General features: G+C 45.2%; 42 protein-coding genes and 2 tRNA genes (2 of these 44 running past the window's edge). 22 read left to right on the plus strand and 22 right to left on the minus strand.

Features of this window, described 5'->3' with window-relative positions:
- Positions 1-1,223: the 5' portion of a BamA/TamA family outer membrane protein gene (locus tag GWR21_RS12735; protein ID WP_162332119.1), read on the minus strand. The gene continues 145 nt to the left of window position 1, outside the view; the window shows 1,223 of its 1,368 coding nt (coding positions 1-1,223); it begins with the start codon at positions 1,221-1,223; the stop codon falls past the left edge of the window.
- Between the two features lie 426 nt (positions 1,224-1,649).
- Complete coding sequence (locus GWR21_RS12740) at positions 1,650-2,222, minus strand: LOG family protein (protein ID WP_162332120.1); 573 nt, start codon at positions 2,220-2,222, stop codon at positions 1,650-1,652.
- 258 nt (positions 2,223-2,480) lie between these two features.
- Between GWR21_RS12740 and GWR21_RS12745 the strand changes: the two genes are divergently transcribed.
- The 5 genes from GWR21_RS12745 to GWR21_RS12765 all read left to right on the plus strand — a co-directional run bounded on the left by GWR21_RS12745 (position 2,481) and on the right by GWR21_RS12765 (position 6,925).
- Positions 2,481-2,554 (plus strand) — tRNA-Asp (locus GWR21_RS12745).
- Positions 2,555-2,995: 441 nt separating this feature from the next.
- A tRNA-Ser gene (locus tag GWR21_RS12750) sits at positions 2,996-3,080 on the plus strand.
- Positions 3,081-3,775: 695 nt separating this feature from the next.
- On the plus strand, positions 3,776-4,867 hold the full coding sequence (locus GWR21_RS31995) for a ferredoxin (RefSeq protein WP_317165845.1): 1,092 nt from the start codon (positions 3,776-3,778) through the stop codon (positions 4,865-4,867).
- Positions 4,868-5,115: 248 nt separating this feature from the next.
- Positions 5,116-6,201: a ferredoxin gene (locus tag GWR21_RS32000; protein WP_317165846.1), complete on the plus strand. Its 1,086-nt coding sequence runs from the start codon at positions 5,116-5,118 to the stop codon at positions 6,199-6,201.
- Between the two features lie 31 nt (positions 6,202-6,232).
- Entirely contained in the window at positions 6,233-6,925 is a 693-nt protein-coding gene (locus GWR21_RS12765; RefSeq protein ID WP_162332121.1) for a hypothetical protein, read from the plus strand.
- Positions 6,926-7,624: 699 nt separating this feature from the next.
- On the opposite strand, the gene GWR21_RS12770 is transcribed toward GWR21_RS12765, so the two are convergent.
- Both GWR21_RS12770 and GWR21_RS12775 read right to left on the minus strand, forming a co-directional pair.
- A complete protein-coding gene (locus tag GWR21_RS12770) occupies positions 7,625-7,897 on the minus strand; it encodes a hypothetical protein (protein ID WP_162332122.1) in 273 nt (90 codons plus the stop codon).
- Positions 7,898-8,096: 199 nt separating this feature from the next.
- Positions 8,097-8,405 (minus strand): RNA recognition motif domain-containing protein, encoded by a 309-nt coding sequence (locus GWR21_RS12775; protein ID WP_162332123.1) that lies wholly within the window; start codon positions 8,403-8,405, stop codon positions 8,097-8,099.
- 1,295 nt (positions 8,406-9,700) lie between these two features.
- Between GWR21_RS12775 and GWR21_RS12780 the strand changes: the two genes are divergently transcribed.
- Positions 9,701-15,148: an Ig-like domain-containing protein gene (locus GWR21_RS12780; RefSeq protein ID WP_162332124.1), complete on the plus strand. Its 5,448-nt coding sequence runs from the start codon at positions 9,701-9,703 to the stop codon at positions 15,146-15,148.
- A gap of 94 nt (positions 15,149-15,242) precedes the next feature.
- Entirely contained in the window at positions 15,243-15,509 is a 267-nt protein-coding gene (locus GWR21_RS31545; RefSeq protein ID WP_238430340.1) for a DUF3253 domain-containing protein, read from the plus strand.
- On the opposite strand, the gene GWR21_RS12790 is transcribed toward GWR21_RS31545, so the two are convergent.
- Complete coding sequence (locus tag GWR21_RS12790) at positions 15,496-15,918, minus strand: winged helix-turn-helix transcriptional regulator (RefSeq protein ID WP_162332125.1); 423 nt, start codon at positions 15,916-15,918, stop codon at positions 15,496-15,498. The genes GWR21_RS31545 and GWR21_RS12790 overlap by 14 nt on opposite strands.
- Before the next feature lie 129 nt (positions 15,919-16,047).
- Between GWR21_RS12790 and GWR21_RS12795 the strand changes: the two genes are divergently transcribed.
- Positions 16,048-17,169: an alkene reductase gene (locus GWR21_RS12795; protein ID WP_162332126.1), complete on the plus strand. Its 1,122-nt coding sequence runs from the start codon at positions 16,048-16,050 to the stop codon at positions 17,167-17,169.
- Between the two features lie 115 nt (positions 17,170-17,284).
- Here the strand turns inward: GWR21_RS12795 and GWR21_RS12800 are convergent, their stop codons facing one another.
- The gene (locus GWR21_RS12800; RefSeq protein ID WP_238430342.1) at positions 17,285-19,231 is read right to left on the minus strand and encodes a beta-N-acetylhexosaminidase family protein; all 1,947 of its coding nucleotides are present in this window, start codon (positions 19,229-19,231) and stop codon (positions 17,285-17,287) included.
- A gap of 316 nt (positions 19,232-19,547) precedes the next feature.
- On the opposite strand from GWR21_RS12800, the gene GWR21_RS12805 reads away from it, so the two are divergent.
- Positions 19,548-20,837 carry an epoxide hydrolase family protein gene (locus GWR21_RS12805; protein ID WP_162332128.1) on the plus strand — a complete coding sequence of 430 codons (1,290 nt, stop codon included), beginning with the start codon at positions 19,548-19,550 and terminating at the stop codon, positions 20,835-20,837.
- A gap of 103 nt (positions 20,838-20,940) precedes the next feature.
- Here GWR21_RS12805 and GWR21_RS12810 read toward each other — a convergent pair whose 3' ends face one another.
- The 5 genes from GWR21_RS12810 to GWR21_RS12830 all read right to left on the minus strand — a co-directional run bounded on the left by GWR21_RS12810 (position 20,941) and on the right by GWR21_RS12830 (position 25,447).
- Positions 20,941-21,948, minus strand: a complete 1,008-nt coding sequence (locus tag GWR21_RS12810; protein WP_162332129.1) for a WD40/YVTN/BNR-like repeat-containing protein — start codon at positions 21,946-21,948, stop codon at positions 20,941-20,943.
- An 81-nt stretch (positions 21,949-22,029) separates the two neighbouring features.
- Positions 22,030-22,824 (minus strand): SDR family NAD(P)-dependent oxidoreductase, encoded by a 795-nt coding sequence (locus GWR21_RS12815; protein WP_162332130.1) that lies wholly within the window; start codon positions 22,822-22,824, stop codon positions 22,030-22,032.
- A gap of 50 nt (positions 22,825-22,874) precedes the next feature.
- Entirely contained in the window at positions 22,875-23,471 is a 597-nt protein-coding gene (locus GWR21_RS12820) for a TetR/AcrR family transcriptional regulator (RefSeq protein ID WP_238430344.1), read from the minus strand.
- 22 nt (positions 23,472-23,493) lie between these two features.
- The gene (locus GWR21_RS12825) at positions 23,494-24,405 is read right to left on the minus strand and encodes a helix-turn-helix domain-containing protein (protein ID WP_162332131.1); all 912 of its coding nucleotides are present in this window, start codon (positions 24,403-24,405) and stop codon (positions 23,494-23,496) included.
- A gap of 28 nt (positions 24,406-24,433) precedes the next feature.
- Entirely contained in the window at positions 24,434-25,447 is a 1,014-nt protein-coding gene (locus GWR21_RS12830) for an aldo/keto reductase (protein WP_162332132.1), read from the minus strand.
- 190 nt (positions 25,448-25,637) lie between these two features.
- On the opposite strand from GWR21_RS12830, the gene GWR21_RS12835 reads away from it, so the two are divergent.
- Positions 25,638-25,964: a hypothetical protein gene (locus GWR21_RS12835; RefSeq protein ID WP_238430346.1), complete on the plus strand. Its 327-nt coding sequence runs from the start codon at positions 25,638-25,640 to the stop codon at positions 25,962-25,964.
- 53 nt (positions 25,965-26,017) lie between these two features.
- Here the strand turns inward: GWR21_RS12835 and GWR21_RS12840 are convergent, their stop codons facing one another.
- Together GWR21_RS12840 and GWR21_RS12845 are read right to left on the minus strand one after the other, a co-directional pair.
- Complete coding sequence (locus GWR21_RS12840; protein WP_162332134.1) at positions 26,018-27,811, minus strand: acyltransferase family protein; 1,794 nt, start codon at positions 27,809-27,811, stop codon at positions 26,018-26,020.
- A gap of 557 nt (positions 27,812-28,368) precedes the next feature.
- Positions 28,369-29,409, minus strand: coding sequence for a tetratricopeptide repeat protein (locus GWR21_RS12845; RefSeq protein ID WP_162332135.1), 1,041 nt, complete (start codon positions 29,407-29,409; stop codon positions 28,369-28,371).
- 360 nt (positions 29,410-29,769) lie between these two features.
- On the opposite strand from GWR21_RS12845, the gene GWR21_RS12850 reads away from it, so the two are divergent.
- The 6 genes from GWR21_RS12850 (at position 29,770) to GWR21_RS12875 (ending at position 34,425) form a co-directional block, all read left to right on the plus strand.
- Positions 29,770-30,828 (plus strand): hypothetical protein, encoded by a 1,059-nt coding sequence (locus tag GWR21_RS12850; RefSeq protein ID WP_162332136.1) that lies wholly within the window; start codon positions 29,770-29,772, stop codon positions 30,826-30,828.
- A 5-nt stretch (positions 30,829-30,833) separates the two neighbouring features.
- Positions 30,834-31,241 carry a nucleoside deaminase gene (locus GWR21_RS12855; RefSeq protein ID WP_162335708.1) on the plus strand — a complete coding sequence of 136 codons (408 nt, stop codon included), beginning with the start codon at positions 30,834-30,836 and terminating at the stop codon, positions 31,239-31,241.
- 53 nt (positions 31,242-31,294) lie between these two features.
- A complete protein-coding gene (locus GWR21_RS12860) occupies positions 31,295-31,894 on the plus strand; it encodes a macro domain-containing protein (RefSeq protein WP_162332137.1) in 600 nt (199 codons plus the stop codon).
- A 36-nt stretch (positions 31,895-31,930) separates the two neighbouring features.
- Positions 31,931-32,515 (plus strand): Crp/Fnr family transcriptional regulator, encoded by a 585-nt coding sequence (locus GWR21_RS12865; protein WP_162332138.1) that lies wholly within the window; start codon positions 31,931-31,933, stop codon positions 32,513-32,515.
- Positions 32,516-32,588: 73 nt separating this feature from the next.
- A complete protein-coding gene (locus GWR21_RS12870) occupies positions 32,589-33,557 on the plus strand; it encodes a quinone oxidoreductase family protein (RefSeq protein WP_162332139.1) in 969 nt (322 codons plus the stop codon).
- A 97-nt stretch (positions 33,558-33,654) separates the two neighbouring features.
- Positions 33,655-34,425 (plus strand): hypothetical protein, encoded by a 771-nt coding sequence (locus tag GWR21_RS12875; RefSeq protein ID WP_162332140.1) that lies wholly within the window; start codon positions 33,655-33,657, stop codon positions 34,423-34,425.
- Positions 34,426-34,505: 80 nt separating this feature from the next.
- On the opposite strand, the gene GWR21_RS12880 is transcribed toward GWR21_RS12875, so the two are convergent.
- Positions 34,506-35,042: a pyridoxamine 5'-phosphate oxidase family protein gene (locus tag GWR21_RS12880; RefSeq protein ID WP_162332141.1), complete on the minus strand. Its 537-nt coding sequence runs from the start codon at positions 35,040-35,042 to the stop codon at positions 34,506-34,508.
- 310 nt (positions 35,043-35,352) lie between these two features.
- Here GWR21_RS12880 and GWR21_RS12885 point away from each other — a divergent pair, with 310 nt between their 5' ends.
- The 3 genes from GWR21_RS12885 to GWR21_RS12895 all read left to right on the plus strand — a co-directional run bounded on the left by GWR21_RS12885 (position 35,353) and on the right by GWR21_RS12895 (position 39,562).
- Entirely contained in the window at positions 35,353-37,731 is a 2,379-nt protein-coding gene (locus GWR21_RS12885; RefSeq protein WP_238430350.1) for a TonB-dependent receptor, read from the plus strand.
- Positions 37,732-37,927: 196 nt separating this feature from the next.
- Positions 37,928-39,016 carry a phosphatidylinositol-specific phospholipase C1-like protein gene (locus tag GWR21_RS12890; protein WP_162332143.1) on the plus strand — a complete coding sequence of 363 codons (1,089 nt, stop codon included), beginning with the start codon at positions 37,928-37,930 and terminating at the stop codon, positions 39,014-39,016.
- A gap of 120 nt (positions 39,017-39,136) precedes the next feature.
- Positions 39,137-39,562, plus strand: a complete 426-nt coding sequence (locus GWR21_RS12895) for an SRPBCC family protein (protein WP_162332144.1) — start codon at positions 39,137-39,139, stop codon at positions 39,560-39,562.
- 88 nt (positions 39,563-39,650) lie between these two features.
- Here the strand turns inward: GWR21_RS12895 and GWR21_RS12900 are convergent, their stop codons facing one another.
- The 8 genes from GWR21_RS12900 to GWR21_RS12935 all read right to left on the minus strand — a co-directional run bounded on the left by GWR21_RS12900 (position 39,651) and on the right by GWR21_RS12935 (position 53,225).
- Positions 39,651-40,415, minus strand: coding sequence for a hypothetical protein (locus GWR21_RS12900; protein WP_162332145.1), 765 nt, complete (start codon positions 40,413-40,415; stop codon positions 39,651-39,653).
- A 174-nt stretch (positions 40,416-40,589) separates the two neighbouring features.
- Positions 40,590-41,171, minus strand: coding sequence for an HPP family protein (locus GWR21_RS12905; protein WP_238430352.1), 582 nt, complete (start codon positions 41,169-41,171; stop codon positions 40,590-40,592).
- A 57-nt stretch (positions 41,172-41,228) separates the two neighbouring features.
- Positions 41,229-41,771 (minus strand): hypothetical protein, encoded by a 543-nt coding sequence (locus GWR21_RS12910; RefSeq protein WP_162332146.1) that lies wholly within the window; start codon positions 41,769-41,771, stop codon positions 41,229-41,231.
- 82 nt (positions 41,772-41,853) lie between these two features.
- Positions 41,854-43,182 carry a vanadium-dependent haloperoxidase gene (locus tag GWR21_RS12915; RefSeq protein ID WP_162332147.1) on the minus strand — a complete coding sequence of 443 codons (1,329 nt, stop codon included), beginning with the start codon at positions 43,180-43,182 and terminating at the stop codon, positions 41,854-41,856.
- Positions 43,179-46,511: a VCBS repeat-containing protein gene (locus GWR21_RS12920; RefSeq protein WP_162332148.1), complete on the minus strand. Its 3,333-nt coding sequence runs from the start codon at positions 46,509-46,511 to the stop codon at positions 43,179-43,181. The genes GWR21_RS12915 and GWR21_RS12920 overlap by 4 nt, the downstream gene beginning before the upstream one ends.
- 92 nt (positions 46,512-46,603) lie before the next feature.
- Positions 46,604-48,193 carry a SusD/RagB family nutrient-binding outer membrane lipoprotein gene (locus tag GWR21_RS12925; RefSeq protein ID WP_202929081.1) on the minus strand — a complete coding sequence of 530 codons (1,590 nt, stop codon included), beginning with the start codon at positions 48,191-48,193 and terminating at the stop codon, positions 46,604-46,606.
- Between the two features lie 5 nt (positions 48,194-48,198).
- Complete coding sequence (locus GWR21_RS12930; RefSeq protein WP_162332150.1) at positions 48,199-51,309, minus strand: SusC/RagA family TonB-linked outer membrane protein; 3,111 nt, start codon at positions 51,307-51,309, stop codon at positions 48,199-48,201.
- A 944-nt stretch (positions 51,310-52,253) separates the two neighbouring features.
- Complete coding sequence (locus GWR21_RS12935; RefSeq protein ID WP_162332151.1) at positions 52,254-53,225, minus strand: glycoside hydrolase family 43 protein; 972 nt, start codon at positions 53,223-53,225, stop codon at positions 52,254-52,256.
- 556 nt (positions 53,226-53,781) lie between these two features.
- Between GWR21_RS12935 and GWR21_RS12940 the strand changes: the two genes are divergently transcribed.
- From GWR21_RS12940 to GWR21_RS12950, 3 genes are all read left to right on the plus strand, one after another.
- A complete protein-coding gene (locus GWR21_RS12940) occupies positions 53,782-54,339 on the plus strand; it encodes an RNA polymerase sigma factor (protein ID WP_162332152.1) in 558 nt (185 codons plus the stop codon).
- A 197-nt stretch (positions 54,340-54,536) separates the two neighbouring features.
- A complete protein-coding gene (locus GWR21_RS12945) occupies positions 54,537-55,721 on the plus strand; it encodes a FecR family protein (protein ID WP_162332153.1) in 1,185 nt (394 codons plus the stop codon).
- A gap of 264 nt (positions 55,722-55,985) precedes the next feature.
- Positions 55,986-57,671 carry the 5' portion of a SusC/RagA family TonB-linked outer membrane protein gene (locus GWR21_RS12950; RefSeq protein WP_162332154.1) on the plus strand. It continues 1,602 nt past the right edge of the window, so only the first 1,686 of its 3,288 coding nucleotides appear in the window; it begins with the start codon at positions 55,986-55,988; its stop codon lies off the right edge, out of view.

Here is a 57,671-nt window from a genome sequence, read left to right on the forward strand (position 1 = left end):
CGCGTGCCTGATTCATCATTGGTGGTTTGCAAATGGAAGAACATCACCCCACTGAGAAAATTGTTCCGCAGTATAGGGAAGCGGTATTCCACTTCGGCATAGCTGTACTGTGTGCCTTTAAAATATCCCACGGTATATCCTCTTCCGCTACGGAAGCCAGCATCTTTTCCTGTACCGGGTAATTCCAGGTAGGGTACATTTCCTGCCAGCAGAAACGAGTTCCAGTTCCAGAATGCCAGTACATGTTCTGGACGGCGTTTTGACAAACTGATATATTTCCTGAAATCAGTGGAGAACTGCAACGAATTCCGGGTACTTCCGAGCCATGTCTGATTAGCCCGGAAGCCCGCATCCACGTACATGCCCTTATAAGCCCGATTCTGGTTGTCACGGGTGGTATACTGTACGTTGAAGAGCAATCCGTTGGCCATGTAATGATCGCGCTTAAAACCATGTCTGTCGCTATAGATATTATAGGGTGTCCGACTATTGGTCGTATCTTTCTCATCTATCTTCCTCCGGATGTCAAAAGACACCCCGCCTCCCAGGAACAGATTTTTCTTTACCTCCTTGTACACCTTTTCCCTGAAGTTGTAAAACTGGGCATGAAGTCCTCTTGGTTTACGGTCGGGATTATTGAGTACGTGTTCAGTCTCACTCGCGGTGGAGGGGATTCCAATTCCAAGTCCATAGTCGGGTGTAACGGTTTTAGCCGCTACCAGGCTACCCTGGAAATTCCATTTGTTACCAGAGGTGTAGATATTATGACTGATGTAAAAGTAAATGATCCCCTTAGTCGTAATGGAAGCGGAAGTGGCACCTACTGACAGCAGCGTATTAGGGTCTTTACCAAACTTTTTACCTGCTACAGCCTTAATCCCTATCTGGGAGCCTATACTTGGATTAGCGGCCACATTAGGTATAACAATGACCCCGGAACGGGTTTTCCCTGAGAGGTCGGTCTTTCTGCGTAAGATCGTCCTTATCAGATCACCCAGGTCATATTGGGCATCAAACTCCCGGGCTTCCTGTTCAGCCCTCATTCTGTCTACAGCAGAAGAATCAGTTTTCAGGGTATCCGCGGGAGCGGGCGTCTGTCCATACAGATGGCTGCAAAAGCACACCAACAGGGCACATAACAGTACCTGTAATGAACGAAATGGACTACACTCCTTTTCCTTTACTTTTACGAGAGGTAACAATACCTGATATGGTTTATTCATTTGAGCCTTTGATCATGAGATCAGGTTACAAATTTTACACCAAGTTGAATACATAGCAGACACATCTATGACGACAGTGCCAGGTCAGGGAGATTGTTTTCATTCATTTGTCAGCTAGCATCCGGATGTTTTCATCGGGGTATTACGGCGGATAGCGGTGTATGGTGATAGCGTACCCAGTAAGATGTTATACTGCATAAGGGCCCATTATGCAGTAACAGTTGTGCTGATCTCTCACGGTAACATTACGAATCTAAACAGAAAAGCTGAGAAAAGACCTGCTGCAAATACGCAATCCAGCCGGCAAAAACAAGTGCTGCATTTCGCAGCCAGTGACTGAGCCGGGTACTTATCGGTTCTCGGTTTAGTATTAATGAGGTGAAAGCTTACCTCATTAATACTAAACTAAAGGTACACCAGACCTTACTACCTGTTCACCCATTTGGAATGATATTCGACTTTCTGATGCATAAGGGTGTCCAACAGCCGACCCGGATCATTATCGAATATCAGGGATTTAAACTGTTTTTCAGACAGGAAACCTGCCTCGCTCATTGACAGTAACAGTTCATACAGTTTGTCATAAAAACCGTTGATATTGAGAATACCGCATGGTTTAGCGTGTAGTCCAAGCTGTGCCCAGGTAAAGACCTCGATAATCTCTTCCAATGTACCTATACCACCAGGAATGGCAACGAAATAGTCTGATAAATTTGCCATCATTGCCTTGCGCTCATGCATGGTGGATACAATGTGTAATTCCGTGAGGTTCTTATGTCCGACTTCCCTGTCGCGCAGTTTTTCCGGTAATACACCTATAACCTGACCTCCCAATGCCAAGACCTCGTCCGCCACTACTCCCATTAGTCCGACAGCAGCGCCGCCATATACCAGGCGCATATCGTTTTTCACAATGCAACGGGCGAGTTCTTTCGTACTTGCTGTATACACCGGGTCGTTCCCAAAGTTGGAACCGCAAAAAATAGCTATACTTTTCATACACCAAAGGTCGGGATTAATCCATCTGCAAAAGGGACAAATGTCCTATCCTTACAAAAATATCCAGGGTGAATGTAGCATTTGAGGAAATACTACATTCACCCCGAAGCGCTTACCAGTAAACAATCCAGGGATATAGTTAGCGTTAGAGATACGATACTGAAATCAGGGCAACAATCTGATTTTCCAAAAAAACTAAAAAAATATTTTGTTGATTTAAATAATATTCCAATATTTGCACCCCGAACGAACGAAAAAGGATCAGTAGTTCAGTTGGTTAGAATGCCGCCCTGTCACGGCGGAGGTCGCGGGTTCGAGTCCCGTCTGGTCCGCAAAAAAGAGTAGTCATTAACGTTAATGGCTGCTCTTTTTTCATTTACAGCATATCTGCTGTTGTATTTGCGTTTACCACCCTACACTTTGTCTTCATCTTGTTTAGTACGATTGAAACGTCGTAGTTGAATGCACAACGATACGCCTGTATATATGTAATACCTGTGAATAGCGCGAAAAAGAGAAGATTTCGAATAAAAATCAGCTATTCTCCATGGAGAGATAAATAAATTTTTCAGTAGCGGTCCATTGACAGGATGCTGTCTTTCTCTATCTTATCAATCCCTTTGCCACAAAGACTTACAGCCGATAAAAACGTGCTAAGTATCTATAGGATTGACTTTGTCAAATATTGCTGTTTTACACACGATCAATAAAAATTATTACATATTTCATAAAAACATTTGGTGATTAGCATCCACTTCTTTTATTTTGCACCCGGAGAAATGGCAGAGCGGTCGAATGCGGCGGTCTTGAAAACCGTTGACTGTCAAAGGTCCGGGGGTTCGAATCCCTCTTTCTCCGCTAAAAGGGACTGATTATCGTAGAGATGATCGGTCCCTTTTTCGTTTTGGGTTGGATTGCCCAATACGTTGCACGAAGCCGGAAAATGATTTCCTCATTCTAATGATGTCACTAACCTATTCATGCAAAACCCAGGAAAACGATGCCTCGCTGCCCAGCTTTTAAAACAGGTAAAGAAGCGGTTAACAGATTACCCTGGTCCCAGCGTAACAACTCTTCTTCCGTGCCATCAATGCGGCCAGTCCAGCCAATAGGCTACTGGTAAAAATCTGCTTTTATCATAGCTACAAAGCTAAGATTGTCATGGTAAAGTTTTTTCATTTAAAAATATACATGTATATTGCTGTAGACTTATACAAAGAACAAAGAACATAAACCCACTAGGCGTTTCGTACACCCTTAACCCATATACCCACCCCGTTTCATACATTTATTCACATAAATATTTAACCATTCATGAAGATCAACGCATGCTGTTCACAAACAAAAATTGTCTATCTAAAACAGTGTATCTGTATTTCCGTAAAATTTAACGTAACCATCTTAAAAACGTTAATTGTTTAAAGAATGCTTGTTCTTTAGTATTTATCCGACTAAAGAATAGCCATTATTTATTTTAAATACCTATGCATACTACACAGCAATGCCTGTACTGTATCATGCTATGACATCTGACACATAAACCCGCAAACTATATGTACCAAAAACTCAGCTTACTTGGACTGGGTAGCTTTATTTTTACTTTGTTTTTTACTATTTCGTCCTGTAAGAAAACCGACCAGGCAGCAGATAAACAGTCCATTGAAAAATTAGCTGCAAAATATGGATTGGAGATTTCCTTCAAAGGCAGGAATGATGCAGATTTCAATGGAGAAAATTTCAGATCGCTTGCAGATGCTGAAGTGTATTTTCAAAAATTACAAAACGATTTTAAAAAAACATCCTTACCTGACACTACAAACTGGGACGTACCTTTAAACGATCCCTATGCTACTTATCCTGGATTGATCAATAGAAAAACACCGATCATCAGTAAGCTGAAGCCTAAAAAGATCCACACTGATTTTCTGAATAGCAGAACATTCGAAGGATATTGGCTTACTGACCAGGTTTCAAGCGAAGAATGGATAACAAATATTACGGCATACGCTACCCGCGTAATAAAATTTAAATTTTGTACAGCTACTAATCAGTTTGCACGTGGTGGTCATTCTGTTGAGTATACCATTAGAGGTAATCCACTTGCACAAATTGCGCATAAAAGTCTTGCACAATACGAAGGGCCTTCGCAGCTGCATATTTATGAAAGTGTCAGATATGGTGTAAGCGTTGTTGTTATGGATAATAATGCTGTTGTATGGGGCCACTGGCAAACACAAATCTGGAAGATGCCTTCGTCAGTTATTAATAATATTCCTACAGGAGGAGCCTGCGATGATGCTGAAGATGAAGTACCTCCAATTCCATCAAATCCGAAATATAAAGTTTCATTGTTAACACCGGAGGGGAAGTTTGACATACTGTGCCCTGGTGATATGTATATTCTTGATGTGGCAGAAGAAAATGGGCTAGATTTACCTTATAGCTGCAGGGCAGGCGCATGCTCCTCCTGTGTAGCCAAACTCGAGTCTGGAAGCGTTGAGCAGTCTGACGGATCATTCCTTTCTGACGACCAGCTATCAAAAGGATTTGTTTTATTATGTGCTGCCTATCCAACAAGTGACTGTACCCTTGAAACACATGTTGAGGAGAAACTTACAGCCAGAAAAAAACGTTCGAATAAATAACCCCTATCACTACTTTAATTTTAAACAAATGAAAAGCATATATCTCTTATACGCATTGTCTGTACTTACCTGCAACCAAACACACAAACAGATTTAGCTAACCAAATATCCTGCACTCAAATACATTGATTACGGTTTCAAATATATCAACAAAGAACACGCAATCGATCTTTTTAAATACCTGTGCAACTATACAGCAATGTTGATGTTGTATCACGTTATGCCTAAAACACAAATCAATAAATATTATGTATCGTACATTCAGATTGCCCACATTGGGCTTCCTTCTTATCGCTTTGCTTTTTTGTATTTCGTCCTGTAAGAAAACAGACCAGGCGGCGAACAAGCAGTCCATTGAAAAATTAGCTGAAAAATATGGATTGGAAATTTCCTTTAAAGGAACTGATAATGGTCAATTAAAAGGAGAAAATTTCAAATCACTTGCAGATGCTGAAGTTTATTTTCAAAAATTACAAAAAGAATTCAAAAAAACATCACTACCTGACACTGCAAACTGGGACGTACCCTTAAATGATCCTTATGCGACTTATCCGGGATTAGTTAATAGAAAAACACCGATCATCAGTAAGCTGACACCTAAAAAGATCCACACTGACTTTCTGAATACCAGAACATTTGGCGGGTATTGGATTACTGACCAGGTTTCCAGGGAAGAATGGGTAACGTCTGTTCTGGCATATGCCACCCGAATAGTAAGATTTAAATATTGTTCAGCTAATAACCAGTTCGCACATGAGGGTCATTCTGTTGAGTATGGACTTAGTGGCAGTCCCCTTGCTCATATTGAACATAATAGCATTGCAGAATATGCAGGACCTTCGCAGCTGCACATTTATGAAAGTCTCAGATACGGCGTAGGCGTTACTGTTATGGATAATAATGTTGTTGTATGGGGTAGCTGGAATTCACAAACCTGGTATCTGAATTCATCCCATATCAACAATATTCCTACAGGAGGGTCCTGCGATGGAGGATCTGAACCCGAAACGCCCTCAACCCCAAAATATAAAGTTACACTTTCAACTCCGTCCGGACATTATGAGATAGTGTGCCCTAGTGATATGTATATTCTTGATGTGGCAGAGGAAGCTGGCATATATTTACCTTACAGCTGCAGGGCAGGTGCGTGTTCATCATGTACAGGTAAACTGTGGTCCGGCAGTGTGCAGCAGAATGACGGATCGTTCCTTTCTGATGAACAGCTGGCAGACGGATTTGTTTTATTATGCGTTGCCTATCCAACAAGTGACTGTGTGATTGAAACACATGTTGAAGGAGAGCTTACAGCCAGAAAAAAAAGTCCAAATAAATAAATCCTATCACCGCTTTAATCTATAAATACAAATGAAAAACATATATCTCTTAGGCGCATTGTCCTTACTTGCCTGCAACGATACACACAAACAGGAATTAGCTACCAAATATCCTGCACTCAAATACATTGATTACGATTTCAAATATATCAACAAAGAACGCGCAATCGATCTTTCGGCTGATGCACAGGCAGCTGGTGCTATTTCAGGTATTGATTACAAAGATTCTCTAAGGCAGGTGCTTACCCTGGAACTCAAAGATGCGGATGAAGCTAAACTGGCATTCCAGGCACTCACTTACACCTGGAGAAGATTGTCCTATCACCTGTGGCTGAGTGAAGAAGCAACAAAAGCATTTGCGGCAAAGCATAACATCTTCCATCCACTGCAGTTCAAATACTACCTGCTGGAAAACAGCACAACCAATGAAGATATCATCGCTTTCAAAAATGAGCTGAAAGCCAAATTGTTTGCTGCTACCAATAACAATAAAGTGATGTCGCTCGACAATAACGCTTTACTGGATTTTGCCATGCTAAACAGCGAGGAAAGAAAAGAAGATGAGATCCTTTACAACTTCAAAACATCCCGGAAAATGAAGAACCAGGATGCTTCTGATCTTGTTTGTCAGGAATATCTTAATTCATTAACAGATGATAACGGTAAAATAAATAAGAAAGGTTGCGGTAAAACTGATTGCTGTATGCTGGCTTGTAAAAAATAACCACTTATAAAGCCTGTATTAATTTAATAAAGGCTTCTTTCGGCCCCCTGTCAGTAACAGGGGGCCAATAATTAAACCATTAAAAAACGCTATGAAATTTAACGGGAAATGGTTGGTTGTAACCAGCCTGCTGCTTGAATCTAATGGACGAATGTCTGTCACCTATACAGATATGCATGGTCTTACCTTGCAACTGCATTTGCCATTAAAGTAGACAACGCTAATGTTGATAACCCTGAATCTACGCGAAGTTCAAAGTAGTAGAAATTGTTGAGCAGTAAAAGGTCAGGAATAAATTAAAATCAAGCCGCTAGTTATATTTAGCTATTTGATTGCCGCGTTATGCATATATATACATATAGCAATATGCCCCCTAGTATAAAATTGAAAAAAATATTACTCCCGCTAAAATTCTGATAAAGTCCGCTATTCTCTGCACAGAAAGTGTTTATAACCATAGAAACAACAGCGGACAATATAAAAATTAATCCAGCTATAAGAGTAAATCGTTTCATAAACTTACTCTTCTTCCACTGCTCAGGGACATTATTATTAAACTTGATTTTTATACGCACAAAAAATATTTGGACAATATTATAAATAATTACTGGTTGATTATGTTGATAAAAAGCATACTCATTTCAAAATAATCAATCAGCAATTAGCTTCAAAACGCGTTTCTTCGTAATCTGCATCATTTCAATAAGATTTCACTGAAAAAATTGGTAATTTTTGAGGCCTGGGTTGGGGAGGTTGATTTGATTCTACCAGATCCTCCTCCTGCAATGCACTCGCTTTAAAAATACCCATATGAGTTAAAACGGCCGTGTTTTTTAAGGCAAACAACTCTTCCACATAATTACCATAAACAGGAATACATCTATTACCGACTTTTTTATAATAAGGTGCAGGATATAATGGCGTCAATTCTCTTCCTTCAGGGTCAAAAATCTCTTCAGCCTCACTGGACAATAAGACCCTTTATTTCACCATAACTATACAATTTATGTAGCTGTGGAGAAATATAAAAATCAGTTTTCTAATATTCACATTGATAGACAGGTGCATAGAAAGTAAAAGCAAAGCCACAAACTACTTAACGTATTCTGCGGCTTTGCTCTTCTGCTTTCTTAACAGATAAAGGTAATCGACGTTTTAAAACGTCCAGCTATTAGTATCTGGGTCTAAATCCAGGTCTTGGGCCGGGTCTGGAGAAACGATTATTTTCTGGTCGTTCAGGTTTTGGACGAGCCTCATACACAACTATTGTCTGGCCATCAACTACTGAATTATTCAATTCCTTAATTGCCTGTACTGCATTGGAATCGTCTGGCATTTCAACGAAGGCAAAGCCCTTAGAACGGCCACTGTACTTATCATAAGCCACATTAATGCTATATACAACTCCAAATGGGTCAAATAGAGACCATATTTCATCTTCAGTTGTTCTGTCACTTATATTACCTACAAAAATATTCACAATTATAATTTTAATTAAAAACACATATTACTGAAAAACAGCAATTTAGGAAGAAAAGAAACCCGAAATAAGTCATAAAGGGCCAAATACAACCTCGATAAAGTTAGAGCAATAAATTGGGTAATACAGGAATAATTTATAGGGATATTAGAATAATATCAGATTATCTAATAAGAATTGCTGTATTCACACCAGATCAGCGCTACGGAATGCGCTGTTACATAGGTAGATTGATTAATATCCAGCTTCAAAATATTTCATATTTAATCTTCCAAAGGAAACATTAGAGGGCAGAAAAATTTTCTGCAAACTGGTCGAAAATGGCTCATTTTCCGATTATAGACGATTCCCTTGAAAAAAACACCACCGACGGGTCGCACAGCCTTGTAAATGAGTCGGTTAAGGGATATAGTTACCGGCAGATAGAGCAGGAACCCTCCTTATCCTCCAGCACGGTAGGAACACCTATTTTCCAGGCCATCACACAGAAAAGAGATTATCCTGGCCCCATGCGGCCTCTTCTGGCCTGGCCTAGCAGTTTTAAAATATTTTGACTCACACTACGTAGTTGGCGTTTCACAAACGTATTACTATCTATCAGCCGTATGTAATGTGATACATGATGAATTATCAAAACGGTTCTTCAGTAAGCAATGCACACCGGAAGAAGCCGCATGTGTGTTTGACTTCAAAACCAGGAATGCGGATATATTAGTGAGGGCTGACAGCGATAGCACAACTTATACGAAACCGGACTGTTGTAAATTTAATAATCAGCCAATGTCGCAGGTATTGGATCAACTGAGCAATCACTTGGAATAGCTATCTACTATTATCCTTCAGATGTGATGGATATTTACTTCGATGGTAAATTCGGACGAACAGACTCGCTCGGGACGATCCTTACTGATTTGACACTTCCCAATAATCTGTAACTGATCAGGAATAATAGCGGATTTATAATTTAGAGAGAATAATTACCAACTTACTGCTATTACACAAATGGACGCTTTTAGCGCCCCTGGCTTATTATGCCATGCACTTAAAAAACATATTCCAGTTATGAAGATTCTTATCGACCCAAATGGCGTTTGTCGCTGCTATCAGGAATGTAGCTTAAAGGCAAGGAAAGATAGTTAAAAGATAATGACCATATTCTGCGCTGAAAGACCAGACATGATCCATCGGTAACTTATGTTTATTCATCACGAACATTCGTATACGCTGCTATGAAATGATGTAACAGATGAAATATATGAAGACCATCTAAATCAATCCTTAATAATTCCACTATTATGAAGACAAAAAAAGTCTACTACACATTGCTGTTAACAATTTTTTGCCTGGCCGCTTTGCACGGTGTCCACGCGCAATTGTACACCTGGAACCAGGTCCGGATAGGCGGTTCCGGAGCGTTACCTTCCTTTGTAGCGCATCCCAAGGTACCCGACCTTTATTTTATTACCACCGATGTAGGCACTCCTTACCGATGGAATAAAAACCTGCAGAAATGGGAGCATTTAATGTTATTTAAAAAAATACCGGACAATTACTGGAACTGGGAATTCAACCAGCGTTGTGGCAGCCTTGCAGTAGATCCAAATGATGCTACAGGTAATATTCTGTATGCTACTGTGGAGAACAGTGCCGGCCCGGGACCTGGCAAAGGTTCAAGCTCTGTAGGTACTATCCTGAAGAGCACTGACAGAGGCGAGTCGTGGACGGACCTCCATGTTCCGATTGTAGTACACCCAAACAGTACGCAACAATACGTAAACCGTATACAGGTTGATCCTTCCAATAGTAACGTTGTGTGGGTTGTTACCGACCAGAATGGCGCCTGGAAAACGGAAAATGCCGGCACAAGCTGGTCGCAGGTGAACGCCATCAGTACGCCGGGCGCCTGTGCGTTTCTCCTTTTCGATCCAAGCGACGGTACTGTCGTAGTAAATGGTCAGCAGGTTACGAAACGGATTTACATTGGCCGGTATTCCGGCGTATGGTTATCAGTAGATGGTGGAGCTTCATTTACACTAATGAGTAACAGTCCACAGGCGCCCGGCCAGGCGACGATTCATGCAGATGGTACCCTGTATGTATCTGCCGGCTCCAGCAGTGTTCAAAAGGGAGTGTTCAAATACAAGTCCGGCAGCTGGCAGGATGTGTCTCCTGTAATTTTAGATAATGCTAACCAATACTACTCAAAAGTGGCGGTGAATCCGGCTAATTCAGATGATATTGTCGTAAGTACCCGCGGACTCTGGCACAAAAATCCTTATTATATCTCAAGGCGTGGCGGAGCTCCGGGCTCTTATTCACAAGGAAAGATCACCCGCGATAATTCTGAAGCCCCCCACTCAGCGAATGACGGGTTATACTACAATTCACCTGGGCATAACGCAGCTGCATTTACCTGGGATCCTTTTTACCCGGACCGGGTATGGATCAATGATATGCTGGATGTACTGAGTACAGATAATATCTTTGCCCCTGTTACTAACTGGAAGATCCGCGTAGTAGGCCTTGAAGAGATCATGGTAACAGGCCCTATGGTAGCGCCGCCCAGTGGTAAGAACCTCTTGCTCACTGCTACCGCTGATGTTGGAGGCGCCCACCACCGTTCTCTCACTGAGCCATTGAACCAGGGTGCCGTTTCCAATACCGCCTTACACAATGGTATCAATAACGCTTTTAATATGCAGGCAGTAGCTTTCCAGTATACTGACCCTAATTTCGTTGTTCGTGTAGGCTGCGATGGCGCGGACACTTACGACATCAATCTATCACATGCAGGTTATTCCACCGATGGCGGTGATACCTATACCTTATTTCCAAAATCACCTGGTCTGCGCGGGCGTGTAGCCGTATCAGCCAACCGCAGGAATATCGTCTGGCTTACTCAGGTAGATACGAATGGTCCCGGTAATGTTTACTGGTCAGAAGATCTTGGCACTACGTGGACAAAATCCACCGGTGTTTCTTCGGGCATCTTACCCTCGGGAGAGCAGTGGACCATCTATCCAGGGCAAAACCATCTCGTAGCGGATAAGGTGAACGGCGATTATTTCTATATCTGGGACCGCGGTTCGTTTTATGTCAGCACCAATGGTGGAAAATCATTCCAGAAAACAACTGCCACCGGCCTTACTGCAAACGCTGGCAGTAATCCAAATGGCTCTTCTTATGCCACCACCTCCAATGTTGACGTAACGCCGGGTAAAACAGGTGATGTCTGGATAGCATTTTACAATGATACCCATCCCGAATACAGCGCCCTGTATCATACCTCAGACACTGGTAAAACATTCAGTAAGGTAGGTGGAGAATCGTTTAAACCCAAATGGATAGCTGCCACCATGTCTGATACAACTGCGAATGCACACGTGGCTTTATATACTACAAGCCAGGTCCTTCCCATTAACGGCATTACACACGGTGCCTTCCGCTCTGATGATACCGGTCGTACCTGGACAACCATCTCGGACCGGTTGCCAGGTATTGTGCAGAATATTACGGCAGACAACAAAGGAAGAATGTTCGTTGCCATCAGTGGAAATGGTATCTATTTTGGCTCCCCGGTGGCCGGTCCTGTGCAGTCTGTACAAATAGTCAATCCCGGATCAGATACCCTTACAAGAGGCTTCAATGTAAAGCTGAACGTAAAGATGACGCCCGCTTATCCCACCAACCCGTCCGTCACCTGGAGTTCGTCTGACACTTCAGTAGCTAAGGTGGACGCCTTTGGTAACGTAAGCGGTATAAACGCAGGTACCGCCACTATTACCGTCACATCGGTTGATGGGGGGAAAATAAGCACCCGGCAGATCGTCGTCGTTCCTCCAGTTATATCCAACGGTATTACGATGGACAGTATACTGTACGGTACTATGAATACGCCCAGGCAGATGGTGGCTACTGTAATGCCCGCCAACACCACTAATAAAACCCTGAACTGGTCAGTGGCGGATAGTACTATCGCAAAAGTGGATGCGAACGGTGTGATCACCGGCTTAAAACTGGGCACTACTACCGTCACCGTCTCCACAGCAGACGGCGGCTCGTCCAGTACCTCGCAACTTATTGTGAACAACATTGTAACTGCCATCAACGCAGGTACCATGGCCCCCGCGGGAGGTCAGGCAACGCCCTATCAGAATATAACAATTGGCCAATATGTACCCGAAGGGCCTGGCGGCACCGATAAACTCTGGCACGCAGGGTACACCTGGATCGTCCGTAATGCAGCCACGATGGACCTTAGCCAGGTAACATCGCCTGCTCCCAGACAGGTATATGAATATATGCGCATTGGCAAACTTAATTCGACCCAGCTGCGTTATTATTTCCGCAACCTGATTCCTAATGCCAACTATGCGCTGCGCCTGCACTTTGTTGAACCCAGCGACGCAGACAAAGCCACCCGGATCTTTAACGTGAGGACCAGCGGCGACAGCCTTATGAATTTCAACATCTACCAGGCCGCAGGCAATAAGCTCAATACCGTGATCACACGTACCCTCCAGGCAAAAGCTGACAACGCTGGTGTAATCACTGTACAATTCATTCCAAAAGCAGGCACCAATGATCCTTACAGCTCTTCTATAGCTGCGCTTGAAGCGTCTATCATTTCATTACAGGGAATCAGTGTCTACTCAGACAGCAGCAATCTCTATGTAGGCTATCGGGACACGCTGAAGCTGACCACGACACCAGCTAATGCCACCAACCGGAACCTGGTGTATAAGTCTTCCAACGATGCCATCGCTACGGTAGATCTGAATGGGGTGGTAACAGGAAAAGCTGCCGGCACAGTTACTATCACCGCTACATCTGTTGAAAGTAATTTTGCAGCCTCCAAAACCTACACAGTTATCTATATTCCCGTTACGTCACTAACACTGGACAGCACTTCCGTGAATGTATTTGTAGGATCAAACTTCCAGCTGAATGCCATCTTCAACCCGGCAAAAGCCAGTAATAAAGGCGTGTTATGGACATCCTCAGATACAACCATAGCCAAAGTGACCAATAGCGGCACTATCAGTGGAATCAAACAGGGAGATGTAATCGTAACAGCCACCGCGGCAGACAATCCGGCTATTGTTGCACATGCCAATGTTCATGTAGCCAATGTACTGGCCACAAACCTTACATTACAACCATCCAGCGCCATTATCGGGGCAATGGACACGTTGCGGGTTAAAGTCACATTCCTGCCGGCCAATACCTCGATTAAAAAAGTAACCTGGAGTAGTTCAAATGCATCGTTAGCTACGGTTGACAGCACAGGTCTTATCACTGCCATCAAACCAGGCACCCTGACTGTTATTGTTAAAACCCTGGATAACACTGGCGTTGCAGCCACCTTACCGGTTACGGTGGTACCATTAGATTCATGTGGAGGAATTCCGAATAATGGTTTTGAAAGCGGTCTTATTAACTGGATTGCCTATAAAGAATCCGTTGCTACTGTGGGCGCCGCATACGCCGTTAGCGGAAAAGGCCATTCCGGTGATAAAGCCGTGACACTCGGTTCTACAACAGCAAGCACCGCTTTGAACATAAAAGGTTCCATCCCGGTAAGAGGTGGCAGCGTCATCGTATTTACCCAGTGGGTGAAAGTAGAAAAAGACGCCACCGGTTACCCATGGTGGGCTGGTTATGGTATTGGATTTGTAAATAACCGGGACAGCGCTACAGGTAACGTACTTTCAAAACAGATTGACAATGTGATCGCATACCGGGAAAACTGGGCCCAGATAAGAGATACCATCAATGTACCTGATAGTGCAACAGGGCTTACTTACTGGGTATCCAAGGTGGGATTTGGCACTGTATGGGTAGATGATTATTGCATAGAAGTTTTAAGGACAAATAAATCGGCAGTTTATGGTATCAACGCGGGCACCACAGTAACACCTGCCGGACCTTATGCCAGTACCACCTTTGCGCAATATGTTCCTGAAGGCCCTACCGGTCCCACTAATCTATGGCATGCTGGTTATACCTGGGTACAAAGAGTGACTTCACAGGTAGATCTATCATATGTGACCGATCCCGCTCCTCCGCAGGTATATGAATATATACGCATCTTCAAAGATAATAACACCCAAATGCGTTATTACCTGCGTGGCCTCACTCCTAACACCATGTATACCATCCGGCTACACTTCGTTGAACCACATGATACGGAAAAGAACAACAGAATTTTCAGCGTAAAAGCCACCAATGGCATTGATAGCCTTACTGACTTTAATATCTATCAGGCCGCAGGTAACCGGTTGAATACCGCTGTTATTAAGACTATAAGGTCAACAGCAGACAACGCCGGGTTAATACAGGTAACTTTTTACCCTAAAAAAGGATTGTATGATCCTTACAGCGGCTCAATAGCGGCTATTGAGGTACGGACCTTGCAACCAGGAGATACGGTGCAAACTGTGACTGCAAATCAAAACACGGTTGCAGTAGTCAGCAGCAAATTAAACACTCCTGTTAAACTTGATTTTGCAACAGAAGTATATCCAAATCCTTCCAACAGCGTGTTTAAGATAAAACTGACATCTACCTCTAAAGTACCCGCACTTCTTACCATTATTAATAACAATGGTAGCACTGTTTATTCTACAAGAATAAATGCGGACGTTAGTTACGAACTTGGCCAGCAGCTGAAACCAGGTATTTATTATATAAATATCAGGCAAGGTACTCAAACCAAGACGATGAAAGTTGTGAAATACTAAGCAATATTCACATACTGAAAAAGCTGCCTCATCTATTCATGAGGCAGCTTTTTTGCTATACCACTATCATTCCAGGAATTGATTATTATTGATAATGCATCATAACACCATCATTTCGAAGCAAATAATTACTACTGTTACCCAGAGAGGTCCTGAAAAAAGCACATGTCCATCTGAGATAGCCAGAATGCTTTTCGCTGACAATTGGCGGGATTATATGCAGCAGGTCAGCGATGTGGCAATTGATCTTACTTCCCGCATGTTTATCCGGGACGAGCTACTTGCCTGGCCGCCGCAAGGATTTGCAGATGTCATATCGGGACTTATAAAAGGAACCAGTACCGGTTTCATCCAATCTTAGGCACTACAGACATGCGCTTGTACATTGGGCATATCGCCTTTGAAGTTTCAACAATCTTCGGATCCTGCGTAATAACAGTCTCCAAAAAACTGCGATTAGCATCCCCCCATTGGTTCATGGCATCAATGATCGGCATCAGTGACCAGCCGATCTCGGTAAGCGAATACTCTACTTTAGGCGGCAACTGCGGGTAGGTTTTTTTCTCAACCATGCCATGTCCTTCTAATTCTTTGAGTTGTACATTCAATACCCTACGCGTAGCACCGGGAAATAAGCGAAGCAGCTCACTTGGACGCTTTACATTCATTGAAATAGCATTCAGCAAAGCAGGCTTCCATTTACCGTTCAGCACTTCCTTTGTCAGGTGAAGGCCGCAATCTATAGTTAAGGGAGTCTTTCTTTCATACATATACTATTACTTTACTCAAAAATAAGCATTGCGTCTTATTTCAGCTAGGGGATAAATTTATCCCTATACCACTACTTTCTCCCTTATTGTACTGCTGCGGCATATATCCGAGGTTTGCACAAAAAAGTAATGAAAGATACAGTACAACCACTACTAGAGGAATACAAAATAGGCAATTTGCAACTGAAGAACCGGGTGGTTATGGCGTCACTTACGCGCGGACGTGCTACTAACCCAGGTCTGGTACCTACGCCGCTGATGGCCAGCTACTATGCACAACGCGCCTCAGCAGGCTTAATTCTAAGTGAGGGCACCTGGCTGAGCCCGAAGGCGATCGGTTTTATTAACGTGCCAGGCATCTTCACACAGGAGCAGATAGATGGCTGGAAACTTGTCACAAAAGCCGTTCACGACAAAGGTGGATTGATCTTCTCCCAATTAGGGCATATAGGGTCCGCGTCTCACCCTGATTTCCTGAATGGTGCATTACCCGCCGGACCTTCTGCTATTAATCCGCAAACCCGCTCCTTTACTCCCGAGGGCTTCAAAGATACACTAACACCCCGCGAGCTAACTGTCGCGGAGATAAAACAAACCATACAGGATTACAAGCAGGCCGCTAAAAATGCGAAGGAAGCAGGATTTGACGGAGTAGAAGTGCATGCACAGGCAGGTATGCTAATTCCCCAGTTCCTCAGTCTGGCTACCAATCAGCGTAATGATATGTATGGTGGTAGTATTGAAAACCGTGCGCGTATCGTATTTGAGATCCTGGATGCAATTACTGAGATCTGGGACAGCACTCGCGTCGCCATCAAATTTGCACCGGTCGCACTCAGCCATGTAGGCATCATGACCCCGGACAAAGAAACTGTTCCTATGTTCCAGTACATCCTTAAAAAACTGAGTGACTACAATCTCGCTTACCTGCACATTGCGGGACCAGCAGAAGATCTAAGCGGCACGCCGGTAGAGGTATTACAAAACAATTACTTCAGCCATTTCCGCCAACATTATAAAGGCAGACTGATGGCCAACCTGGGCTTTACGCAGGAGAGCGGCAATGCAATCCTCCGGGAAGGAACTGCCGATCTGGTATCTTTTGGTGAACCATTCATCGCAAACCCGGATTTGGTAACGCGCTTTAAGTATAACTTACCATTGTCGGAAGGTAACCGGGATACGTATTACAGTGGAGAAGAAAATGGGTACACGGATTATCCTGAAGCTGTATATGATGTCGTGCAATAGCGCACAGAAGATGAAAGATCCGGGAATGAAGCGCGCTTCTGTCCCCCTATAAAAAAAGTGGTATAACTGGTTTTAACGTTAACCAGTTATACCACTTTCCAGTTTAAAAATAGTACTACTTCTCTGAAGTACGGATAACACTTTCCATACTATCAACAGCAATCAGCTTAGGTGCATCAGCCACAAATACATCCAGCACGCCATCGGCGATCCTGATAGGCCCTCCCACACGTGTAGCGCCCGGAATGGTATGTATAGCTGCCGCTGCTGCCGCCAGCTGTACAGCGCTCGCAAAATACCGGCCTGCAGCAGCATTTCCATTATCAGCTGCTTCAAGACCTGCGGCGGTTAACTGTAGCGCTCTTCCCCACAGTTGCATAGCATCCAGCCATGGACGAGCATCCAGCGCAAAAGAAGTATCAACAGTGCCCGCCCGGATAATATCAGGTGCGTTGGTAAATGCAGCAGCATATTGACGCAGGCGTGCCAGTGCCTCATGACGAGCGGTAACGTCTCCATTTGCAATCGCATCGCGCACACCATCCAGCAATGCTTTCATTTTCGGCGCCTGTACCTGCCATGGCTGACTGCCAAAAGTGGGGGCCATATGTTGCGTATCAAAGAAAGTCAGTAATGCAGCAGTCGCCTGTTCATCGCCACCCGCCAGTTCACGCGCAGCAGCCAGCCAGATGCGCGCTGCATCATATCCCTTGTCATTCCACGCGAAGGCAACTACGCCTGTTACAGCAACACGGCTTGGTGCTTCCTGATTCATCGGATTAGACAGAATGCCCGCCAGCTCTCCTGATAAACCAGCTTCACGCTTCACATAAGGCGCCAGCAATAACCGACCAGCAGATTCTCCATAGTCATTAACAGGATAGTTATCCCATAACAAGGTCTTACGTCCGAATGCCTTTGTCGCCGCACGCGCATCCGGAACAGATATCGCAGGAGGTACAACGTCTGTACCTGTCCACTGTACTACGATCTGCGAATCCAGGTTCTTCCGCAATGCTGCCTTGTAAGGTGTTTCCTTCGCATCATAATACTCAGTAGGCACCATGATGAGTGGAGGTGCAGCAGGATCATTCTTTTTAATATTTGCCTGTAAAGCATTTAGCAGCTTCGCCTGTGCAATACCCGCAGCCTCCGCACCGGAAGGACCGAAGGTTGTTTTATCAAGATCGCAATTCCATTTGGTATACTCAATATCATCAAGCGCAACATAAAAGCTGTGAACACCGATAGAACGAAGGGCGGCAAACTTACGCTCCATATGATGAAGATCAGCCGGATCTGAGAAACAGACCGTCGGACCAGGAGAAATCGCATACACAAAATTGATATGGTTCCTTTTAGCCACCGCTACCAATCTGCCCAGCGCTGCTAACGTCGCAGCAGGATAATCTTCACGCCAGCGATCACGGGCATACGGATCATCTTTAGGGCTGTAGATATAAGTATTGGCCTTGACAGTAGCGAGAAAACCTAAATGCTTCTCCCTATCAGACATTGACCATGGCTTACCATAAAAACCTTCAATAGTGCCACGGATCGGCATGGCAGGATGATCCTTGATCAAAAGCGCAGGTATAACCTTCCGCTGCGCCAGTTGCCTGAATGTTTGTGCCGCGTGAAATAAACCATCTGCATCGTGACCGGCCAGTGTAATAAGTGCACCATTCCCCATCACAGTGCCAGCAATCGTGTATCCCTCAGTACTGCTATCCTGTACGGCTCCACTCTTTGCGAGCGCGGTACGGACAATCGTCGCACCTGTTGTTCCCATTACAATATGTGGTCCATCCGGGTGCTGCGGCAACTGTTTCGCTACTGTGATACTTTCCACACCCGCCAATACCAGCGCGTTACGGACAAGTCCTACAGTTTCCGCTTCTGTCTCCGGAGTGGCTATTAAAACCACCGATCTTCCCAATACTATCGAACCCTTTCCCAGCTCCATTGATACGGGTACCGGGAAAATCGAAGGCATTGTAGCTGGACGGCTCTGCGTTGCGTGATGGATTGTTTGAGCATTGGTGCCGCTATAACCGAACATGACCACGGTTAAGCAAGTAAATAACATTCTCATTCCTCTTTCAATTTATAAACCTGTAATGACAGCAAGGTAATAACAATAGCACAGAGATTATATGACAAAAACGATGTTATTTTTTATAGAGGAAGGAAAGCAGTTTATCCGGATTGATATGATCCTCCCTTTATACAGCCGCGGTTCTTATTCACGCCCGCTATTATCCAGCTCGACAACGAATATGTCCACTTGGAGGGATTACTTATTTACCTGGCGCTCCCCTCGATATAATTTTGTCGCAACATTAGAAGCAAATCTTAACATCTAAATTATAAAAGCAATGAACGCGAAACTTACTACTATACTACTCGCAGCTACATTCTCACTAAGTATGCCTGCAATGACGAATGCACAGACGACCAGCACCAAAACGGATACATCCGCATCTGATATGCGTATCAGATCTTTTAAGATCAACATTCCTCAGGCAAAGCTGGATGAACTTAAAAGACGCATTGCCGGGACAAACTTTCCGGATAAAGAAACTGTAAACGATGAATCCCAGGGTATCCAACTGGCGCAATTAAAAGAACTCGTAAACTATTGGGGCAACAATTATGACTGGAGAAAACTGGAAAACAAATTAAATGCCTTACCTCAGTTTGTAACTAAAATTGATGGTTTGGATATCCAGTTCATCCATGTACGTTCAAAAGAACCGAATGCAATGCCGGTCATCCTTACCCATGGCTGGCCTGGTTCTCCCCTGGAATTCATTGATGCCATCGGCCCGTTGACCGACCCGGTAAAATATGGCGGTAAAGCGGAGGACGCATTTGATGTCATTATACCTGCTATACCAGGATATGGTTTTTCAGAAATACCTAAAGAAGTGGGCTGGAATCCTGACCGTGTGGCAAAAGCATGGGATGTGCTGGTGAAACGCCTTGGCTATAAAAAATATGTTTCCGAAGGTGGTGATCACGGCTCAGTGATCTCCGATGCCCTGGCCAGACAAGCACCGTCAGGACTGCTGGGTATACACCTCACTATGCCTGCCACAATTCCGGCAGAACTTGTAAAACCAATTAATGCAGGCGATCCGGCACCCTCAGGACTTTCTGCATCCGAGACCAAAGCATATAATTCCTTAAGCACCTTCTTTGGAAGAAATGCGGCCTATGGAGGAATGATGGTGACCCGTCCACAGACAACCGGTTATTTACTGTCCGATTCTCCCAGTGCATTGGCAGCATTCCTGTACGAGAAAATTGCAGAATGGACAGATAGTAACTTAAAACCGGAAAATGTGATCAGCAGAGATGCTATCCTTGATGATATTACGCTCTACTGGCTGACGAATACAGGCGCTTCCTCTTCCAGATTCTATTGGGAAAATAACAACAATAACTTTAGCTCCGAACACCAGAAAACAAAGGATATAAAGGTTCCTGTAGCGATCTCTGTATTTCCACATGAAATTTACGAGGCGCCAGAAAGCTGGTCCAGAAAAGCATATCCTTCATTGTATTATTATCATAAAGCACCTAAGGGTGGGCACTTTGCCGCATGGGAACAGCCGCAGATCTTTACTGAAGAACTTAGAGCTGCATTTAGATCTCTGCGATAAGAGAATGGGCATGGGGATTAGTGAGACAAAGCCTTCAGACATAATCTAAAGGCTTTGCAATTACATTTACATAGCGGTAAGGATAGTACATCGACATGGGTAGTTAATTGAGCCGTTTTCCTTCGCTCCCGCTAATTATAATCATCCCCTTATACACCTTCATATTCGTGAATGCAAACTTTTCAGGCAACCCTGCACCGTAATTCGTCCATTCCTGACTCTCCCTGTCTCTACGGTAAATACCATCCCATTGCCCCGCAAAAATCTCTCCCTGACTGGCTATTACGTTAAACGTGTAAAAATCCTGTGGCATCCCTTTTTGCATGCTCTTCCAGGTCGTACCATCATCTGTTGAAGAAAAAAGCTCATTGTATGTCATCGCATATACCGTATTACCAATAACACTGATATTATGTAACGAACGTTCAGTTAATACCGGCTTCCAGTTCTTCTTTGTGATGGCGGTAGAAAACACCCCCTGACTCGTGCCAATATAAATGTACCCGTTACCGGAAGCGATACCATTGACCTGCATCGTATTATTGCCATATTCAGGATGCCATTGTTTATTCACTTCATCGTAACTGAATAATCCGGCATTGGTGCCGACGTATAACTGACCGTTTATCTCCAGGAAACGGCGGATAGTGTTGTTTGTAAGTCCGGTACTGATATTTTTCCAGTGCTTCCCCTGGTCTGCTGAAAAAAAGACGCCGGCAGACTGTGTACCAACATATACAGAGTTCCTGTAAAAGACCATTGCAGCAGGGTTGGCCTTGATGATATCCGGAGAAGTAGGCATACTGTTCCATCGATGGTGTGTAAAGTCGAAATGGTATAGACCATATTGTTTCACCATAACCGCCAGTGTTCTTTCACTGGTAGCAATCGCACCTAAACCGATCTGTGCGTCATCAGGCAGGCCTGCGCTTGCATTTTTCCAGGTGGCGCCGTTATCCGCGGACATAAAGATGATACCGACCATGTTATTAAGTGGAGGATGTTCTGCCGTGTTGGTTGGTGAAAGAAATGATGCCGGCAGCACCTGCGTATGCGCAGGCAGGGCTACATATAAAAAACTGATCAGGGTTATTAAAACGGGTAAATTCATAACTGGAGTTATCAGTTATGAATTTACAAAAAAGGTAGCGTTTAAAGCGACCATAATAGTGACCACTATTTACTTTTTCTACTACAACAGCGTATTCAGTACACCCCCATCCGCCCTTATAGCCGCCCCATTAATCGCTCCTGCCAGCGGACTACACAAATATGCTGCTACCCCCGCTACCTCTTCCGGGGCAATAAATCGCTGAAGCAGCGAATGTGGATTGGTATGCTGTAAGATCGCCGCCTTCATCTCTTCTTCACTGATATTATTTGCCTGTGCAATCTGCTTTACTGTACCAGCGACACCGTCTGAATACGTAGGACCACCAAGTATAGTATTAACGGTTACTGCTGTACCCCTTGTTAGTTTTGACAGTCCGTTACTTAATGACAACATCGCGGTCTTAGTAAGCCCATAATGGATCATATTAGCAGGTACATTGACACCTGACTCACTGCTGATAAAGACGATCCTGCCCCATTTTTTTTCAAGCATTGCAGGTAACAGCGCCCTGGACAAGCGGACACCGCTCATGACATTCACATCAAACATTGACTGCCATTCACTATCCTCGATATCCTGAAAATCCTTCAATGCAAAAACGCCGACATTATTAATCAGGATATCCACAGCAGGTAGCACCTCCAGGAGATGGGCCACCTCCGCCTCCCTGCCAAAATCAGCCGCAATACCGGAAACACTTGCCCCTGGTGTAGTCAAAGATAACTGACCAACAACTTCGTCTACTTTACCTGTCGTTCTGCCATTGATAATAACAGCAGCTCCTTCCTTTAATAACTGCTGTGCAATAGCAAAACCAATACCTTGTGTAGACCCGCTGATAAATGCCGTCTTCCCTTGTAATTTCAAATCCATACTTCATATTTATTTTTGTACTGATCAATACAAAAATTGATAAAAAAAAGTCAGCTCAACACTGACAATTGCATTTCGATTAATTGCTGAAGGGATTTGTTACTCGGATACATCCTTCTCGTAACATTCAATCCGTTCCAGACAGTAATCAGGTAACGGGCCAGCAGTTCCGGCGATGCGGAATTACGGATCTCCCCCGTCTCCTGCGCCTGCTTTATTGCCAATGCAAACATTTTTTCTACCTCCTTTAATATCGATACCGCCTCCTGTTCCAGTTCTTCATCAAGAAAGGTCATCTCTACCACCGTATTAGCAATGATGCATCCGCGGAGATGCTCCTCCTCACCGGCAGTCGCGATAGACATGAAAAACTGCCTGATCTCAGCAACTGGTGACGCACTCTTCTTCAAATGCGCTTTAAACGCCATAAAAGCCTCCCTCCTTTGTTGTATAGCCTTGCTGAACAACTCTTTCTTTCCGCCTTTAAACGTATTGTAGAAGCTGCCGCTCCCCATCTCTGTTGCCTTTAACAGATCGTCAAGAGACGTTGCAGCAAATCCCTTTTGCCAGAATACCTGTTGCGCTTTCTCTACCACACGCGCATGGTCAAATATGGATGGTCTGCCTTTCATATTTGTATCGATCATTACAAAAGTATAAAAAAGACAGTTAATTAAAAAGTTTTCTGTAGGCAAGCGGGGTATATTGTGTCTTATTTTTAAAGAGTTTGTTAAAGGATTGCGGATATTCAAATCCAAAAATGTAAGCAATTTCAGCGACCGATAAATTAGTAGTGGTCAGTAACTCTTTTGATCTTTCAATCAGCTTATCCTGGATATGCTGCTGTGTACTTTTACCCGTCAGCGACCGAAGCATATTACTCAGGTAGTTGGGCGAAAGATGCAACTTGTCGGAGAAGTACTGCACAGAGGGCAAAGGTATATGTGTTGACGTTTGTTCCACAAAATACGCTGATAATAATTCATCGAATTTAGTAAGCAGGTCGCTGTTCAATGTTTTGCGGGTGAGGAACTGCCTGTTATAAAACCTGTCTGAATAGCTTAACAAGAGGTCTATATAAGACAATATGACTCCTTCACTATAGGAGTCGATCCCTTTTTCAATTTCAGCACCGAGCATCTGCATAATAGCCACTATCATCTCTTCCTCTTTCTCCGAAAGGTGTAGCGCTTCATTCACTGCATAACTAAAAAATTCGCAGTTTTTAATCTTTCCATACAGCGCATGCCGGCGAATAAAATCCGGATGGAACACCAGGCACCAACCGCCGGGACGATGGCCCTCCGGTATATTCGAGATAACCTGCTGAGGTGCGATAAATGACATCACCCCCTCATCAAAATCGTAATGGCTTTGGCCATACCGTACCTTATGATCTACATCCTTCTTAATGGAAATGCAATACAGGTCCAGCACAACACTACGATACCGTTCATCCGTATCATACAATATATCCTCAAAATTGAAAACACTGACAAGCGGATGACGCGGCTTAGGCAAAGACAGTATCCGATGTTGCGCGGATACTGTCTTCACATGATATGGAGATTCCTTCTTCATTCCATACAATTGGCTACAAAAATAGACTTTACTGGTTAATACTGCTCATCGACGCAGCATCATATCTGTCACCCAGGAATGTTCCCAGCGGAATGATGGATTCGAGTCTGTCAATGTCTCCGGCGGACAACTGAATTGCTGCTGCCGCTACATTCTGTTCCAGGTATTTAGGTCGCTTCGTACCAGGAATAGGCGTATGGCCCTTGGCCAGCACCCAGGCGATCGCCAGTTGCGAAGGGGTGATCTCCTTCTCCGCTGCCATTACCGTAATAGCATCTACCAGCGCGAGGTTCTTCACCAGCTGCTCTCCCTGGAAGCGTGGCATGGTCTTACGGAAATCATTCTCCGGTAAATCCTCCGGCTTTTTAAGATTACCTGTAAGATACCCTCGTCCTAGCGGAGAGTATGCTACCAGACTGATCCCCAGTTCCTGTAATGTGTCAGTAATACCTGCCTCTTCTATACTTCGTTCAAAGATGGAGTATTCCGATTGCACGGCTGTAATGGGATGTATCCGGTTAGCACGACGGATAGTATCACTGGATACTTCTGACAAACCGATATACCCTACCTTACCTTCCTTTACAAGGTCCGCCATTGCCGCTGCTGTTTCCTCAACAGGCGTTTGTCCATCCAGCCGATGCAGGTAATATAGGTCAATATAATCCGTACCAAGGCTGCGCAATGACTTCTCTACCGCTTTCTTTACATACGCCTTCTTGCCATTGATCCGCCACGTAGGCTGATCATTATCATCTATTTCATAGCCAAACTTAGTGGCAATCACATATTTATTACGATTCCCGCTGATGGCCCTGGCAATCAGCTGCTCATTCAGGTAGGGACCATATATATCTGCTGTGTCCAGAAAGTTACAACCCAGTTCAAGCGCCCTGTGAATCGTACTGATCGCTTCCTTTTCATCCGCTGGCCCGTACAGATCACTCCCCCCGGCAAATACGGTCATTCCCATACAGCCAAGACCAATAGTAGATACTGCAAGCCCTTTGCTTCCGAGTTTTCGTTGTCCGATATTATTCATATATTCTGTTTTGTAGGGGACAAATGTCCGCATAGCAGTCTCCGGAAATGTATCCATATCTCACTTACCTGTATCCGAATACAATGTCCTGCATTTAGTAGCACACGCAGAAAGCGTGAGAGATCTTATTAAAAGGTTTGAGGACTGCACCTTACCGAAAGAAGAATGGACACATGTTAATCATTTTATCATGGCCTTCTGGTATTGCATTCAATATCCTGTACCGGCTATCGAAAAAATAAGAATGGGTATTAAGCGGTATAATCAAAGTATTGGCGGAGCAAACACAGACGTATCCGGTTATCATGAAACCGTTACGCTATTTTATACGGCTACCATTGCCCGTCACCTGCTTATCGCACAGGTTCATGCATGTACGGACGAATCGCTTGTTGCTTTGCTCCAACAGCCTTTCCTGACAAAGGACTATATATTCCGCTTCTATAGCCGGGAATTACTCACGAGTACAAATGCCCGGTTACACTGGATAGCTCCGGATAAAACAGCTATACATTAGATGCGCCCCTGCACAAAGAAAAGCCTTCGGATATGCTCCGAAGGCTTTAATTATCACCTGGTATTTACACTAAGTGCGCGCGATTGCCTGCCTGCAAGCGTGAATGACCTGCTGTTATCCAATAAGCGGGCATAATAGATAGCCCCGGCCCGGGTCAGGTGCCGCGTATCCTGGCTAATGAACTTACAGCTGTCTGTAAACACAGGCACCTTCCCTTTCCCATCGATCACCATACCGATCAGGTCAATATACCTGTTTCCCCACTGGGCTTTAAAGTCCTCGTTTATTTTCAGTGCCAGTTGCCGGATATTCACACGCTGGGCACAATAGTTATTATCCCCTCTCCTGTTATAGAAGATTCCGTTATTGGCGCCGAAGTTCTTATTCCCTACAATCCAGACCTTTGTTGTATCGATATTATATCGGTGCGTTAACGATCTGAATGTATCAATTCTCATTTCTGTGAAGAAAATAACATCTGCTTTTGCTAACCGGTCATTTATCGTTTTACACTTCCTCATATCATATGTATAGCAGATTTCAAGGTCCTGCCCGTATTTAGATTCCAACAGTATATTTGACCAGTCACGTGCATAGCTGTTACCGATCACCATAACCTTGATCTTCTTGTTATCAGTAAACTGTTTATCCAGATCGTAAATCCTGGAGTTATAAGCCTGATGCACGTGCGTTTGAACGGCTGCACTGGTGTTTGACGCATACAGTCCCAGCTCGGGTACATCTCTTACTATACCTGCCCGCATGAATATAAAGAGGGAAGACACCGAGGTTAACAACAGCACTACTGCTGACATTGATAAAAGCAGCCGGCTACTCACCCTTACCTTATCTCTGAATGGCTGTTCTATGAAATGATAAGATAGAACAGACAGCGTCAGGATAATCACAAAAAGCAGCGATCCGTTAACAAGGGTGATCCCTTCCACAACAAAATAACGGCTGTAAGCTAAAACGATCTGATGCCACATATACAGACTGAAGCTGATTTTCCCTATCCAGACCATGTACTTATTTTCCAGGAAGGCATTAATAAACCCATCACTGGTATTTCCCGGCAACAAAAGTCCGACCGAGGATACTACAACCAGCAAGAGTTTGGGCACCGGTGGGAGGTATACACCGAATAAAAACACAGCCAGTATAATAAAGAGAAATCCTGCCTTATACCGGTTGTCGATCACCCTATCTCTGAAAAAGATCGCTCCCAGCCCTCCCAAAGCCAATTCAAAGAAACGATATTGTATCAGGTAGAACCTCGCAGAAGTATTGGTTGCTGTCAGGAACAGGAATAATGATATACAGGTCAATATTATCAGCAGCGGTAAGATCCATTTCTTTCGCTTACCGGTGAATAACAAAAAGATCAATGGATAAACCAGGTAAAACTGTTCTTCCACGCCGAGGCTCCAGGTATGCATCAATGGCTTATAGTCGTTGAAAATATCCCAGTAGTCGCCGGATGTCTTTAATAACAGGATATTATTTGCAAACAGGTTGGTGGCGATGACTGACTGGCTCAGGTTCTCCAGATCGTCGGGCAACATGACGAATATGCCGGTTACCAGCGCAATGAATGTGGTGAACAATACCAATGGAATGATGCGCCGCGTTCTTCTCATATAAAAATTAACAATAGAGAACCGGTCTTCCAGGGCTTCGTTGTAAACAATCTTGGTAATCAGATAGCCACTTATTGCGAAGAAAATGTCGACGCCTAAATACCCACCGGGAAGAAATCCCATATGAAATATGATCACTGACAACACCGCAATGGCCCGAAGACCGTCAATGTCTTTCCGGTAATGCTCCGCTTTAATGGCACCCATAAATGTACTTTTTTTAAATTGGTTGAAATAGATTGGTTTATGAAAAGGTCAAAAGGAACAAAGGGGCATCATCTGCAACCAGTAGTCGCATCGTTAGTGTCAAAAAGCCTGCCTATAGGTCAATAAAGATCCTTGGCAATAACCGGAGACTTTGATAGTCCGGAATATCGCACGTGAATGTATTCGCATTAATGGGATAGTCTCCTGTAAATGGAAATGGGGCAAAGATTATCGTATGTTGTGTCCCGAGGTTACATTATGTTGTTCCATTCACAAGGGGTGCCCTAATATACTACAGGAAGATCAATTTAACAATGCCTGATTATAGTAATTTAAGCGCCGCTTACATCATCGGGTTGACGATTTTATTTAATATAATGATATAATATACCTGATTGAAAACGATGTCCTATTCCTTACCATGAGTTAAAGTTATGTGCAGGCACAGGCTGACTGATACGCTATTAAACCAAAAAGAAAGCCCCAGGGTAAACACCCAGGGCCTCATCTTTTAGTCAAAAAAGTCACAAACAAAATCAATTGATTGCTGTCAGTACTTAATTTTTCCAGTCATACTTATTCACCCATTGATAAAATTTTTCAATTGCCGGCTTGTTGTCCTTTAACCAACTGTTATTGGTCGGATCATCCGTAGACGCCAGCATAATATGACAGGCGGCCTCCAGGTGTTTTTCTTCCCTCATGGCTGTGAAGAAAGGAACATAGTGTCTGGTAAAAAATCCTTTTGCACTTTTATCTGTACCTTCAGGCAGCATTTCCAGTTTCTTCATCAGTTTTTCTGCCGCACTCAGTTCCTTATGTTGATCGGTGAAATCCAGCGCTCCATATAGTGAAATGGCTATTTCTGCTGAATGGAAATCATCTTCACCCCGACCCGCTATAACAGTGGGAGCGGTGATATTAATTGTTATGTTCCCGGAATCATTTTCTTCCTTTTTAACATCGGTCGCCAGTAAGGAATTTAATGAATTCAATGTCCTGCCAGCCCTGTCACCCTGAGGTTCCGCAATAAGTGCCATCGCAAATGCCATGATGGCCGCTACTTTATTCTCAGTATAGATACTGTAGCCCAGGTATATATTTGAGGCGGGATGAGTCGCCCTGATGTCAAGGGAATGCTTAAAATCTTCAATGGCGGTTTCATACTTTTTAACACCATATGCTGTTACCCCCTTGTTGAAATGCAACAAATAGATGTTCGGGTAATCGTCAATTCCCATCTGATACACTTTAATAGCCTCTTCAGGTTTCTTCAGCACATCCAGGGAATTACCATAATTAATATAAAGTCCCGCCAGTATTTCACTTCTTTTAAACCGCTTTAATGTCAGCTTACACCAATCCACACATTCCTCATTCTTTCCTGCTGCATGCAGGGAAAGTGATTTCTCTTCATAGGCCGTGTAATTCTTCCTGTCCTGTTCAATGATCTTATCATAGATGGCAATGGCCTCACTGTAGTCGCCCTTATCATGAAGGGATATTGCCTGCCCCATTAAAGCTTCAATAGATTCCTGCTGAGCAAAGGAAAGTTGAACTGAAAACATCGCTATCAGCGATAAGATGATTCTTCGCATTCTCATATAAGTTATAGGGTGGTTTATTCTCTTAGATGCATGACTTTGCCCAAATCCATAATTCCGGAGAAAAAAGTTCAGGGGAACGCCCAAAAAGCAGCCTTCTCTTTCTCTCCCCCTGGATGACCGAACATTCTCTGGCAATTTAGTAACTTCTTTTGCCGCTTTTTAGCTAATATACCACGAATAACGGATGCCCTGACCCGGGGCTACGGCCGGCATATCAAAGATATCAATGGGACACCGTCCGGGGAACATGATGGCAGTATCAAAACAAGGATGGATCAACGCATGACGCTTTAATTCTGGTTTTCTTTTGTACTTTTGAAGGATTGAGCGGTCAATAATAAAGTGTACATCATGCAGCAGGAGCCGAATAAACAATCCGGAAAACTGATCATCGGCAAGTCAGAAAAAGCGACGCTGAGCAAAGAACAGCAGACATTCAACAAGCTGATACAGAAAATAGCCCAGTTACAGGTTGAGCTGAAAGAAACGACTGCTGTACTCGACAAGCAACTACAATACTACATCAAACAACTATACCCACTGATGCAGCAACTCGTTGCGCTGAGGATACAGGCCGTTATATTGCTGAACGGCTTCATGACAATATCGAAAGGGCTTTCTGATCATGAAAAAGAAGACCTCCGGTTACTGATCATTAATCAGCTACATGAGATATTCCGCCATCAGCAGGACGATCCGGAAGGTGAGTTACTGGCCATATTCAACGCACTTTCAGATATTACCTATCAGGAACTGACCGAACAGTATCTTGCCAAACTGAGAGCCGCCACCATGCGGAAAGATGAAGAAGAGTATGATACCGACGCCACTTCACTGCCTATGAAGACGACGGATATCGAAAGCATCTCCTCTGGTAAACAAAAGAGCAAAAAGCAATTACGGAGAGAAGAAAGGGACCGGCTACTGGAAGAAGCCCGCCGCAAGAACGTCCAGCATCTATACCGGCAACTGGCCAAAGTATTCCACCCTGACCTGGAACAGGACCCCGACCGCATCCAGCAGAAAGAAGAACTGATGAAACAGCTGACCATCGCCCGGGAACAGGGTGATCTGCTCACTATGCTGCAGCTGGAATTAACCTGGATCCAACAGGAGGACAAACATCCGGATCAGCTGACCAACGAGAAACTGCATCTATACAATATCACACTTCAGGAACAGGTCAATGATCTGAAGGAACAGATCAATGCCCTCTTCTACTACCCGCGGTATGAGGTATTACAATCGTTTGCGAAGAGCCCGCAAAGTGCGAAATTCATTGACTGGAAAAGTGAAAAGAACAATATGGAAAGCCTGCAACACGGATTCCGGGACATTATCGCCGGGCTATCACAGGATACCAAGAAAGCACTGAAAGTGCTGAAGAATGTTTTAAAATGGAACACTTAGCAAGGATGAATACACACGATCAATTTATGCAACGCTGTTATGAACTGGCCGCTATAGCAGCCAGCGAAGGGGAAAGTCCTGTAGGCAGCGTACTTGTCAGCAACGGCCTGATTATAGGAGAAGGCACTGAAAAAAGCAGGCAACTAAAAGATGTGACAAGACATGCAGAAGTAGTCGCTATACTGGACGCCCTGCAAAAAGGGAAACCAACTGCCGGTAGTATATTGTACAGCAATGTAGAACCATGTATCCTTTGCTCTTATGCGATAAGGCACTATAAGATCGCGGAAGTTGTATTTGAGAAACATACAGGGGAACTAGGCGGCACGCATGCGCCATTTAATCTGCTGACAGCTGCTGACTTCACTTCATGGGATCAACCACCTGTCATCACTGTTTACACCAGAAAATAAGCCGGCCTATTCATCAGCACCCATTTAATAACAGCATACCCATTACCAAGACTATGAAACATATTCTGATCGACACAAACCCAGCACTTGTTGAAGCCTGGAAAACATGTTTCTCTGATGCACACGATGTATCTATCATTGAAGGTGACATCACACAACTCTCTGTCGATGCTATTGTGAGTCCCGCTAATTCCTTTGGCTTTATGGACGGCTCCCTGGACTACGCCATATCCGACAAGCTGGGATGGCATATAGAAAAAGAGCTGCAGGCGAAGATCAAAGCTTCTCCGGAAGGAGAATTATTGGTAGGACAGGCCTGGGTACTGGAAACCGGCCATAAACAGATCCCATACCTCATATCGGCACCCACGATGCGGATACCGACTAACTTTAATATTGACACCTCTGTCAATGCTTATCTCGCAATGAAAGCATTACTCATTGCGGCAAAAAAAGATGAACGCATTCATTCTGTAGCCATTCCCGGCTTATGCACAGGCGTGGGACGCATGCCACCCGCGATTGCTGCGAAGCAGATGTACAGTGCTTATGAAGAAATTGTACTGGGGAAAAAACAAGACTTCAGTACCTTCGGAGAAGCACAGAAATATCACTGGAACCTGAATCAAAAAGGAATGATCTGGACGCACTGATCTCTATTACCTATAACAACAGTTAGTATCTGACACATGTTTTTTCATTTCAGACATCAGTTTCCTCAACTGAACGCATATTGGGATAAATACCGGGAGTTTCAGCAACAGCTGGAAGTTCCCGCTAAAACCATCCTGCTGGAAGAAGGCAAAATCTCCCAGCGGTATATCTATATTGAAAAAGGATGTGTCAGAACTTACTTTAATAAAAATGGTGAAGAAAAGACCATCCAGTTCTTCTTTGAAGAAGAAGGGCTTAGTTCGCTGGACAGCTTTGTGAACAACGTCCCCAGCCAGTTCACCATTGAAACGGTCGAACCAGCAGTACTTTACCTGATGGACAAAAAACATGTGCTGCAACTCATCGAAGAATTAAGCCATGAGCCGGACTTTATCCACATGATGCTGAAAATGTCCGTTAAGCGGCAAACGCATTACGCCAATGAATTTGTATCCTTTATCCGCGATACACCTGAAGAACGTTATCAGCACCTGCTGCAGGACCGGCCTCATATCATCCAGCGCATTCCCCAGCATTACATTGCCTCCTATCTTGGTGTCAGCACCGTTCACCTCAGCCGCATCAAAAGCAAACTTGCCAAAGGAAAAACCCGCTTCTGAAACTTGATAACATATGTTATCGTCCCGGAGCCCAGGGCTGCGCTACTTTTGTGTCAGATCAACAAAATCAACAATGAAAGCAGCAATCATGTATCAGAACAGGGCAGTACCAGCGTATGCAGATGTACCTGCCCCCGTCACTACACAAGACGATGAGCTCCTGGTAACAGTAAAGGCGGTCGCTATCAAACACTATGATAAAGGCAGGGCTAGTGGTAAACATTACTCGGCTGATGCACCCGGAGAGAACGGCAGGATCGTAGGCGGAGACGGCGTTTGCCTGCTGCCCGACGGAACAAGGGTCTATGGTATGGGAAATGGTATGATGGCAGAAAAAGCAGTGATCAATAAACACCGGATGGTGCCCATTCCTGCCGGACTCGATGATGCGACTGCTGCCGCCCTGCCTAATGCCGTGATCGGATCCGCGATGGGACTAAAATACAAAGCAGCTATTCAACCCGGGGATGTGGTGCTGGTGAATGGTGCTACCGGTTTTACAGGCAGTGTAGCGGTACAACTGGCCAAATACTATGGTGCAGGAAAAGTGATCGTGACCGGCAGGAACAAACAATCGCTGGACGCGTTATCCACATTAGGTGCAGATATAGCAATCTCCCTGTTACAGGAGGAGCAGGAGATCAAAAAACAACTGAAAACTATTCATACAGCCACCCCTGTTGATATCGTGATAGACTACCTATGGGGACGTAGTGCAGAAATAATACTGGACAGCATCAGGGGAGATGGCACCTTCACCAATCGCATCAGGTATGTATCTGTTGGGAGTATGGCGGGAGATCTTATACAGTTGTCCTCCGCTATTCTCAGAAGTGTGAATATACAGTTAACCGGTTCCGGACTGGGCTCCTGGCCGGTTGAACAGGTGGCACTGCTTTTCAGTGAGATACTGCCTGAAACATTCCAGCTGGCGGCGGATGGGAAACTTGTTACCAACACTGCCGCTATCCCCCTGCAGCATATCAGCTCCATATGGGACAGCACAGCACCGGACGGTGGCAGATTCGTGGTGATCATTTAGTATCACAGTATTTTAGGGGGATATGCTGGATTTCGCTATATTAGGGTATACTTACCATTTACCCCGAAATCATCAACCAAACCTCAATATATACGTTATGTCCCCTGTTACACTTTTTTTTGAATCACTCCTGTTCATTTTCGTCAGCGGCTCTTTATTATTATTTGTACTTGGATTCATCTCTCCGGACAAATCACTGTTCTGGTTAAAAGGGAAAAGAACAAGGATCAGGTCAGCCATTATTTATGCAACAGCATTTATTGCAGGCATGTTCCTGGTAAATCTCTGGTACCCTGCGCCACCGGCCGGAAAGAAAACCGGACTCGGATCATCGGGGAAAATGCATATGAAAACAGATGCACAGATTGCAAAGGAAGTCTTTGAAGAAACAGGTAAATATTATACAAAGGGATTGATCAAAAGCAGTACGGTATATACCTATGATTCGCTTCCGGAAGATATCCGTAAACTGGCGCCCGAACCTGATAGGCTGACGAAAGACGCCTATACGGGAACAAACAGTGCGGCCATCCCCGAAAGAAAAGGATACTATGTAAGGCTGGTACTGGATAATAATCTGTTGGCCAAAGCAAGCAGCAGTGAGACCTACAGGGAAAGTGACCTGCTCAGGGAGACGGATCCGCGGGCCCTTTATGGGCCAAACCGCAATTCATTCAGTTTGTATGATACAGCCAATACCGAGATCAGACATACGGAGAAACATATGGGCTTTAACCTGTTTTATGTCAGGCGTGATTACAACATCGATACGATCTGCATAGGCCCGTGTCCGGAGAAGCCGGCGAAGGTGCGTATTAACTGTTATCAGCAGGCGCAGACGACGGACCCGATAGAATATACATTCTGACATTCTTTTACATAACAGACGATAATATGCCGGGGAATATGTGTTCCATTACTCCCCGGCATATGCTATATGATCTCCTGTCACAATTCCAGTTTTCCTTCAATAGAGTCATCCAGCGTCTTACCCACGATCGCACCTACCAACTGTTTCGCAAACGCCACTATCTGTCCATTCTTGGTATCCCAATAATACCCGTCCACGGGTGTTACCTTAATGACAGATATACGGGGATCATTCTCCCCTTCTGTAAACCAGGTCTTAAGTATCGGCTCCCACAGCTCTTTTATCTTCTCCTTATCCTGGCTGATTGTCGCATGCCCATATATCGTCAGAAAATCAGAATGATCACTTCCTTTAAATAATAACTGCACAGCAGGGTCTGCCTGCACATGTTCATTCTTATGGCTGTCAGTCGCACTCAGGAACCAGCACACGCCATCATCATCTACTTTCTGCACAGCCATCGGGCGGGTATCAAACGGCTGCCCGGTACGTATTTGCGTGCAAAAGAAACAGCTGGAGGATTTACCGATCAGCTCCTTAAGTTTCTTCGCTGCTTCGGTACCCTGAAGGTCAAGGTGATTGAGTTCAGGTTGTTGACGGTTAATGCTATCCATAACGTTTTTCTTATTGTAACCAGAAAATCATGCCAACAGAAATGTAAAAAACGTACGGACGTCACAATCGTAAAATCCTTCCCTATAGCCGAACCTGTATTTTATTAGCGGACAGTGATATTATTTACGCATCAATAATATAGCACCACACTTTTTTTCCGTATTGCGTAAACCATTTTCCCAATTTGATAAACGCGCCGGGGCCATCCATCCGTAGTTTTGCGGCGCGTTTACAATATTTATCAGCTAATCAGCCTATATGCGTATCAAATTTAATCGACTTCTTGGACTGTTATGCGTCCTGTGTGCAATGTTCATGACTATACCTGCCTTTGCTATTGATGAGCCGCTTTCTGCCATTAAAGGCAAAGTATTGACGAACGACGGCGCCCCTGTAGCCTATGTAGCCGTACAGATCAAAGAAAAAAATAAGGGTACACTGACCAATGAAAATGGCGAATTCGTTTTCAAAAGAATGCAGCCAGGACACTATACCATCCAGGTAATGCTGATCGGTTACAAAAGTGTGACCAAAGAAGTAGATGTTGAACAAGACCAGATCCTGAGCGTGGAAATACAACTGGAAGGCACCAACCAACAGTTGCAGGAAGTGATCATCAACAGCAACAGGAACAAATATAAAGTTGATGAAGTTTCCGGCTCGCTGCGTCTGAAGACGCCGCTGCTGGAAGTACCACAGAATATCCAGGTGATCTCTTCAGAACTGATGGCCGATCAGCAGACCTTCGATATCGTAGATGGTATCACCCGTAACGTGAGTGGTGCTACCCGTGTAGGTCACTGGGATAACCAGTATGCACAGATCCGTATGAGAGGTTCTAAACTCCCTGCTTTCCGTAACGGTATGAACATTGAAGCCAGCTGGGGTCCTACCGCAGAAGATGCTGCCATGATCGACCGTATTGAATTTGTAAAAGGCCCTGCAGGCTTTATGCTCGCAGCTGGTGAACCTGGTGGTTTCTACAACGTGGTTACCAAGAAGCCTACCGGCGTTACACGTGGTTCCGCAAATATCAGCATGGGTAGCTTCAGCACATACCGTGCTGCGCTTGACTTTGATGGTAAACTGAGCAAAGATGGTAAGTTCCTTTACAGACTGAACCTCGCTGGTCAGCAGAAAGACTTCTATACCAAATACAACTATAGCAACCGTTACCTGGTAGCACCAGTATTAAAATACATCGTGGATGACAGAACATCCATCACTTTGGAATATACTTACCAGGCTTCAAGATACCTGGCGAACGGTAACTACCAGTTCTCTCCGAAAGGCTTCCTGGACGAAGGTATTTCCAATGACTTCTTCTATGCTGATCCGGCACTGACGCCTGGCAAACTGAGAGATCACAGCGTATATGTATACCTGGATCACAAACTGAATGACAGATGGCAGGCGCATGCACAGGTAGCGTACTTCAACTTTGCCATGGTCGCAAACAGCGTATGGGCCAGCAGTGTAGCTGCAAACGGCGATATGAAACGCTATTTCAGCATCGGTGATGAAGCAGGTGAAAACAGATTCGCACAGTTCTCCCTGTCTGGTGAAGAATATACCGGTAGCATCCGTCACAGAATACTGGCAGGTGTAGATATGGGTAACAAGAAGTTCTGGGGCGATTTCCGTACCCTGGTGCCAGACCTGCAGATCAACAGTACTACTGTATTCAATGTCTACAATCCGATCTACAATATTGACGCGAAAAATCTTCCTGTAATCGATCGCTCACAGAGTGTAAGGACCAGAGCAGGTGGCTCAAACTATGTGAACGCAGTAAACTATACGTCTGCCTATGTACAGGATGAACTGGCGTTCTTCAATGACAAACTGCGTTTGTCTATCGCTGGCCGGTTCACACATGCGGAAACCGTGGCAAAATCCAAAACTGCCAGCATCGTGAGTAATGTAGTTTCTCCAAGAATAGGGTTGAGCTACTCAATTGATAAAACAACTTCTGTGTATGCACTATACGACCAGTCATTTGTTCCTCAGGCAGGTGTTGACTCCAGTGGGAATGCATTCGAGCCGGTAAAAGGTAATGACCTGGAAGTTGGTATCAAGAAAGAATGGTTTGGCGGCCGCCTGGTATCTTCTGTAACTGGTTACCGCATTGCCCGTCAGAACGCGGTAGTAACTACTGGTTTCGTAGACAGCCGCGGTGCTACTGTTAGCGAAGCGATCGGTGAAACAACTACCAAAGGTATTGAGGCTGATATTAACGGTGAGATACTGCCAGGTCTGAATGCTAACCTTAACTATGCCTACACAGACTCTAAAGTGACCAAAGATGGTCCTGGTAAAACCACTACCACTGTAGGTAACAAGACGCCGAATACTGCTGCGCACGTTACTAACGCCTGGTTATCTTACCGTCTGGGTAAAGGTCCGCTAACTGGCTTTGGTGCTTCAGCTGGTATCCAGTGGCAGGCGGAGCGTGTTGCAGGTACGGCTGCTGCTCCGTATGAAATACCTAGTTATTTCCGTACCGACGCAGGTCTGAGCTGGTCTAAAGGTAAATATGGTATCTCCTTACTGGTAAATAACCTGCTGGACAACCGTAAACTGATGACCGCTGCCTCTATGACAAACGTAGCTAACGTGGGTACTTACTACAGCTACATCGTAGAAGCCCGCCGTAACTTCCGTATGACCATCAACTACCGCTTCTGATAAGCAAACAGTATTAAGTAATATAAAAAGGCCTGTTCCAACCGGAGCGGGCCTTTTTATTTAAAGGAATTGTTATGCTATTGTAAACTGCTTTGATCCATCCATTCCTTGTAAATACATTTGCAACAGGTTCACATTTTTATACCAGTATTCACCCGACAGTCATTCCAGGGCTGTCCATTTAAACGACCAGGTAATGAAGATCATTTCAGGAATTGCTTTAGGGCTCTCTATCTGCCTGATGCACAGCGAAATACCAGACAACACTAAAATGAACAGGATCCAGGTGATCGGTTCCCACAACAGCTATAAACGGGCTATCGACCCGGCACTCTTTAAACTGTTCCAGCAGAAAGATTCGGTATCCGCCAGTAAGCTGGACTACGAACACATCTCCCTGACAGAACAGCTGGATATGGGCCTGCTCAATCTTGAGATCGATGTATATGCAGATGAAAAAGGCGGTCGCTTCGCACATCCCAAAGGACTGGACTGGGCAAAAGGACAACCCCCGTTTGATGAAAAAGGGCTCATGAAGGAGCCTGGCTTCAAGGTATTACATATACCAGATCTGGATTTCAGGAATGATTACCTGACCCTGAAGAACTGCCTGGCAGTATTGAAAACATGGTCGGACAAACACCCTGACCACTACCCCATCTTTATTACCCTCGAACCGAAAGATGGGGGATCCAAAGATCCGAATATGACCGCGCCGGAGCCATTTACAGCCAAAACATTCGAAGAACTGGACAAGGCACTGACCGACGGGCTGGGCAAAAAGCACATTATTACCCCGGATATGGTCAGGGGAAAATACAATACCCTGGAGGAAGCTGTATTGCATGACAACTGGCCGGCCCTGAAAGCTGCCAGGGGTAAGTTCGTATTCCTGCTGGATGATAAAGGCGCTAAAAGAGATCTTTATATAGCTGGCCATCCTTCCCTGAAAGGCAGGGTGATGTTTGCCAATGCCGATCCCGGTAGCCCGGAAGCCGCTATGCTATTCAGAAACGATCCAAACACACCCGAGATCAGCGACCTGGTCGCCAAAGGATATATTATCCGTACCAGGGCCGATTCGGATACCAGGGAAGCCCGTCTGAATGACAATTCCAGCTTTGAAGCCGCCTGTAATTCAGGAGCACAGATCATCACTACTGATTATTATAAGAAGAGCACCCATTTCAGATCGGACTATGAGGTCAGCTTTGAAGGCAAAAAGTATGTGCGTCTTAATCCGGTAGGCAATAGCCAGTCTGCTGTCACTGTGGGCGGCAACTAGTCTAAAGCCGGGGTCGTAAATCGCCTCTTCTTTGTCTCTTTAACCCCTCTTTGGAATAGATCAGTCGACGTAAGTTTGTATCGTTACCAACAACGCACAATCACGTTAAAACTCACTGATATGACAACAACGACAAGACCCGCTATCACAATCGAAAGCACCGTTCAGGCACCCGTAGCTAAAGTATGGGAATACTGGAATCAGCCGGAGCACATTAAGCAATGGGCCTTTGCATCCGAAGACTGGCATGCACCAAAGTCAGAGAATGACTTACGTATCGGTGGTACGTTTAGCACTACGATGGCGGCCAAAGATGGCAGTTTCAGCTTTGATTTCGGTGGAGAGTATACGGATGTGAAAGAACATAAACTGATCGAGTACACGCTGGGTGATGGCAGAAAGGTGAGTATCCTTTTCAGTACGATGGGCGATAGTACCAAGGTGGTGCAGACGTTTGAAGCAGAAGAGGAGAATCCACTGGAGATGCAGCGCGACGGCTGGCAGGCCATACTGAACAACTTTACAAAGTATACGGAAACCCACTAAGGGTAACCTGACTTCCTATAAAAAGTGAGAAGCCTATTAAGACTGACGTCCTAATAGGCTTCTGACTTTACTATTGATTGATGAATCGTTAATTCTTAAAGAAATCCGAAACGGTGCTCACTTTTTCTACCCAGCAACCGGTAGATGACTGCAGCACATACTCGCTTAACCCCACTTCTTTTGACCCCGGCGCCCAGTCATAAGTGTACCCCATTCTTGTCCATGGATAATGGAAATCCGTGGCTGACGTTAATGTATGATAATACGCATAGATAATATAGTTATTGAACCAGCCAGCATATTCAGGCGTCACCGCTGTATTGAGTACGGCACTGGCGCTGGTCGTCGTAATAGCCGGATTACCAGCCGGACGGTTCAAACGGCTTGCCGGTACCCAAATTTCTGCGATGTGCGTATTACTGCGACTGTTCTTAGGCGGTAAACCCAATAACTGGCAAACGCGCATTACCGTGTCAGAAGCAGCGTTAAAGGTCGCACCTATCCTGCTTTTCATCTGTGCCGGGGCGAATAACCAGGACTCTCCCCAGGTATTGGTAATGGAATCTCCCTCTGGGTAGCTGGCAGGGAAACGCATATACGTAGCCATCAGTACATACGACTGACCATTGATCGTCTTCCACTGTAATCTTGTATTGCCTGATGTAATGGGCCATAACGAATCTACCACTTCTGAGCTGTCAGCGATCATTGCATCAGCAATTGAATTAGCATACAACTGCTCCACTGTATAGGTAGGTGCTGGATCGTCTTCTTTTGAACAACTTACTGCACTGACACAAATCATTGACAGGGCAAGGATAATAATGCGGTTCCGGGATGTGGTTTGTCTCATTGGTTATTGAAGGTGTGGTGATGATTATGCATGATAAAATTAACGGCTATTTACATGTAAACAATAGTCATTTCCGGTCATTTTCATGTATCGCATTCATTTTGTTCATTCCTAAAAGAAACAGCCTGGCGTTGTAACGCCAGGCTGTAATATCCTGATATATGAACGAACCGGTTACCGGGCCATTCGCCGCCGGCTCACATGCCAGATGCGACGATGCGGATATTTACGGTGTGAGGTCATATTATTAAAGATCAGTGCAACCAGTAACAGGATCAATACGCCGGATAGCACCGGGCTCAAAACATAGAGATACCCCAGGTCCTTAATACGCTGCGTACCGATATTCGCGATCAGCGCTGTCGCTCCCCCCGGAGGATGCAGTGTTTTGGTGATCTGCATCATCACAATGGACAGTGCGACTGAAAGTGCCGCTGCCAGCCATAATTCATCCGGCACCAGCTTGTGTATGGTCACCCCTACCAATGCACAGATCACATGGCCGCCCACCAGGTTCCTGGGTTGTGCCAGCGGACTGTTAATAATACCATAGATCAGTACACTGGACGCACCAAAAGATCCAATAAGAAAAACGTTGTCCGCCGGATCAAGGAACTTGCTTTGCAGAAAGCCGATAATCCCGATGCCTGTAAATGCCCCCAGAAACGTCCAGAAATGTTCTCTGAAATCCAACAACGTCTCCTTATACAAGACATAACGAACCCTGCGCATGTGGCGCCTTACTTTTTTTCTCATTTTCCCTGAAGTTTCCCGCTTTAGTGAAGCCGCAAAGTTACAACGGAAATGTTGTATTTATGCCCCCTCCACCGCGGCCACCTCAGCGCCCGCTATCACCAGCGTGCTAACCAGCGATTTAAATGCCGGGATATACTTGTCAAATAAAGCACCGTCAGCCACCGCATAGGAGACTGTTACAATAGTATGTTCACATTCTATCGCCAGCAGGATCTCCTTCCTGTTATTGGCATATTCGTAGGATACCACTTTATAACGCCCCGTGGTATACCCCGCCGCTCTGATATTATCAAATTTCATATCCAGCTCGGTGGCCTTCACGCCTGCAACTGCCTTTTGTAAAGCGGCAGTGTTAGACGCCATCCACTTTTCCACATCCGGGTTGATGGCATAATCCAGTCCGCAGACGTACATATACGTCTCCTGATTGACCGACGCCTGCGGAACTATTAAATATGGCAGCTGTTTATGCGCGGACTTTGACCAGTCTGCAGGCGTTTCCACCGTCAGCAGGTGCTTCTTACCGTAGATCATGTGTCCCTGGGCAAAAGATAACAGACCGGCCAGACAGCCGATCAGCGTGAGTAGGATGCGCTTCATTGTAGGTATAGGTATAGTATTTAAACTGTAAATATACCTGTATTTAACATATATTTGATTTATTACTAATGGCTTAGCAGCATTACTTTCCATACACCGGTTGGATACCAGCTCCCCTGATCCTCTCCACGACCATCTCTCCCACCTGGTGTCCCTGAGAAATACCGTTATCTATCGCATCCCGGTAATGGATACCCCCATACAAACGGGAAATAGCCGCCTCATTACACGCTGCCTGGAAAGAAGAGAACCTGCGCGCAGGTATTTCAAACATCTCCTCCGTATTATCTTCATATTCGAAGCGATCGCCCATCAGATAGGTCAGCACAGTCGCCACCGCAGAGGACACTACACTATGCCCGCTGGTATATTCAGGAAAGGGAGGCGTTTGCAGCAATGGCTTCCAGCGCACGTCTATATACCGGTTGATGTAAGTCTCCGGGCGAATACGGTTGCTGGCGAATTTAGCATCCCAGCAACTGATGAAGGCATCCATCATCGTCACCGCTGCCACCGCATGCACTAAAACGGTATTGTCAAAACTCAGCGCTACCTTCCGGGCTGCGATCCCCGTAATGTTCATCCAGTGCCCTCCCGGCGTGATCTTCTTAAAACCGATGGCCATATGTCCATAGGTACTTACTGCAAACGGATTACAATCCCAGAAAGAAGCTATGACCCGCTGTTCCATACTCAGATGTACGCCTGCGTCATACACTTCCTTATTCAGTTTATAGAAATCACTCGCCGAATCTTTACTGAAAGCGACCGGAGGCAAAGGCGGGAACTGGTTACAGGAATCGATCACCATTGGCCGGATCGTCTTCCAGTGAGGTTCCACGGCCTCTATATATGCCGGTGGCGTAGGGTACCAGTAGCCTTCTCCCTTTACCGGGGTATAGCGCACCCGGGTACTCAGCTTACCATAGCCATCAGGGCGTGACCACTGCACCGTTTGTTTAGCTACATCTACTGCTACCGCAATGGAATTACGGATGATATGTTCCGCTACCTTATCCTTTTTAAATAACAACACCAGTTTCTCTTCATCCTTCTCCAGCATAAAACCGGAAGGCAGCATCAATCTGCCTGTCTCCAGGATACTGTATATTGCCGCAATACGATAATCATACACCCTTCCACTGTCACGCACCGCTATACCAGGATAGGAACGGATAAAGGAGGAAGCATCCGGTAGCTGTTTGTTATGTGCAGCAACGATACTATAGGCGGACATCATCGCATAACTGTAGAAACGACAGGCAGCCGGCGGATTGACCACATCATGCATCATCACCATCGACAATGAAAACACAGCAGGTTGTACGTAATCTGTAAAGGTATTTTTATGTGGCTGTGCATGTCCTGACTGACCCAGTATCAGCAGGAGCACGATCATGCATTTTTTCATAGCTGGTTTACTTTAAACAGGGTTATTCCTTTGTTGTTAACCCCTATCATGACATACGACTGGCCACCGATATTCATCAGTGTGGCTGACTTCACATCTCCCTTCACACATAGCCCGGAAACAGGCTGTGGCACATAGGTAAAATGGCCTTTCCCATCTCCTTTCAGCAGGCATCCGTAACCGGCATCAAAGCTGCCCAGCTTGAGGCGGTTGTCACTGTGATTGCCTAATAAAAGCAGGTCCGTTTTACCATCGTTGTCATAGTCGGCCGGTATGATCCTCGATACCACCGAGAACTGTGCCTCTACAGGCAGCTCCGTGGACACGAACTTACCATTCCGGTATAACAAACAGCGGGTCCTGGTATCTGTGACCGTCAGTTTACCTGCCTGACTTAACTCATCTGCAGAAAAGATCTCCTTCATCGTCGCATTTGAATAATGGCGGTAGGAGGAGAACTTACGGCGCATCGGATAGATCTGATCATTCAGTTCATCCCTGCTGACAAAAGGATAGCTCACGCCTTCAATGTAGAAGTTCAGAAATGGATCAATAGAACCGTTCTTGTCAAAGTCAGCATAGTAGAGTTCCGCCGGCTGTTTTTCGGAAGTATGGATCTGTGTATTGGCGCCCAGATTGCCCGCAATAATATCATCATGTCCGTCCCCGTCCACATCGGTCAGTGTCATACCAAACCAGCAACCACTTTCGGGCTGTGTGAAGTATTGCGCGGTGGCATCTGTAAAGCCGGTGGTCCTGTTCAGGTAGATGGTCAATGGCATAAACTCTCCGCATAACACCAGGTCCTTTCTGCCATCCTTATCTACATCTGTCCAGCTGGCATCTGTGACCATGCCGCTATTGGCAAAAGGAACAGTGGCGATCGTAAACTGCCCCTTCCCATTGTTAAGCAGCAGGTAGGACGTCGGCGCTACCGGATATTTACCCGGAATCACCCTTCCACCTATAAAAAGATCTATATCCCCATCGTTATCCACATCGCATGGACGGACGCAGGACTTACTCGATGCGCTTACGTCGGGCAAAGCGCCCTTTGCAAGCATGAAATTGCCTTTTCCATTGTTCAGGTACAACTCGTCCTGTAAAGACGGCGTATTGGGGTCAAAAAGGCCATAACCGCCTTTGGCCACATAGAGATCAGGCGCGCCATCTCCATTTGCATCAAAAAAGGCCGCTGCCGACACCTGTGAAGACATCTCTATTCCTGACACGATCTTTGTTCCCAGCACAAATCCGCCGCCTGCCTGCTGGAAGTAGACACCCGCAGGCTGCTCATGATCTCCCGCTATGTACATATCTTCCCGCCCGTCCTTATTTACGTCTGCCTTTTCAAACACCGGTCCTGTTCTGGAATACATAAACAGCATCAGCAGCTGACGCTTGAAATCATTCTCAGCAGCTTCCGTATGTTTATAAGTAAAGAGGCTGTCTGCATGCCGGAACCAGGTATGGCCCACTGTATTCGTAACCGGCCAGGTGGCATCAGGGGCATAGGTAACGGTCAATAGCTGATTGCCCTTTACCTGCTGCAGGCGCTGCACTTTATTATCCGGCCAGATGATGCGTACAGAGTCCGCCTGTGTATTATCTCCCAAGCCAAATAACAGTTGTGTAGACACTGCTGACAGATAACCTCTGTTGGGATTCACTTCCTGGTATTGCTGCACACCTTTGCTGTAGACATAGACTTTCGCACCTATAGCTCCGGTGTTAGCACCGGTGCCTTTCAGTTTAAATGCCAGATAACCTGCTGCCTGGTTTTGCTCACGCGTCATGTTCCTGTAAACAGCTGCCGGCTCGTTGATCTTGTTGATCACCAGGTCGAGATCTCCATCATTGTCAAGATCAGCATAGACAGCGCCACTGGAAATACCACCTGCATCAAAGCCCCATTTCTGCTGCATGTTAGAAAAGGTGAGGTCTTTATTGTTCCTGAACACATAGTTCTGTAGCGAGGTAGATGGCATAGCCGACACAAGATCCATGAGCAGTACCGGTTCTCTGTCAATGGCTTTTTTCACTTTATAGTCTCCCCAGTAACGTAGGAAGTCCTTATTGGTATAGTCTCTCAGATAACCATTTGTAACAAAGATGTCTTTATATCCGTCATTGTCCAGGTCAGCGATCAAGGGGCACCAGCTCCAGTCGGTGTTAGATACACCTGCCAGTTGCCCGATCTCACTGAAAGTACCATCCCCGTTATTCAGCTGTAGCATATTACGCATGTACTGCTTGTACAGGTCCTGCGAAAGCATCAGTTCAAACGATTCATAGTTCTCCTGCAACTGCAATAACTTCTGCCGCTGGTTATCCTCCGGCAGCATGTCCAGCGTCATCACGTCCGGCAGTGCATCATTATTGAAATCGGCGATATCCACACCCATAGAAAAATGAGACAGGTGACCAAAGCAGTTGGTAGCATCCTCTGCAAAGGTGCCATCATGCTTATTGATGTAGAGATAATCGCGTTCGTTGTAATCGTTGGTCACGTAGATATCCTGCCAACCGTCCTGGTTAATATCGGCAATAGCGACACCTAGTCCGAAGGTCAGTGGATTATGAATGATACCCGCCTGGCGGGTCACTTCAGTGAAGTGGTTGTTATCATTCCGGAACAGTTTATTACCGGCCAGGGAATCCGTTTCATTGCGGTACCTGGCAAATTCCATATTATCGATCTTGATCACGTTATGATTGAGCAGGAACATGTCCAGGTCTCCGTCATTATCATAGTCAAAGAATACGGCATTGGTGCTATAGCCAGGATCGTCCAGACCATATTCTTTCGCTTTTTCTGAGAATTTTGCATTGCCTGTGTTGATAAAGAGTTGATTCCTTCTTAGTTCATCACTCTTTTTACCTGAATAACACACGTAGATATCCAGCAGGCCATCACCGTTTACATCCGCCATGGTCACTCCTGTTTTCCATCCGTCTGCTTTGCCTTCGAGTGCTTTGCTGGCATCACGGGTCACATCAGTAAAGACCATATTGCCTTTATTCAGATATAACTTATTCGGCCCCATGTTCGCCGTAAAGAAAAGGTCCTGCAGTCCGTCATTGTTAATATCTCCGACAGCTACGCCGCCACCATTATAGAAATACTCATAGGCGAGTACATTCAGTTTCTCTGTTTCATTCAGTGTATTACTGAATTTAATGTTGGTGGTCCTGGCTTGTAACTGCTGGAACAAAGGTTGTTGGGCAAGGGAGCGGGAAGCAATACCACTAAGCAGCAGGAAAAGAATGAGATAGTTTCTGGTGATGGTACCTGAACGGGATTGGTGTACTGTGGAATAGCTTGTCATCGGATGAGTTTTTGCTGAGGGGTAGCAGGGATAAAAGCTAATGCGACCCGCCGGAAGCAGGCCGCATTAGCATAAGTTCAATAGTTTTTACATTATTGTCCATCCCACCATACTCTTGCAGTGTAGGTATCTCCACCCTGGAGACGGCCGACCGCAGCCGAGTAGTTAACGGGATTAGTAGATCCTTCTGTTGACTGGTAGGCAATTCTTCTTGGTATAGTACCGCCGGTGAAATTACCAATGTAGTTAACGGGTGTCAGTACAGGATAGCCAGACCTCCTCCAGTTAATCCAGGCCTCAATGAAGTTAAATAATAAACCATTGGTAGCCCAGTATTGTTCATTGATCATTTTCAGCGATGCGTTGGTAGAAGTAACATCCAGTGGATGTGCTGCCGCATAGGCATCAGCAGTTGCCGCCGGAATGGCAGCACTGGAACTAAATGTAGCCAGTGACTGTAAAGCTGCAGATACGCCATTCCTGTAATGCGTAGCAGCACTACCGGTTACGGTCCATCCACGTACAGCCGCTTCGGCCAGCAACAGTTCTGTTTCAGCATAGGTCAGCACGAATTCCGGTGCACTGCGACCGAGATAAACGGCGGTAGTCGGACGGGAATATTTACCCAGTGGATACAGATTCGCACCTGTGCCCGTGCCTCCCGGATAGTCTGATCTTTTGGTGATATCTGTCGCACCTCCTGCCAGATCGTAACCATTGGGCATACCTATCTGTACGTTCGGATCTTTATTACCTGCCAGCGCACTGTTGGTACCATCTGCCAGACCAGCTGGCGGCACTTCTGCAGCCACACCCAGGCGGGGGTCATCATTCGCTTTCAGATAATCGATCAGCGGTTTAGACCATTTCACTTCCCTGAAGTCTTCCACTACCAGCAGCGCACTACTGGTACCATTACCGTTACCGGTAGAGTTGTCTGTAGGACATACTGCGTTGTCTGAGATCCCTGCAAACGTACCACCTGCAGCTGCTTTCTCTGCATACTGACGTGCCAGTTCCGGTTTTGCTTTTACAAGGCGCATAGCAGCACGCAGCATCACGGAATATCCGAAGCGTTTCCACTTAGCGATATCACCACCGTAGAACAGGTCGGAAGTCAGCTTGTCTGCCGCCGGATCGAACGCATTGATAGCTGTTTCCAGTTCCGCCAACATGGACGTATAGATCTCTTCCTGTGTATCATATTTTGGCGTGAAAACATTCGTCTTTCCCTGTAATGCTTCGGAGTAAGGAATATCACCATAACAATCCGTAATATGCTGTATCAGCAGGATCTTCATGATCGTACCGGCACTCTCCAGATTGGTCAGGCCTTTTTCCTTCGCCAGTGTGATCATTTCATACGCGAAGCTTGCTCCTCTGTAATCATCATTCCACAGCTGATTCTGATAACCGATAATACCAGATGAAGCCACGTATTTGTCACCATTGCTGTAATAGTTGTAGGTAGAAGCCAGTAACTGCGGCCACATGCTCTGGAACAGCAATTGCGCATACCCCTTATTGGCGTATTGGTATTGTGACTTGGACAGCAGGAGATTGGCGTTATACCGGGTACCATCCACCGCTACCGGGTCCGAGTTTATTTCATCAAAATCATGTGTACAACCTGATGAGAACAGCGTCAGACCAAGCGTTATATATAGCAAACCTTTTTTCATGTTCATTATTTTTTAAATTTGACATTCACGTTCACACCATAAGTACGTGTACTTGGAAGGCTTGTACCTTCTATACCAGCATAGTTAATGAGTGAAGAAAATCCTGCTTCAGGATCGATATTATCAGATTTACGCATAAGGGTAAGCAGGTTACGTGCTACCAGTGATACACCAATAGATTCGAATGGTGTTTTACCCAGTACTTTGCTACCCAGTGTGTAACCTAAAGTCACCTGACGCAGTTTTATGAAGTCAGCATCCAGTACGCTGTTCTTGGAGATCTTATTCGCATATGCCTGGTAATAGGACTGCGCGTCTACTCTGGTCGTGTTTTTCACACCAGTGCTTTCGATCACACCATCTACTACGATACCAGTTTCTCTTCCTTCCAGCGTCAGCTTGTCCAGTCCACGGAATACAGCGTAGTCTTTGGTAGCAGACAGGATCTTCGCACCGAACTTACCATCTATCAGGAAGGACAGGTTGAAGCCTTTAAAGGAGAAGTCATTATTAATACCACCAAAGAACTTAGGCAGTACACTACCCATTGGTCTGAGTACACCGTCATTGATCGGTAAACCGGAGTTATCCAGCAGTACTTCACCTTTATCATTACGTTTGAAATCATATGCCAGGATCTGTGGACCCGCCATACCTTTTACCAGCGCAGTGTTCGCATTCAGCGGACGGTAGGTGCCCAGTGTCAGTACAGTACTGTTACTGTTTTCACCGTAGATGTCCAGGATCTTGTTCTTGATATACGTACCATTCACAGAAGCATTCCAGGTGAAGCTTGAATTAGATACGATCGTACCGTTGATCTGCGCTTCAAAGCCAGTGTTCTGGGTAGAACCGGTTGGGAAATAAGCCCTTTCATATCCGGTAGATGGGGAGATCGTACCCTGAATGATCTCGTTCTTCGTTTTACGATGGAAGTAAGCGAGATCCACGCCTAATCTGTTTTCGAAGAATTTCAGTTCCAGACCTACTTCCGCTTCTTTCAGCGTAAATGGTTTCAGGAACAGGTTTGGCAGTGTAGAGGAGAAATCACCGGTACTGATACCACCGATAGTGCTTCCTACATTGTAGTAAGACTTGGTGATATAGGCATCTACCGGTTCACCACTCGCATTCGCGTAGGAAGCGCGTAACTTACCATAGTTCAGTTTAGGAATGCGTACCAGGTCGGAGAAGATGAAGCTACCAGATACAGATGGTACGAAGATGTTTCTGTTGCCACTCGGCAATGTAGAATACACATCATAACGACCAGTTGTACCGATAGTCAGGAAACCTTTATAAGAGAAGTCAGCAGTGTAATAAGCGGACTGCGATTCTCTTGATTCGTAGTCGTAGTTCCTGCTGAAATTTGTAACGTTGCTGTAGGAATACACATAAGGAATGATAAACTGGTTACCGGCTACACCAACCATTTCCCAGGTTCTTTTACGGAGGTTACCACCGACAGCCAAATCTACCTGCAGGTCTTCCACAACATTCTTCTTGAAACCGATCAATCCATCCGCGTTGAACTCAGTAGACTGTTCATTACGCAGGTCCAGGTCACCACTCACCGTCGTACCGTTAGGTAAGGTACTGGTGGAGTAGGCGGTACCCCATGGCGTTACCTTAAATTTACGGTCATTAATGTTGTCATAACCAACACGACCCTGTGCATATAAGAAGTCAAACAGGTCATAACGTACAGTCAGTGCAGAGATCCAGCGTCTGCGGTCGATGTTGTTCACAAACTGATTGACTACAAACCATGGATTGGTTACATAGTTATCATCAGTCCATACGATCTCACGGCCATTGTTAGCAGGATTATAACCTGGTTTTAACAGGTCTTCATTGATGTTAGTTGCCAGGAAGATACCGTTGTTCGCATTCAGCGGACCATCACTCAACTGAGGGCGGTTCTTGGAGCGGTCATCGATATAATTGACCATCGCGCTCAGTTTCAGCTTGCTGGTCAGGTTCTGGTCAACATTCAGGTTAAAAGTTTTACGTTTCAGACCACTGTTCCTTAATACAGACTGGTTATCCAGTGAAGAAGCAGATACACGGAAACTACCTTTATCACCACCACTGGACACTGCTATTGTATTGGTGAAAGACGGACCTGTTCTGTAGAAACGGCTGATGTTGTCATCTACAGCAGAATAAGCGTAGGAATTACCATCAAACTGTGGTGTCATAGAACCATCCAGTCTTGACCCCCAGCTCAGACGGGTGCTGGACAGTGCGTCAGCAGCATTGGCAGGTTTCACACCATGCTGACCCTGACCATACTCGTATTGGTATTCAGTAAAGTCGATCGCTTTATCCAATGTGTAGTTCATGTTATATTCCACCTGCATGGTACCTTTCTTACCGCTCTTGGTAGTGATGAGGATCACACCATTTGTAGCACGTGTACCATACAACGCGGAAGCAGATGCACCTTTCAGTACAGTCATGCTTTCTATATCATCAGGGTTAATATTAGAGATACCATCACCGTTATCGGAACCACCCCACTCACCGGCAGCACCTCTCTGGGAGTTATCCATCGGTACACCGTTGATAACGTATAACGGGCTGCTGGCGCCAAAGCTGGCCATACCTCTTAACAGCACACGTGCAGAAGAACCGGGACCACCATTTGTGCCACTCACGCTCAAACCAGCCACGCGGCCACCGAGAGAGTAGGCAACGTTGGTTTCACGGGCCTGTGTTAATGCAGCACCATCTACTTTGGTAACAGAGTATCCCAGTTTTTTCGATTCTTTGGAGATACCTAATGCCGTTACAGTGACTTCACCTAACTGAGAAGAAGACTCTTCCATGGTGAATTCAACTGTGCTTTGTCCGGCAGCTACTTTAATACCTTTGGATGTATATCCTATCAATGATGTTTCAAGTGTTATTTCTCCCTCCGGTGCATTCTTCAGGGTGAATGCGCCATCTGCACCAGTAATGGCATAAATGTTCTTTCCCTGTACCTTGATGCTTACGGAACCAAGTGGGGCGCCGGATTTGGAATCTTTGACAGTTCCCTGCAACTGCCTTGTTTGAGCAAATGCTACCGTGGAAAGCAACATTGTAACAAACAGCAAATGTAGATGTCTCATTATAGATTTAGTTTTTGGTTAGAGAATAGACAAGTGACAGACACTTGCGGGCATAGAAGATCCGGTCGCTGTGCGACATTGTTTCTTTTCATTGTTCGTTCAGTTATAATTTGGTTGTTGTTAGAAAATACTTCCCCCTTATGCTATGTTGATAGCATTGATTACGCTTCCATTTGCTGATAATTTATTGTTAGTATACGTTTTTCACAACGCTATCTACCCACAATGTTAAAAAGACACTTATTCTTTTTACAAGATGATGAAGCCCCCACAAAGCAGGCAGATAGCTGTAAACTCAGTAGAAATTTGAGATCATTAATAATTGTTCATTGTTCCTACTTCCTGTTACAGACCGGATGTTAATTCTTTGTCTGATCTGATGCAGAAAGAAAATTGTTCAAAATAGTTAGCTGTTCAATAGTTTATATGTCTGAAAGTCGTAGTTACTCTTACGAGTAATACAATTCACTGTTACTGTTTGTTCCGAAAAAATTATAAATGACAAGTTTTATACATGGACGGCACTTGCGCCGGATTTCATAACTGATTCACATCGACAATAGCTCTGGTTGTTCACTTTTATTTAACACAATGAATGTACTTAATTTTAACATTCTGTACAATAACAATTGTGTAGTACATAATTATAACCTTTTGGACGGTTCACCAAATACTATTTTAACACATACTGGTTGTATGTAAACCGTTTTAGCCATAAGACTGTAAGGACTTTGGGGTCGGGGTACGCTGATAGGATTTTGACAAAAAAAACAGGGATCAGGAATTAGAATCAGGAACTGGATGTTACCTGTCTACAACTATTGTTAACCGTCTGCAATTACTTTGAATGAAGTATTTGATCATTGCTGTAATATATGCATACAGGATATTAGCGTCGTCAGGTCATCCAATTCCTACTCCCTAGTTCCTGATTCCATTCCTAATTATTTCAATTTGTCTCTCTTCACCCCTTCATTCGTCATTTTCACCGGAATGATATGCCCGTTCTCATCAAAGTGGATCTCGTCGATACAGGTCACACGGTGGTTAGCATGCGTTTCTGTCAGCGGCCGTCTGTGGTAAACGATATACCAGCGGTCCGTACCTGGCACATTGATCATGGAGTGATGTCCTGCACCTCTGGCGATGGTCGAATCCTGTTCGAGCACCCTGCCGATGCGTTTGAACGGACCTACCGGAGAGTCGGCAATCGCGTAAGCAACCGCATAATCAGGACCGGTCCATCCACCTTCGGACCACATGAAGTAGTATTTACCATTACGGATGAACATAAATGGCCCCTCTACATATTTATCCGGTGTTATTTCCTTAAATGTAGTGCCGTCTTCAAATGGCGTAAATCCTTTGAAGTCGCTGTTGAGTTTTGCGATATTACAATGCTGCCAGCCACCATATATAATATAGTATTGTCCATCTTTGTCATGGAAGACAAACTGGTCTATTGGCTGTGCCTTATTATAGAACTTATCGATCAGTGGTTTACCCAGGTAATCTTTATAGGGACCTTCCGGTTTGTCGGCCACTGCTACGCCGATCCCCCCTTCTTCGTTATCGCTCTGGATATCATTCGCGGCAAAGAAGAAATAGTACTTCCCGTCTTTGTTGACAATAGCAGGTGCCCACATGGCCTTTTTAGCCCACTTTACAGCGGCAGTATCCAGTATATGCGGATGTTTCTTCCATTTAATCAGGTCACGGGAAGAAAAGGCATCAAAAAACACCTGTTTTTCATATTTGTCGGAAAATGTAGGATATACCCAATATTCCTTACCCCAGATGACTCCTTCAGGATCGGCATACCATCCCTGCACAATAGGATTACCGGCTGTTTTTTGTGCAGCTGCAGGTAAGGAGGCAGCGGCGGCCAGTGCTAAAATCGTTAAGACCTTTCTCATAAATATAATTTCCAGTTTAAGCCACAATATAATAACTGCAATACAGTGATTATATACCATTAGTCCATTTTCCCGATAAAAAGGCCGGCTATTCCCCCAAAGAACGCTACCAACCGGTGAGTTATCCACAGCGCATCTCACTCCGAGCATCCGTTTCCCCTACCAGATCATGTTAAAATAACATCAGCGAAACAGCACAGCTCAAATAAGCCTCCTTATCTGTAGCTGATTGCAGCGTTTTGAAGGAACAAGCGACGAACAAGCGACCTGCTAGCGACGAACTAGCGACGGCCAACCATGGGTGAAGAAATAAGATAGAATGGTTTAAAATGGTATTATTTTCACTTACAGCACTTGGAAACGATGCGGGTACATCGCTGGTCTAACAGATCAGGTAGCGAACGCCCCAGTCCCCTCTTTACATATACTATCCTGTTCATATATCCGCAAATCGTCAATCGAAAGCCATTATTCCTACAACCCATTCATCATTTCGTACTCTTCCGATATCATTTTTTGTTCCTAATTTTACCGCCAGCATTCAAACGATAGGAAATTGTCAAATTCATCCTTACCAGAGGAGCGGGAACTATTAAGGCAGATAGCCAGGGGTGACGAATCTGCATATACACTTGTATTTAACCACTACAGCAAACAGGTGTTCAATGCGGCCATGCTTTATCTGAAAAACACCACACCGGCCCGGGAGGTCGTACAGGAAGTTTTTCTGAAAATATGGCTGAAAAGGGAAGCTATGTCCGATGTGGAAGACCTGACCGGCTATCTCTTCATCCTGACCCGTAATCATATATATGACAGTTTCAAAAAACAGGCGACCCAGCTGAAAGCAGTCGACAACTTCGTTCAACTACAACCCGACGCCATTGAAGATACCGACTACCGCCTCCAGGAGCGGCAATATGACCATTTATTAAACAGAGCGGTGTCCAGCCTCCCCCCGGAACGCAAAAAGGTCTATATCGCCCGGAAAGAGGGACTGAGCAATGAAGAGATCTCCCATAAAATGAATATCTCCATTCACACTGTTAAGAAGCAGATGCAGCTGGCCGTGCAGACGGTGAGGAGCTTCGTGAAACAACAACTGCATATTTAATCAGGAATTGGGAATCAGCTTCATATGCACTAATAATGACAGACTAATAAAAAAGCTACCTTTTTTAAAAGAAAGGCCAACCGTTTCCCCATCCCTAATCCTCAACTCACTGGTAGTCAATCCTAAAAAAAACTTTTCGCCTGAATACTCCTTTCCATTCCGGGGATCGTCTTTATTTCTATCAACCAGTGCCGTCTATGACAATATCAGAAATAAAGCGATTGCTAGAAAAGTATAAACGTCGTGACATCACTCCCGAAGAGTACCTGCAATTAATGCAGGCCGTTCAGGACGAAGCTTATACTGCCGCCATTAAAGCTGATATAATGGATACATTATACAGTGACACACCCGATATGGGGTGGGATAACGGTCAGGCAAACGCCCTGCTGGAAGGTATTTTCAATGAAGGTGCTGCTGCCACACGCCAGCTGCGGGTGATAAAACGCAACAGACTGGTATATGGTTCCATGGCAGCCGCTATTGCAGCAGGGATGATCGCTACAGCCGTGTACTATGTATCCGCAACGCGGAAAACGGTTACGCCGGTAGTAGCTGTTAAAGAGGCGCCTCTCCTGCCAGGATCTAACAAGGCGATGCTGACACTGGCTGATGGCACCACGATCCCGCTGGACAGCGCCCGGAACGGCGCACTGGCTCAACAGGGTCACACCCGGATCACGAACAAAAACGGAACGCTTAGCTATAATGGCAGCGGTGCAGGAGAAAAAGTGATGTACAATACCGTGGTCACCCCGCATGGCGGACAATACCAGCTGACCCTTGCCGATGGTAGCCGGGTATGGCTGAATGCCGCCAGCAGCATCCGGTTCCCAACTGCCTTTACCGGCAAAGACCGTGATGTAGAGATCACCGGGGAAGTGTATTTCGAAGTTACACAGCAGGCCAATCAACCCTTCCATGTGAAGGTGAATGACATGCAGGTAAACGTATTGGGTACGAGTTTCAATATAATGGCCTATCAGGATGAGCAGACCATTAAAACCACACTGGTGGAAGGGGCCGTGCAGGTAAAGCATGGCAACGACGCCAGTATACTAAAACCAGGTCATCAGGCCAGTCTGTCAGACAGGAATGATCATTTTGAGATCTCTCCCGCTGATATGGAACAGACCCTTGCCTGGAAAGAAGGCAAGTTTCGCTTCAGGAATACCAATATCAGGCACATTATGCGACAGCTGTCGCGCTGGTACGACATCGAGGTGAAATACCAGGGAGATGTCTCCGATATTGACCTGACCGGCGTTATCTCCCGGAGAGAAGAAGCCGGCAAATTATTAGCCGCGCTGGAAGCAACTCAAAGGGTTCAATTTGAGGTCAGCGGGAACAATGTGACCGTCCGGCCCTGGCGACAACGGTAATACCTTCAGGACCGAAGGTGACCGCATTATGTAAAAACTAAAATTCTTTTCCAGTTATGACCACGTAAGAAAATAACGTACTGTCAATTCCCGGTAGAAAAAACCGGATTCCGACTGCCATCGGAACCCGGTACAAATTGGCTACCCATTTCCGAAACGTTTGAAAATAGATTATTAAGCCAAGAACACAAAAGTATGGAACTACGCGAGACCTGCAAGGCCTTTCCGAAGGAAGGCTGCTTGCATAGAAAATTATTGTTGGTTATGAAATTAACGACCATTCTGACCCTGGTATTCTCATTAAACCTGAGCGCCAGATCTTATTCCCAATCAGTCACGATTACAGGTAAGCACCTCAATCTGTACGACATCTTCAACAGCATTAGTAAACAGACCGGTTATGAGTTTGTATACGATGAGAAAATGCTACAGGGTACAGGCGCGATAGATATCAACTTAAAATCGGCCAGCATTTCAGAAGTACTGGATAAGTGTCTGAAAAACAAGCCGCTCTCCTACACTATCACCGACAAGATCATTGTGATCCGTCCCAGCGCTATCAAAAAAGACAATACAACAGCTGCTGTACAACCTGCTGTTGCCGTTGAAGGTACTGTGGTGGATGGTGCCGGTCAGCCTCTTCCTAATGTGGCGATCCAGGTAAAAGGTACTACCCGCGGTGTACTGACCGACGAAAAAGGTCACTTCTCTATCAATGTTGAAAGCACCGACGTACTGGTGTTCAACTTTGTAGGTTATGATAAAAAGGAAATTCCTGTAGGCAGCCAGACTAACATCCAGGTGGTATTACAGGAGACTAACAAACAACTGAACACTGTTGTTGTGACGGCGTTAGGTATTAAGAGATCTGAGAAGTCCATCACCTATTCTGCACAGCAGGTAAGTGGCGTGGAACTGACCAAAGCAAAAGATCCGAACCTGATGAATACCCTGAATGGTAAAGTAGCTGGTCTGACCATCTCTTCCAGTGCTTCCGGTGTCGGCGGTTCTGCCAAGGTGATCCTGCGTGGTAACAAATCTGGTCTGGGTAACAACCAGGCATTATATGTGATCGACGGTATTCCTATCAATAACTCTGTCACCAATCAGCCTAACTCTGCTTACGGTGGTAGCGGCTCTTACGATGGTGGCGACCCGATATCCAACCTGAACCCGGATGATATCGAAAGTATCTCCGTACTGAAAGGTGCTTCTGCTGCCGCACTGTATGGTAGCCAGGGTGCAAATGGCGTGGTGCTGATAACGACTAAAAGCGGAAAGGCAGGTCGTACTGTTATCAGCTTCTCTTCCAGCAATACCCTGAACACCCTCGCTTACAAACCTAAGTTCCAGAATAACTACGGCGCATCCAGCTCTACGCAGAGCTGGGGCGATAAAATAGCAAGCGGCGAACAGGATAACCTGTCTTCTTTCTTCCAGCATGGTTATAACACAACCAACTCCCTGAGTCTCGCAGGTGGTACAGACAAAATGCAGACTTACTTCTCTTACGCGAATACAGCTGCGAGAGGTATTGAGCCTAAGAATAAACTGTCCCGTAATAACATCAGCTTCAAGGAAACAGGTAAATTCCTGAATGACAAACTGACCGCTGAAGCAGATGTGAACTACATCACCCAGACAATTGACAACACACCACTGAGCGGCTTTTATTTCAATCCGCTGACGGGTCTGTACCTGTTCCCTCGTGGTAACAACCTGCAGCAGTACAAAGACAACTTCGAAGTGATGAATCCGGCGAGAAGGCTGATGACGCAGAACTGGTTAAACAATGAAGACGTACAGCAGAACCCCTGGTGGATCGCTAACCGCAACCCGAACACCCTTGACCGTAACCGCTTACTGCTGAATGCAAGTCTGAAGTATGAAGTGAACAAATGGCTGAATATCCAGGCGCGTGGTAACATCGACAGGATCAATGATGTGTTT

The sequence above is a fragment of the Chitinophaga agri genome, from assembly GCF_010093065.1.
In the GTDB taxonomy this organism is placed as follows: Bacteria; Bacteroidota; Bacteroidia; order Chitinophagales; family Chitinophagaceae; genus Chitinophaga; species Chitinophaga agri.

Excerpts from the sequence above, each read along its gene's own strand:
- GWR21_RS12825 (WP_162332131.1), bottom strand. The coding sequence starts at position 24,405 with ATGAAGAAGGAATCTCCATATCATGTGAAGACAGTATCCGCGCAACAT.
- GWR21_RS12900 (WP_162332145.1), bottom strand. The coding sequence starts at position 40,415 with ATGAGACAAACCACATCCCGGAACCGCATTATTATCCTTGCCCTGTCA.
- GWR21_RS31545 (WP_238430340.1), top strand. The coding sequence starts at position 15,243 with ATGCATCATAACACCATCATTTCGAAGCAAATAATTACTACTGTTACC.
- GWR21_RS12850 (WP_162332136.1), top strand. The coding sequence starts at position 29,770 with ATGCAGCAGGAGCCGAATAAACAATCCGGAAAACTGATCATCGGCAAG.
- GWR21_RS12920 (WP_162332148.1), bottom strand. The coding sequence starts at position 46,511 with ATGACAAGCTATTCCACAGTACACCAATCCCGTTCAGGTACCATCACC.
- GWR21_RS12865 (WP_162332138.1), top strand. The coding sequence starts at position 31,931 with ATGTTTTTTCATTTCAGACATCAGTTTCCTCAACTGAACGCATATTGG.
- GWR21_RS12945 (WP_162332153.1), top strand. The coding sequence starts at position 54,537 with ATGACAATATCAGAAATAAAGCGATTGCTAGAAAAGTATAAACGTCGT.
- GWR21_RS12830 (WP_162332132.1), bottom strand. The coding sequence starts at position 25,447 with ATGAATAATATCGGACAACGAAAACTCGGAAGCAAAGGGCTTGCAGTA.
- GWR21_RS12795 (WP_162332126.1), top strand. The coding sequence starts at position 16,048 with ATGAAAGATACAGTACAACCACTACTAGAGGAATACAAAATAGGCAAT.
- GWR21_RS12905 (WP_238430352.1), bottom strand. The coding sequence starts at position 41,171 with ATGAGAAAAAAAGTAAGGCGCCACATGCGCAGGGTTCGTTATGTCTTG.
- GWR21_RS12815 (WP_162332130.1), bottom strand. The coding sequence starts at position 22,824 with ATGGATTTGAAATTACAAGGGAAGACGGCATTTATCAGCGGGTCTACA.
- GWR21_RS12800 (WP_238430342.1), bottom strand. The coding sequence starts at position 19,231 with ATGTTCGGTTATAGCGGCACCAATGCTCAAACAATCCATCACGCAACG.
- GWR21_RS12805 (WP_162332128.1), top strand. The coding sequence starts at position 19,548 with ATGAACGCGAAACTTACTACTATACTACTCGCAGCTACATTCTCACTA.
- GWR21_RS12880 (WP_162332141.1), bottom strand. The coding sequence starts at position 35,042 with ATGGATAGCATTAACCGTCAACAACCTGAACTCAATCACCTTGACCTT.
- GWR21_RS12840 (WP_162332134.1), bottom strand. The coding sequence starts at position 27,811 with ATGGGTGCCATTAAAGCGGAGCATTACCGGAAAGACATTGACGGTCTT.
- GWR21_RS12935 (WP_162332151.1), bottom strand. The coding sequence starts at position 53,225 with ATGAGAAAGGTCTTAACGATTTTAGCACTGGCCGCCGCTGCCTCCTTA.
- GWR21_RS12915 (WP_162332147.1), bottom strand. The coding sequence starts at position 43,182 with ATGAAAAAATGCATGATCGTGCTCCTGCTGATACTGGGTCAGTCAGGA.
- GWR21_RS12820 (WP_238430344.1), bottom strand. The coding sequence starts at position 23,471 with ATGATCGATACAAATATGAAAGGCAGACCATCCATATTTGACCATGCG.
- GWR21_RS12885 (WP_238430350.1), top strand. The coding sequence starts at position 35,353 with ATGTTCATGACTATACCTGCCTTTGCTATTGATGAGCCGCTTTCTGCC.
- GWR21_RS12930 (WP_162332150.1), bottom strand. The coding sequence starts at position 51,309 with ATGAGACATCTACATTTGCTGTTTGTTACAATGTTGCTTTCCACGGTA.
- GWR21_RS12860 (WP_162332137.1), top strand. The coding sequence starts at position 31,295 with ATGAAACATATTCTGATCGACACAAACCCAGCACTTGTTGAAGCCTGG.
- GWR21_RS12870 (WP_162332139.1), top strand. The coding sequence starts at position 32,589 with ATGAAAGCAGCAATCATGTATCAGAACAGGGCAGTACCAGCGTATGCA.
- GWR21_RS12780 (WP_162332124.1), top strand. The coding sequence starts at position 9,701 with ATGAAGACAAAAAAAGTCTACTACACATTGCTGTTAACAATTTTTTGC.
- GWR21_RS12765 (WP_162332121.1), top strand. The coding sequence starts at position 6,233 with ATGAAAAACATATATCTCTTAGGCGCATTGTCCTTACTTGCCTGCAAC.
- GWR21_RS31995 (WP_317165845.1), top strand. The coding sequence starts at position 3,776 with ATGTACCAAAAACTCAGCTTACTTGGACTGGGTAGCTTTATTTTTACT.
- GWR21_RS12875 (WP_162332140.1), top strand. The coding sequence starts at position 33,655 with ATGTCCCCTGTTACACTTTTTTTTGAATCACTCCTGTTCATTTTCGTC.
- GWR21_RS12855 (WP_162335708.1), top strand. The coding sequence starts at position 30,834 with ATGAATACACACGATCAATTTATGCAACGCTGTTATGAACTGGCCGCT.
- GWR21_RS12925 (WP_202929081.1), bottom strand. The coding sequence starts at position 48,193 with ATGAAAAAAGGTTTGCTATATATAACGCTTGGTCTGACGCTGTTCTCA.
- GWR21_RS12845 (WP_162332135.1), bottom strand. The coding sequence starts at position 29,409 with ATGCGAAGAATCATCTTATCGCTGATAGCGATGTTTTCAGTTCAACTT.
- GWR21_RS12740 (WP_162332120.1), bottom strand. The coding sequence starts at position 2,222 with ATGAAAAGTATAGCTATTTTTTGCGGTTCCAACTTTGGGAACGACCCG.
- GWR21_RS12810 (WP_162332129.1), bottom strand. The coding sequence starts at position 21,948 with ATGAATTTACCCGTTTTAATAACCCTGATCAGTTTTTTATATGTAGCC.
- GWR21_RS12790 (WP_162332125.1), bottom strand. The coding sequence starts at position 15,918 with ATGTATGAAAGAAAGACTCCCTTAACTATAGATTGCGGCCTTCACCTG.
- GWR21_RS12890 (WP_162332143.1), top strand. The coding sequence starts at position 37,928 with ATGAAGATCATTTCAGGAATTGCTTTAGGGCTCTCTATCTGCCTGATG.
- GWR21_RS12835 (WP_238430346.1), top strand. The coding sequence starts at position 25,638 with ATGGCCTTCTGGTATTGCATTCAATATCCTGTACCGGCTATCGAAAAA.
- GWR21_RS12895 (WP_162332144.1), top strand. The coding sequence starts at position 39,137 with ATGACAACAACGACAAGACCCGCTATCACAATCGAAAGCACCGTTCAG.
- GWR21_RS32000 (WP_317165846.1), top strand. The coding sequence starts at position 5,116 with ATGTATCGTACATTCAGATTGCCCACATTGGGCTTCCTTCTTATCGCT.
- GWR21_RS12910 (WP_162332146.1), bottom strand. The coding sequence starts at position 41,771 with ATGAAGCGCATCCTACTCACGCTGATCGGCTGTCTGGCCGGTCTGTTA.